The 57,671-nt window shown below is 44.8% G+C and carries 48 protein-coding genes (1 of these 48 running past the window's edge); 6 read left to right on the top strand and 42 right to left on the bottom strand.

Annotated features, from left to right (window positions below; translation table 11 throughout):
• From JUE95_RS09710 to arsA, 9 genes are all read right to left on the bottom strand, one after another.
• Window positions 1-2,512, bottom strand: the 5' portion of a protein-coding gene (locus tag JUE95_RS09710) for an ABC transporter permease (protein WP_203651082.1). 59 nt of this gene lie to the left of the window's left edge; the window shows 2,512 of its 2,571 coding nt (coding positions 1-2,512); its start codon is at window positions 2,510-2,512; the stop codon falls past the left edge of the window.
• Window positions 2,513-2,517: 5 nt separating this feature from the next.
• Window positions 2,518-3,219 carry an ABC transporter ATP-binding protein gene (locus JUE95_RS09705; protein WP_203651081.1) on the bottom strand — a complete coding sequence of 234 codons (702 nt, stop codon included), beginning with the start codon at window positions 3,217-3,219 and terminating at the stop codon, window positions 2,518-2,520.
• Between the two features lie 140 nt (window positions 3,220-3,359).
• Window positions 3,360-5,819, bottom strand: a complete 2,460-nt coding sequence (locus JUE95_RS09700; protein WP_203651080.1) for a phosphoketolase family protein — start codon at window positions 5,817-5,819, stop codon at window positions 3,360-3,362.
• Window positions 5,820-6,103: 284 nt separating this feature from the next.
• Complete coding sequence (locus JUE95_RS09695) at window positions 6,104-6,553, bottom strand: DUF3021 domain-containing protein (RefSeq protein WP_203651079.1); 450 nt, start codon at window positions 6,551-6,553, stop codon at window positions 6,104-6,106.
• Entirely contained in the window at window positions 6,550-6,993 is a 444-nt protein-coding gene (locus JUE95_RS09690) for a LytTR family DNA-binding domain-containing protein (protein ID WP_235995418.1), read from the bottom strand. Before JUE95_RS09690 ends, JUE95_RS09695 begins: the two co-directional genes overlap by 4 nt.
• Window positions 6,994-7,134: 141 nt before the next feature.
• Window positions 7,135-7,644, bottom strand: coding sequence for a hypothetical protein (locus tag JUE95_RS09685; protein ID WP_203651078.1), 510 nt, complete (start codon window positions 7,642-7,644; stop codon window positions 7,135-7,137).
• 79 nt (window positions 7,645-7,723) lie between these two features.
• Window positions 7,724-8,335 (bottom strand): PepSY domain-containing protein, encoded by a 612-nt coding sequence (locus JUE95_RS09680; RefSeq protein ID WP_203651076.1) that lies wholly within the window; start codon window positions 8,333-8,335, stop codon window positions 7,724-7,726.
• Between the two features lie 175 nt (window positions 8,336-8,510).
• Entirely contained in the window at window positions 8,511-8,840 is a 330-nt protein-coding gene (gene arsD / locus JUE95_RS09675; protein WP_203651069.1) for an arsenite efflux transporter metallochaperone ArsD, read from the bottom strand.
• A 19-nt stretch (window positions 8,841-8,859) separates the two neighbouring features.
• Complete coding sequence (arsA, locus tag JUE95_RS09670) at window positions 8,860-10,590, bottom strand: arsenical pump-driving ATPase (protein WP_203651065.1); 1,731 nt, start codon at window positions 10,588-10,590, stop codon at window positions 8,860-8,862.
• Window positions 10,591-10,868: 278 nt separating this feature from the next.
• On the opposite strand from arsA, the gene JUE95_RS09665 reads away from it, so the two are divergent.
• The 4 genes from JUE95_RS09665 (at window position 10,869) to JUE95_RS09650 (ending at window position 12,970) form a co-directional block, all read left to right on the top strand.
• On the top strand, window positions 10,869-11,486 hold the full coding sequence (locus JUE95_RS09665; protein WP_203651063.1) for a hypothetical protein: 618 nt from the start codon (window positions 10,869-10,871) through the stop codon (window positions 11,484-11,486).
• A gap of 161 nt (window positions 11,487-11,647) precedes the next feature.
• Complete coding sequence (amaP, locus tag JUE95_RS09660) at window positions 11,648-12,205, top strand: alkaline shock response membrane anchor protein AmaP (protein WP_203651062.1); 558 nt, start codon at window positions 11,648-11,650, stop codon at window positions 12,203-12,205.
• A 13-nt stretch (window positions 12,206-12,218) separates the two neighbouring features.
• On the top strand, window positions 12,219-12,404 hold the full coding sequence (locus tag JUE95_RS09655; RefSeq protein ID WP_203651056.1) for a DUF2273 domain-containing protein: 186 nt from the start codon (window positions 12,219-12,221) through the stop codon (window positions 12,402-12,404).
• Between the two features lie 23 nt (window positions 12,405-12,427).
• On the top strand, window positions 12,428-12,970 hold the full coding sequence (locus tag JUE95_RS09650) for an Asp23/Gls24 family envelope stress response protein (RefSeq protein WP_203651054.1): 543 nt from the start codon (window positions 12,428-12,430) through the stop codon (window positions 12,968-12,970).
• 165 nt (window positions 12,971-13,135) lie between these two features.
• On the opposite strand, the gene JUE95_RS09645 is transcribed toward JUE95_RS09650, so the two are convergent.
• The 6 genes from JUE95_RS09645 to JUE95_RS09620 all read right to left on the bottom strand — a co-directional run bounded on the left by JUE95_RS09645 (window position 13,136) and on the right by JUE95_RS09620 (window position 21,681).
• Entirely contained in the window at window positions 13,136-17,062 is a 3,927-nt protein-coding gene (locus JUE95_RS09645) for a mucin-binding protein (RefSeq protein WP_203651052.1), read from the bottom strand.
• 463 nt (window positions 17,063-17,525) lie between these two features.
• Window positions 17,526-17,762 carry a hypothetical protein gene (locus tag JUE95_RS09640; protein WP_203651050.1) on the bottom strand — a complete coding sequence of 79 codons (237 nt, stop codon included), beginning with the start codon at window positions 17,760-17,762 and terminating at the stop codon, window positions 17,526-17,528.
• A gap of 358 nt (window positions 17,763-18,120) precedes the next feature.
• Entirely contained in the window at window positions 18,121-18,810 is a 690-nt protein-coding gene (locus JUE95_RS09635) for a 2,3-diphosphoglycerate-dependent phosphoglycerate mutase (protein ID WP_203651049.1), read from the bottom strand.
• A gap of 162 nt (window positions 18,811-18,972) precedes the next feature.
• Window positions 18,973-19,584 (bottom strand): signal peptidase I, encoded by a 612-nt coding sequence (gene lepB / locus JUE95_RS09630; RefSeq protein WP_235995416.1) that lies wholly within the window; start codon window positions 19,582-19,584, stop codon window positions 18,973-18,975.
• Between the two features lie 37 nt (window positions 19,585-19,621).
• Window positions 19,622-20,701, bottom strand: a complete 1,080-nt coding sequence (locus tag JUE95_RS09625) for an AI-2E family transporter (RefSeq protein WP_203651048.1) — start codon at window positions 20,699-20,701, stop codon at window positions 19,622-19,624.
• Window positions 20,702-20,778: 77 nt separating this feature from the next.
• Complete coding sequence (locus JUE95_RS09620) at window positions 20,779-21,681, bottom strand: hypothetical protein (RefSeq protein ID WP_203651047.1); 903 nt, start codon at window positions 21,679-21,681, stop codon at window positions 20,779-20,781.
• A gap of 171 nt (window positions 21,682-21,852) precedes the next feature.
• Here JUE95_RS09620 and JUE95_RS09615 point away from each other — a divergent pair, with 171 nt between their 5' ends.
• Window positions 21,853-23,025 carry a class I SAM-dependent methyltransferase gene (locus JUE95_RS09615; RefSeq protein WP_203651046.1) on the top strand — a complete coding sequence of 391 codons (1,173 nt, stop codon included), beginning with the start codon at window positions 21,853-21,855 and terminating at the stop codon, window positions 23,023-23,025.
• A 226-nt stretch (window positions 23,026-23,251) separates the two neighbouring features.
• Here JUE95_RS09615 and JUE95_RS09610 read toward each other — a convergent pair whose 3' ends face one another.
• The 20 genes from JUE95_RS09610 to JUE95_RS09515 all read right to left on the bottom strand — a co-directional run bounded on the left by JUE95_RS09610 (window position 23,252) and on the right by JUE95_RS09515 (window position 51,588).
• Window positions 23,252-23,596, bottom strand: coding sequence for an AzlD domain-containing protein (locus JUE95_RS09610; RefSeq protein ID WP_203651045.1), 345 nt, complete (start codon window positions 23,594-23,596; stop codon window positions 23,252-23,254).
• A 17-nt stretch (window positions 23,597-23,613) separates the two neighbouring features.
• On the bottom strand, window positions 23,614-24,417 hold the full coding sequence (locus JUE95_RS09605) for an AzlC family ABC transporter permease (RefSeq protein WP_203651044.1): 804 nt from the start codon (window positions 24,415-24,417) through the stop codon (window positions 23,614-23,616).
• Window positions 24,418-24,742: 325 nt separating this feature from the next.
• Window positions 24,743-26,038: a D-alanyl-D-alanine carboxypeptidase family protein gene (locus JUE95_RS09600; RefSeq protein ID WP_203651038.1), complete on the bottom strand. Its 1,296-nt coding sequence runs from the start codon at window positions 26,036-26,038 to the stop codon at window positions 24,743-24,745.
• A 16-nt stretch (window positions 26,039-26,054) separates the two neighbouring features.
• Window positions 26,055-27,209: a sensor histidine kinase gene (locus tag JUE95_RS09595; protein ID WP_203651146.1), complete on the bottom strand. Its 1,155-nt coding sequence runs from the start codon at window positions 27,207-27,209 to the stop codon at window positions 26,055-26,057.
• 34 nt (window positions 27,210-27,243) lie between these two features.
• Entirely contained in the window at window positions 27,244-27,933 is a 690-nt protein-coding gene (gene croR / locus JUE95_RS09590) for a response regulator transcription factor CroR (protein ID WP_089108018.1), read from the bottom strand.
• 255 nt (window positions 27,934-28,188) lie between these two features.
• The gene (guaB, locus tag JUE95_RS09585) at window positions 28,189-29,328 is read right to left on the bottom strand and encodes an IMP dehydrogenase (RefSeq protein WP_203651036.1); all 1,140 of its coding nucleotides are present in this window, start codon (window positions 29,326-29,328) and stop codon (window positions 28,189-28,191) included.
• Window positions 29,329-29,623: 295 nt separating this feature from the next.
• On the bottom strand, window positions 29,624-30,391 hold the full coding sequence (locus tag JUE95_RS09580; protein ID WP_203651028.1) for a DUF1129 family protein: 768 nt from the start codon (window positions 30,389-30,391) through the stop codon (window positions 29,624-29,626).
• 304 nt (window positions 30,392-30,695) lie between these two features.
• Window positions 30,696-31,796 (bottom strand): redox-regulated ATPase YchF, encoded by a 1,101-nt coding sequence (gene ychF, locus JUE95_RS09575; protein ID WP_203651027.1) that lies wholly within the window; start codon window positions 31,794-31,796, stop codon window positions 30,696-30,698.
• A 22-nt stretch (window positions 31,797-31,818) separates the two neighbouring features.
• Complete coding sequence (locus JUE95_RS09570) at window positions 31,819-32,010, bottom strand: DUF951 domain-containing protein (RefSeq protein WP_089088952.1); 192 nt, start codon at window positions 32,008-32,010, stop codon at window positions 31,819-31,821.
• A 10-nt stretch (window positions 32,011-32,020) separates the two neighbouring features.
• Window positions 32,021-32,905, bottom strand: coding sequence for a ParB/RepB/Spo0J family partition protein (locus JUE95_RS09565; RefSeq protein ID WP_203651025.1), 885 nt, complete (start codon window positions 32,903-32,905; stop codon window positions 32,021-32,023).
• The gene (locus tag JUE95_RS09560; protein ID WP_203651023.1) at window positions 32,889-33,662 is read right to left on the bottom strand and encodes a ParA family protein; all 774 of its coding nucleotides are present in this window, start codon (window positions 33,660-33,662) and stop codon (window positions 32,889-32,891) included. Before JUE95_RS09560 ends, JUE95_RS09565 begins: the two co-directional genes overlap by 17 nt.
• Window positions 33,663-33,679: 17 nt before the next feature.
• Complete coding sequence (gene noc, locus JUE95_RS09555) at window positions 33,680-34,504, bottom strand: nucleoid occlusion protein (protein ID WP_203651021.1); 825 nt, start codon at window positions 34,502-34,504, stop codon at window positions 33,680-33,682.
• Between the two features lie 21 nt (window positions 34,505-34,525).
• Window positions 34,526-35,254, bottom strand: coding sequence for a 16S rRNA (guanine(527)-N(7))-methyltransferase RsmG (rsmG, locus tag JUE95_RS09550; protein WP_203651019.1), 729 nt, complete (start codon window positions 35,252-35,254; stop codon window positions 34,526-34,528).
• 1,006 nt (window positions 35,255-36,260) lie between these two features.
• Complete coding sequence (gene rihC / locus JUE95_RS09545; RefSeq protein WP_203651017.1) at window positions 36,261-37,175, bottom strand: ribonucleoside hydrolase RihC; 915 nt, start codon at window positions 37,173-37,175, stop codon at window positions 36,261-36,263.
• Between the two features lie 28 nt (window positions 37,176-37,203).
• Window positions 37,204-38,514 (bottom strand): NCS2 family permease, encoded by a 1,311-nt coding sequence (locus tag JUE95_RS09540; RefSeq protein WP_203651015.1) that lies wholly within the window; start codon window positions 38,512-38,514, stop codon window positions 37,204-37,206.
• A 192-nt stretch (window positions 38,515-38,706) separates the two neighbouring features.
• Window positions 38,707-39,960 (bottom strand): NupC/NupG family nucleoside CNT transporter, encoded by a 1,254-nt coding sequence (locus JUE95_RS09535; RefSeq protein WP_203651145.1) that lies wholly within the window; start codon window positions 39,958-39,960, stop codon window positions 38,707-38,709.
• A gap of 1,324 nt (window positions 39,961-41,284) precedes the next feature.
• Window positions 41,285-41,965: a ribose-5-phosphate isomerase RpiA gene (gene rpiA / locus JUE95_RS09530; RefSeq protein ID WP_203651013.1), complete on the bottom strand. Its 681-nt coding sequence runs from the start codon at window positions 41,963-41,965 to the stop codon at window positions 41,285-41,287.
• A gap of 199 nt (window positions 41,966-42,164) precedes the next feature.
• Window positions 42,165-43,220, bottom strand: a complete 1,056-nt coding sequence (locus tag JUE95_RS09525) for a DUF7601 domain-containing protein (protein ID WP_203651012.1) — start codon at window positions 43,218-43,220, stop codon at window positions 42,165-42,167.
• A complete protein-coding gene (locus JUE95_RS09520) occupies window positions 43,187-50,935 on the bottom strand; it encodes a DUF7601 domain-containing protein (protein ID WP_203651009.1) in 7,749 nt (2,582 codons plus the stop codon). The genes JUE95_RS09525 and JUE95_RS09520 overlap by 34 nt, the downstream gene beginning before the upstream one ends.
• 137 nt (window positions 50,936-51,072) lie before the next feature.
• On the bottom strand, window positions 51,073-51,588 hold the full coding sequence (locus JUE95_RS09515; protein WP_203651007.1) for a sigma-70 family RNA polymerase sigma factor: 516 nt from the start codon (window positions 51,586-51,588) through the stop codon (window positions 51,073-51,075).
• Window positions 51,589-51,999: 411 nt separating this feature from the next.
• On the opposite strand from JUE95_RS09515, the gene JUE95_RS09510 reads away from it, so the two are divergent.
• The gene (locus JUE95_RS09510; RefSeq protein ID WP_203651005.1) at window positions 52,000-52,455 is read left to right on the top strand and encodes a hypothetical protein; all 456 of its coding nucleotides are present in this window, start codon (window positions 52,000-52,002) and stop codon (window positions 52,453-52,455) included.
• 116 nt (window positions 52,456-52,571) lie between these two features.
• Here the strand turns inward: JUE95_RS09510 and JUE95_RS09505 are convergent, their stop codons facing one another.
• The 7 genes from JUE95_RS09505 to JUE95_RS09475 form a co-directional block, all read right to left on the bottom strand.
• A complete protein-coding gene (locus JUE95_RS09505; protein ID WP_203651004.1) occupies window positions 52,572-52,820 on the bottom strand; it encodes a hypothetical protein in 249 nt (82 codons plus the stop codon).
• A 160-nt stretch (window positions 52,821-52,980) separates the two neighbouring features.
• Window positions 52,981-54,138, bottom strand: coding sequence for a matrixin family metalloprotease (locus JUE95_RS09500; protein ID WP_203651003.1), 1,158 nt, complete (start codon window positions 54,136-54,138; stop codon window positions 52,981-52,983).
• 112 nt (window positions 54,139-54,250) lie between these two features.
• Window positions 54,251-54,511, bottom strand: coding sequence for a helix-turn-helix domain-containing protein (locus JUE95_RS09495; protein ID WP_203651000.1), 261 nt, complete (start codon window positions 54,509-54,511; stop codon window positions 54,251-54,253).
• Between the two features lie 388 nt (window positions 54,512-54,899).
• A complete protein-coding gene (locus JUE95_RS09490) occupies window positions 54,900-55,757 on the bottom strand; it encodes a C39 family peptidase (protein ID WP_235995408.1) in 858 nt (285 codons plus the stop codon).
• 156 nt (window positions 55,758-55,913) lie between these two features.
• Window positions 55,914-56,348 (bottom strand): hypothetical protein, encoded by a 435-nt coding sequence (locus JUE95_RS09485; RefSeq protein ID WP_203650999.1) that lies wholly within the window; start codon window positions 56,346-56,348, stop codon window positions 55,914-55,916.
• Window position 56,349: 1 nt separating this feature from the next.
• Complete coding sequence (locus tag JUE95_RS09480; RefSeq protein WP_203650998.1) at window positions 56,350-56,898, bottom strand: toxin-antitoxin system HicB family antitoxin; 549 nt, start codon at window positions 56,896-56,898, stop codon at window positions 56,350-56,352.
• A 412-nt stretch (window positions 56,899-57,310) separates the two neighbouring features.
• On the bottom strand, window positions 57,311-57,671 hold a 361-nt coding region (locus JUE95_RS09475; protein WP_203650997.1), incomplete at its 5' end, for a matrixin family metalloprotease.

The following is a 57,671-nucleotide window of genomic DNA, read 5'->3' as shown; positions in this document are numbered from 1 at the left end:
ACATGACGATCAATGTAAAGGCCACCATTAACAGCGTGGCTACGACGTATCCCGGCCAGCGAATGATGACTGGGAACACGACCTGCGAGGTGGTTGCTTGATTCAAAATAAAGCTCAGTAACCCCCAACCGGCGCCGTAACCCAGGATGATACCGAAGACCGTCAGCAAAATATTCTCCCGTGACACGTACATGGTGACTTCATTATCAAAGAAACCCAGTACCTTCACGGTGGACAGTTCACGAATTCGCTCCGAAATGTTGATGTTTGTCAGATTGTAAAGGACGACGAATGACAGAACACCCGATAGCAAGATCATAATCAAAACAATCACGTTCATGGAACTGCTCATGGTTTTGATGGTGGTTTTTTGGTCTGACGCGAAGCTGGTGCCAAGCGCCCCACCGTGTTTCAGCAATTGCCGCGCCAGCTGGTTTTGCTGCTGGCTAGACTGACCGGTTAACTTGACGAACAGCGTGTTCACTGCCGGTTTCTGATTAAACGCGTTGCGATAGGCCGCCGGACTCATGTACGCGAATACTCCCATATAATTAGGTGTCACTGCCGTTACCTTTAAATTGGCATGCTGCCCATTTGAGGCGGTGAAGCTTACCTTATCACCTGCTTTGACACCTAACTGGGAAGCAATTTTCTTGCAGATCACCACCCCGTTTGGATCCAGGGAACGACTCAGCGTAACGTATTTTTTGAACTGGCGCTGATTCTTTGGTGTCACCAGATTAACGTCGCCGATTTGATCAGCATTAGCTTTCACCTTACCAGTGGTTAAATTGACCTTGCTGGCGCCACGATAATGGTCTGATTGATTCAGTACCTGCATTGCCTTTTGACTCTGATCATCATGAGCCAGCGACACGGTAGCTGAATAGTGGAAAATCTGGCCATACTGCTGCGTTGCAGTGGAACTGATCGAGTCGTTCAGACCAAATCCGGTCAAAATCAGCGCGGTTCCGCCAGCAATCCCAATAATCGTCATCCACATTCGGCTTTTATACCGGAACAGATTCCGGTAAGACACCTTTTGATTAAAGCTCAACCGGCGCCACAACGGTGTAATCCGTTCCATTAAAATGCGTTTTGCGGACTTCGGTGCCCGTGGCCGCATTAAGTCGGCGGGCTTTTCAGCTAACTCGCGCCGCACTACAATCACCGCAGCACCCACCGTGGCTAACAGTGAAAAGGCCACTGCCAGTGCGATAACCGCCCACATCACCGGCACCGAGGTGGTTAACGGAATGGTCATGTGATACATCGAGATCACTAACCGTGGCAACGTAAGGTTACCAATAGCACTACCCAAGACGGCACCAATCAAGCCTGCCATTAAAGCATAGCTCAAATAGTTACGGGCAATTGTCCACTTAGTATACCCCAGTGCTTTGAATGTTCCGATTTGCCGCCGGGCTTCCTCCACCATCCGGGTAATCGTGGTAAACGTGATCAGCGCTGCAATGAGGAAGAAGAAGACCGGAAAGACGTTGGCAATGGCGGCGATACGATTTGAAGTATCACCAAACGAAGTAAAACCAGGTAAATCTTCACGGGTTTGCCAGGTATAGGTCGTATGGGCCTTGGCAGCAGCTTGTTGCAACGCTGCGTTAAGCTCGGCTTGATTCTTAGTTAGCATTTTTTGTTGCTGTTGAAGTGCCTTTGAATTTCCAGTAGTTTGCTTCATCAGTGTTAACTGTTTAGCTGCCTGTGTTAATCTTTGCTGCCGCGGTGCAAAGGCCCGCTTCACGTTGGCTGATAGTTGCTGATTGCGTTCTTTTGCTCGCGGCTTAAAGGCTGCCTTCAGTGCCCGCACTTTCTTAGCCACCGCAGTCTGATAGTCATGGTTAAACGAATTCATCCCCTGCAATGATTTAAACTGAACGGATAGCATGGTCGACGTGGGGAGATTCAGCTGTTGTGGTTGAAGGTACGCGAAATAGCGCACCGTTCCGTCACCAACGTTAGCTGAGCCACGGGTGCTGTAGTCAATGTAGCGCGGTGAGTCAGCGAAACCGACGATTTGATAAGTTCGTTGTTTAAGATTTGCCTGCTTATTAAACCGGTACGTATCGCCTAGTCGATAACCATAGTCTTGCTTGGCCCGTTCATCCAGCACGATTTGATCCGCACCATGAGGTAAATGACCGCTGCGCAACTTCAGCTGATTCTGCTTGGCACTGGGCTGATAGCCATAAAGCGCCACCACATCTTCATTCTTGCCGCCGGTAACGTATTTAAATTTACTGATTTCCGCCCGTGCGCCGTTTACCTTCTCGGCCGTTTTAACGTCTTTTTGGGTAAAACCGGTTGTGGAAAATAATTGAACATCGCTTAAATGCTGCGTCTTCACCGTGGTATCCAAGGAGTCATTCAGACTGGGCCCAGCGGCTTTGACCCCCACGAAGATCAGCGAACCTAGCAGAATGATCAGAATAATCGCGATAAACCGCCCCTTATTGGCAGCAATCTCCCGCCACATATTTTTCGTCATTGGCTTCATGTCGATCACCACTCAATCTGCTGAACGGGAACTGGTGTCGGATTATCTTCTACGGAGCGCACCTGGGCATCATTGATGTGAATCACCCGGTCAGCCATTTTCGCAATCGCCGCGTTATGGGTAATGATGACCACGGTTTTGTCGTTGCGCTGACTGGCCGTTTGAAGCAGACTCAAAACTTGCTTACCGGTCTGATAATCCAACGCGCCAGTGGGCTCATCGCACAATAACAATTTGGGATTCTTAGCCAGCGCCCGGGCGATGGCCACTCGCTGCTGCTCCCCACCGGAGAGTTGAGAAGGAAAGTTATCTAGCCGATTACCCAGTCCCACTTCGCGAAGCGTTTCTTCCGCATCCAAAGCGTCATCCACGATTGAGTTAGCCAGCTCCACGTTTTCTCTAGTCGTGAGGTTCGGAATCAGGTTATAGAATTGAAAAACAAACCCAACATCGCTGCGGCGGTATGCCGTTAATTGACGATCATTAAACTTGGCAATATCAATTCCGTCAATCAAAACGGCACCACTAGTGGGCGTATCCATACCGCCTAAAATATTCAGAACCGTTGATTTACCAGCACCGCTGGGTCCTAAGATCACCGTTAACTGCCCTTGCTCACAGGTAAAGTTCAATTGGTTATTGGCAATAATTTTAGTTTCACCCATTTGATAGATTTTCGATTCATTTTGTACTTCAATGTAACTCATACGCAGCCACCCCATTTGGTTCTTCTACTATTGAGTATCCCTTGACTAGAGTAGAAATTCAAGTTGGATTTTTACGCAAAAAAACACCGACCCATTTCTGAGTCGGTGCTTTTTAAATGTTCATTCAGCCGTTCAAGAAATTACTTCTTTAATGGAGTCCATTCCCACTTAGTGAATTCTTCAATGTCGCGACCTTCGTCACGAGTAACCTTGAAGTGTTTTGCTAAGATGTCATCCATCTTCTTGTCAAAAGCTTTACCGGCAGCTTCGTCGATAACACCCTTTTCAATCAATGTGTTAACAGCATCTTTAGATTGGTTGAAACGATCAAGCTTAGAGTATACACGCATGTCGTAAGCAGTGGTGATATCACCATCTTCACGGTAACCATGGACGTGTGCACCAGCATGTTGACGTTCGTAGAAGATTGATTCAATCAAGTCTTCGTAACCGTGGAAGCCAAAGAGTACTGGAGTTCCTGATTGACCGAAGAGTGATTTAAACTTGTCATCTGACAATGAACGTTCTGCGTTCAGAGGGCCATTCTTCTTTTGAAGACGTCCGAGTTCAACAACGTTGACATAACGCATCTTAACTGATGGGAATGCATCGTTGATCATATCAATAGCAGCTAAGGTTTCGATAGTTGGTTCAACACCGGCTGAAGCAAAGACGATATCAGCATCTTCACCTTCAGCAACAGTTGAAGCCCAATCAATAGCCTTGATACCTTCAGTAGCTAATTCTTCAGCTTCATCGATTGAGAACCATTGTTGACGAGGTTGCTTAGAAGCAACGATGTGGTTAACCTTTTGACGGTCACGGAAGGCACGGTCAAAGACAGCTAACAACGTGTTACCATCGGCTGGAAGATATTGACGGATAAAGTCAGACTTCTTTTCAGCCAAGTGGGTAAGCATACCTGGGTCTTGGTGGGTGTAACCGTTGTGGTCTTGTTGGAATACAGTTGAAGTTGAAATCAAGTTCAATGATGGGTAATCATTGCGCCATGGTTCAGCAGCAGCCTGACGGATCCACTTGAAGTGTTGAGTCGTCATTGAGTCAACAACCCGCAAGAATGATTCGTATGAAGCAAAGATTCCTTGACGACCAGTCAGAGTGTAGCCTTCAAGCCAACCTTCAGCTTGGTGTTCTGACAATTGAGCATCTAAGATACGGCCTTCTGGGGCTTCGTATTGGTCATTAGGTTCCTTGACCTTGCTCATCCATTGACGGTTAGTCATCTTGAACATATCCCAGAGACGGTTTGACATGGTTTCGTCAGGGCCGAATACACGGAATGATGTTGGGTTCTTAGTAGCAACGCCAGCAAAGAATGAAGAAAGAACATTCATATCCATGTTACGGTTGCCATCTGGTAATAAAGTACCACGGTTGTCAGCGTTGATGTCGTTGGCTAAGCTCTTCCAGTCAGGTAAGTCAAGCATAGCAGGCTTTTCGCCACGACGACGGCCACCGTTAGTTACGGGGTTGGCTGCCATCCGCTTGTCACCCTTAGGTGCAAAGTCAGCAACTTCGGCTTTCAATGAACCATCAGTGTTAAATAATTCTTCTGGCTTGTATGAGTTCATCCAAGCTTCGAATTCTGGTAGTTCAGCAAGGTTCTTTTGGCTCAAGCCAAGCGGAACTTGGTGAGCACGGAATGAGTTTTCAATTGGTTCGCCAGCTGGGTTCTTCTTAGGACCGCCCCAACCTTTAGGCAAACGTGCGATAACAACAGGCCAAGCTGGAATGGTACCATCTTCGTACTTGCCGTTTTCGCGAGCATCTTTTTGGATTTGTTGGATATCAGCAATTGCTTGATCAAATAACTTAGCAGCTTTTTCGTGGTAAGTCATGTAATCGTGGATATCATCGTTTTCAAGGAAACGAGGTGACCAGCCAAGACCTTCGAAGAACTTAGCGATGTTTTCGTCGCTCATCCGACTGAAGAGAGTTGGGTTGGAAATCTTGAAGCCGTTTAAGTCAAGAATTGGTAAAACGGCACCGTCGTTCTTAGGGTTGATGAACTTGATTGAGTTCCAAGCAGTCATAGCAGGACCGGTTTCAACTTCACCATCACCAACAACAGTAAAGGCGATTTGATCTGGGTTATCCAGAATAGCACCAGTTGCGTGTGAAAGTGAGTAACCAAGTTCGCCACCTTCATGAAGTGAGCCAGGAGTTTGAGCAGTCATGTGGGAACCAATTCCACCAGGGAATGAGAACCGCTTGTAAAGACGTGACATACCTTCAAGATCCTGTGTGATTTCAGGGTAGGCGTCGGTGTAAGTACCGTCCAAGTATGAGTTAGTAACCATAACTTGGCCACCATGACCGGGACCACCAATATAGAACATGTTCAAACCGTACTTGTTGATCAAACGGTTGGCATGGGCATACAGGAACGTTTGTCCTGAAATAGTACCCCAGTGACCAATTGGCTTAACTTTTACGTCGTCCGCTTGGATTGGTGTGTTAGTAACTGAGAACAATGGGTTGTTCTTCAGGAAGATCATACCACCTGAAAGATACGTTGTGGCACGCCACCAGGCGTCAACTTTTTCCAAGTATGACTTGGAATCATAATCTACTGCCATGAAATTATACACTCCTTCATTTAAATAGCTTTACTTCTGACAATTAACGAAAAATCGTTATGGTCCATTTGCTTTATTAATAATACCAATTATTCTAAAAAAGTCAACAACTTTTTAAATTGATACGGTCCAATTATAAAAAATGCAACGAAACTCGCATTTTCATACTTCGTAAAGTTTTGAAACCGACCCGATTTAACGTGCTTAAATCATACTATGAATGGGAGGAATGTGGTAGTTAATTTTCAATTAATTCATGAATTTCTTTCGTCGTTAAATTTTCGTCATTCTTTTCCATTCAGCAACTGATTCAGCCGACGAACCTTCGCTTTAGCAATCTGCATAGAAATGAACCACATAATGATGTAAATAATGACAAATTCCAGCGTATATGAAAGGAAGTAATGCTGTACCGGAAACCAGTCAGCGATAATTGCCAGTGGTGTAAAACACGCATAGGTCACAAGAAAGTGAACGATCGTCTGATGGGTGATGCTCCACTGACTCCGTTCAAAAATTAAATAGCTGGTCACGTCAAAAACGATCCCCATCAAAGCCCATAAGCCTGCCGAGGCGATAGTCGCCATTAAATTATTGCTGAACCGAGCGACAAATTCTGGTGTTGACGGCATAAAGATTGCGGTTTGATTCAATACCGAAAAAAAGAGTGCCATCATAAAACCAACTGTGATACCGATCACGGCTCCGGAAATGGCATGTAAAATAACTTTCATTTTAAAAAGGCCTCCTTGATTTGCTTAACGTAACGCCTCGACGTATAGGTACTCGCTCCCGTCGTTAAATTAATCTGGTAACTGCCGCTGCTAGTCAACGAGAACGACTGAATAGCTGACTTGTTGACAATCTCAGCATTGGAAACGGAAATGAACGCTGAGTCTGAAAGCTGTGTTCTTAACTCATACATCCGCTGACGCACCCGGTAGGTACCCGCAGTGGTTTCGCAGACCACGTGCTTACCTTGCGTGTAAAACCGAATAATGCGATAAAACGGCACCACTATTCGCCGGTTATCCTGGTAGCCGATGACGGTCATCTTATTAACCAGCCGATCAATTTCAATTGATAGCTGAATTAATTCCTGACTCTCCTTTTGTGCGTTGATACTAATTGATGGTGTGACAAATTTCTTAGCTAGATTAAAGATGACATCCACTTTATCCCCCTCCTTTCAAAATCAGTCTATCCGCATTCTCATCTAATAGCTAGTTAGCCAGAATAACCGGTCTATTTTCCCCGATAAGTGGTCAAAAAAGGCCGTAAGCATTTGCCTACGACCTTTAAATTCAACTTTAGTTTAATAGTGATACGAACCGTCCGCTTTAACGGCAACGGTTTGCTGTCCCTTATGCAGATACGTTTTATGATGTGTCAGGATCATTGCTGATTTCAGTTTTGAACCCGTTACGCTCCATAGCAGAACCGATTGGCTCTTACCATTTACCTTGTGAGTAGTCTTGCGAAAATACATGTAGTCCGACTTGTTCCAGCCATGAATCGCCTGGTTTTTGTTTTTGGCAAGCTTTTCAGCAGTACCGATGTTAATTCGATACCAGCCGTGAACTTTACTGATTTTAGGCAGGTAGCCAAAGTTACCTGTCCCTGTAGGGAAGGAGTGCCAAGCAATTTTATGCGTCGACAATGTCACCTGTTGACCCGCAGCTGCTCCCCGATAGTGACCAGTTGTCCAATACCAGGTTCCCCGCACTGACTTAGCAGTCGTTCCATAGCTGCTGGCACTAGCACTGATCCCAGTCATGCCTAGGCTGGTGATCAGCACGCCACCAGCAATAATCCATTTTCTCATCAAAAATCACCTCATTTAAGAAGTAATATACCCCTTTGGTGACGCCGAGGCAAGCACGCTCAAATTAGCTAAAATTCGATTAATCATCGGTGTCAACCGCCAGTATTCGACCCGTTTGTGCGTTAAGCTTCACGCTGGTTTCCTGTCCTTGATGTCCAAACTGAATCTCCCAAATCGTTTGTTCGCTCTCTTTATCAATGGACGCTTCAGTTGCAGCCTGTCCCTTAGCCTTTGGCTGTGCTATTTTCACGACGCGGGATAAGCCAATCATATTGTTCAGATCCAGTGCGTCTTGCCGTTCTGCGCCATTCGCTTCATCCGCATCCAGCCGTTCGCTCTTTTTGACGAGAATCTTGCCACTATTAGCGTCTAATTTTAGAGTATGTTCACGGCTGTTATCTACACCTTCGATTTCATATTGATATTTTCCCAGTTCCCGCTCAACTGAAAGGTCTGTGATCTGCGAATTAGCATAAGTTTGCTGATACGTTTTGATTGCCGTCGCCACTGACACTTTAACTTGACTCACATCACTAACGGCCGATGACTGGCTGGCTGAGCTTGACTGGCTGTGGCTCACTGCACTAGAAGATGATGCGCTGCTTTGATCAGACTTTGACTGATTATTGGAACTGCAGCCAGCTAACATCAGCGATGCCAGTGCCGCAGCAAGGATAAATTGGGATTTCATTGATAACATCCTTCCTATGTTATTGTAAAATAAACAACAAGCAATTATACAGTGTAAGTCTATCGATAAAATAAGCGGAACTCAATAATTTCACTCTGTTTTTTCAGCATAAACTACTCGGAAATGAGTCCGTCATCAAAATCACCCTCGCATCGTAACTTGCGAGGGTGATTTCTTATTTGGTGTTCACTTTTTCCGAATCAACTCCGGTATAGGCGGTTAATTCAGCATTTGTCGGGTAGGCGCCAGTCTTTTTAACCGCACCGTCAACCAACGTAATTGGCAGGCACGACATATCGTCAGTTTTCAGCAGCTCGGCCACCTGGGGATTGCGTAAGAAAGCATCAGGGTTCTGAGCTAAGTTCCGGCGAACGATCATTGCCTTGCCGCTGTGATTGACCGAACGTTGGATGGCGGTCAAACGAACTAGATTCTGATCCACGCTGGGTCCGCACAGTCCAGTAGGACAGCACAGTGCCGGTTCAAAAATTTCAACTTTTTTCATTATTATTCACGACCTTTATTTAAACTGTTAAGTTCATCTGTTCAAAATTCGGCTGCCACTTTTCAACAGCATAGTAGCCATTAGAGACAGCTTTAACTTTTTTGATCCATTTCAATTCACTGCTTGCACGGGCCTGTAACACCGAATTAGTGGTTTGAGTTGCCAATAAACTTTGATTAACGACCCACCATTTATGCGGCATCTTGGCCCGATCAAGGTCAGCGTTTAGCCGCAGCGACTCATAGATCGGCGTTGTTTCCGGTAGCGTCACGGTGATAATCTCAGTTTGCTTGGGATCCTGCAGCCGTGGCAAAAGAGCCAACACGTTCTGCGGTACTTCACCCGTTGTGCGCTTCACTTCTTCAGCATAGTTTTCGGTGGAATTCAGTAACAGCAGCGTGTGTCCAGTCGGTGCCGTATCAATAACAACAATATCGCTGTCGTTTTGCGCCACAACATCCGCAAACGCTCTGAACACTGCAATCTCCTGGGTACAAGGTGAACGCAAATCTTCAGCAATGTAGTCAACGTCATCCGCTGACATGGTTTGTTTTGCTTTATTCAGCACTTCATCCTGATACTGCTTAAGCACCTGTTTTTCATCTATATGGCTCACAGTAATTGCCGGATCATCAATTTTGAACAAGGCTAAATGATCAGCTGGATCCGTTGTGGCAAGATGCACTGTTTTATGATGAGCTGCCAACTTCTTGGCCAACTGAGTAGCAACCGTGGTTTTGCCAACGCCGCCCTTACCCATGGTGAAGACAATTTTCTTATTCTGATCAATGAGATCATCGACGATTTTATCAATAGAAGGAAACTTGGGCTGTAAAGTTGGTTTAACAGTCACAGGTGGCTGTTCTTCTTGCAGCACCTTACGAATATTAGCCACTCCGGTAACGTTATAAGCCCGTAACGGCACTTTCGCACTTGGCAATAATTTTAAGGCTGTCGGCATGTCACGCAAATCGGATTGCTGCTGGTCAAAGATAGCCTGCGAAGGTTCATCCGTTGGCTGTTCCAAGACACCATTGATAATCAGCTGCTGGTTGGTCATACCGATCTGAGTTAATTCTGCAGCAGCACGCTCGGTTTCAACCAGCGAAGCCCGCTGCGGTCTTGTAACAAGCAATAGCGTGGTGAGTTCCGCATTATTCAAGGTTTCAACCGCCTTCTTATACGTTGCCTTCTGATCACCTAACCCTGCTAGTTGTCCTAGACAGGAGGCTCCCTCCTGATTCTGATCCAGATAGTTGCTCCAAGCTGACGGCAATTGCAGCATCCGCAAAGCGTGACCGGTCGGCGCGGTATCAAAGATAATGTAATCATATTTCTGATCAACGGCGGAATCAGTCAGAAACTTGGCGAATTCGTTAAACGATGCGATTTCTACCGTGCATGAACCCGATAGCTGTTCAGACATGTTTTGAATGGCAACTTCCGGCAGCTTGCCGCGATACGGGCCAATCACGCTTTCACGATATTCGTTAGCCGCCACGATCGGGTCAAAATTAGCCGCATCTATGCCAGTCACGCCCGGCACTGGCTTAGGCTGATTACTCAGCTTAGTTTCAAACACATCCTGTAAGTTACTGGCGGGATCCGTGGAAACAATCATGACCTGCTTGCCAGCATCCGCCAGGTGTATCGCAGTGGCAGTAGCCATCGTTGTCTTACCAACACCGCCCTTGCCCGTGAAAAATAAATAGTGGGTCAGGTTGGCTGTTGATGGCTGATATAGAACCAATTTATCATCTCCTCCTTTCGAGTAAAAGCGCTTACATATTTATTACTTCAAGTATAGGCGGTATTCTGATGAACGTCAAAAAGCTATCCTGGGAGCTGAATCAGGTGTACGAATACTGCCGAACGGAAGCCGCAACTCAAACCATTATCAGACTAATTCCGATTACTGTATCAATTTAGCTTAAGCAAGCCTAGTTGGTGGTACCCGCACCGTGATTGTTCTAAAATGACGGCACATTAAAACAAATCTGACCGTTACCTGACAAGGAGGTCCTTACCATGTTTAACTGGGAAACTTACGAACCGGCTGAATATCAGCACTCTGCAACACCGTCAATTGTTGAATTAACCACCCGCAGCTACATCACTGCTGAAGGACGGGCGCTGCAGCATACCAACGATGAGACGTTCATCCTCTTAGCGGAAGCAGTCGAAAAAGTGGCGGCAATTATCGCCGATAGCCAAAACATCGGCATCGAAGTCGGTGGCTTTAAAACGTATCGCCCCTACCCGCTCCAGTCAGTTTGGACGCTGGACGGTAATGGTGAAAAATTTAAAATCTGGCTCAAACAGCCATTGTTCATCCACCAGGATACCTTTGACGCTGCAAAACACTACGCTAACTGGGAAAAGTCACTTTCTGATCAGATCCACTTTGAACAGCTGGCGGAAGGGACTGAAATTCAGGCTACGGGACACGGCGAAATCGGTCCGCAAGCTAAAACCTTGCAGGCGCTTAACGAAGCCATTGAAGATGCCGGTTATCAACGGACTAAAATTGACACCTACCGTGAACTGTATTTAGATGGCCTGCCGTTTTCCGAAAAAAGCGACATCTTATTCCGGTTGGCAATCGACCCTTCAGTTGGTAACCCAACTGCTACTGTACGCAACTAACGACCAACCTCTGTCTTAAAATCAGACAAAATATTCTAAAAGTATCAATTAGCTTATTAAATATACTGCTTATGGTAATGATAATAAAATTATCAGCATTCTTCTAGAAATCACCGCTACTCACTTGTTATGATGGTATTACAAAGAAGGGTGGTGATAACTTGCAAACCTTTACTAAAGCGGGACTTGCGATCCTAATTGTTCTCGCAATACCGTTGTCTTTAGGCTTGATGCTCCAAAATTGGTCCGTGATTGGTGAACCGTTGCATCTAAAATTTTTAGACTCTGGCACGATGCAGACCGTTAGTCAGAATTACCTCTTCTGGGGTGGCTTAGTTTTAGGAGTCGTATTGATCGTACTCTTCCTCGTCATTACCGCTTGGCCGAAATCATTTCAGTTATATCGCACGCGCCATAACAATGGACAACTGCGAATAACTAAGAAGGCCATCGATAATTTCACCCTTTCCTCACTACAGCATGAACCATTCATTAGCGAACCCAAAGTTACCACTAAGCTTTCACGTAGGCGGTTGAAAGTTAAGATCCACGGTAAATTGCGGTCCTCTCCAAACGCGACGCTGCAGTCAAAACAGTTTGCAGAACGGCTGGAGCAAGACCTTAAGACACTGCTGGGTATCGATCATCACCGAAAAATCGATATCCGGTTAACGGATTTCAAGCAGCACCGTCAGTCAAAACAGCCCCGTGTCGTGTAAAGGAGGCGTTGTCATGCCTGAGTTACTCAAACTATACCGCTGGCCCATCATCGGTGGTGTCACCGGTTTAGTGATTGCTCTGTTGTTGCTCATGATTGGTTTTTGGAAGACGCTGGTCCTGCTGGTTTTAGTCGGCCTTGGCGTGGCAGCAGGATTATTCCTTTCCCAAACCGGTCTATTGGATGATTATTTTAAGTAATCCCCGTTAAAGGAGGACGTTTAATGCCAACCTCAACACTCAACAAATCCGAATCAAAGAACACCAAGACTAACATTAAAGGTGAACTCACTTACGAAGACAAGGTATTGCAAAAGATTGTTGGCCTTTGCCTGAACGATATCAAAGGTTTACTCACGGTCGATGGTGGTTTCTTCGCTAACGTTGCTGATAAATTAGTTAATACCAATGATGTAACTTCCGGCGTTGATGTAGAAGTCGGCAAGAAACAGGTTGCTGTTGATTTGAACATTGTGGCAGAATACGGTATCGATATCCCAGCCCTGTACGATCAAATTAAACAGAAAATTGTTGAAAATGTCGACGAAATGACTGGCCTTGACGTGATTGAAGTAAACGTTACGGTCGTTGACGTGAAAACTCGTGCTGAACATGAACACGACTCTGTTTCTGTACCGGATAAAGTCGGTGAACTTGGCGACAAGACAAAGAACGCTGTGAACAAAGGTGCCAAAAAAACAAAGTCGGCAGTTTCAACCGGAGTTGATAAGGTCACTCCGGATGATGAGCCTGCACGTGTTAAATAATCTCATTTACACAGGATAACGCTCTTTGGTGGGTAGCGTTGTCCTGTTTGTTTGTGTAGCTTTAAAAATTAGACGCACAGATTAACAAGAAGGTGCCCAGATTGTCTTCAACAATCTGGGCACCTTCTTGTGTTTAATTCGTTTTCAGAATGACGAATAATGGTTTCAGTGCTCCCGTTTTCGCTTAGTCACCAAGCCCAACAGAGTCGCAAGACTTAGTAACAGTATACCGATAACCGAGTTTATCTGAGCTTCCTGCTCACTAGTTTGCGGTAGCTGATTTATTGCCTGCTGATCAGCTAATTGTGGCGTCTTATCAGCTTGCCCAGTCTCAAACGATTCGCTGTTAGTACTGTCTCTTTGAACGTTCATTGTTGTCGAGGCTGTATTTGGCTGGTTATCGTTGTTATCTGCTGATTTATTGTTAACTTTCTCATCACCACTGGCCGCAGTTTCCATCACCTTTTCAGGGGTTGTCGAAGTCGGCGCTTCTTCTACCGGTTGGCCTGCTTCAGCAACTGGAGTGATCGGTGCTTCTGGTGTTTTTGTTGGCTCTCCCGTTTCCGTTACCGTTGACGTTGCCGGTGGAATCTGTGCTAGGACAACCTTGAAGCCCTGAACCGACTGTGAATTGCTGTCGAATTTAGCATTAACTGTCCCATCCGAAACCAGTCTGTAGCCCTTATTCAACGCGTCTTGGATGTATGCTTCTACTTGATTATGATCCAGCGGTGTTCTGGTCAAGCCCGTAAGCGCTTGGCTCGGAATAATTGGCTGGCCATTTTCATCTACAAACGCTACCACCGCAGTTTGTGTGTCAGCAGTGTATTTAACCAAGGTTCCAGCTGGTACGTTTGGAATGGTTAACTTTTGATCTGGCACCGCCGTGTAACCGTCGACTAACGGATATCCGTTTTCGTCAATCGCCTCACCAGGTTCGCCAGTTGCGGTAGTTGGCGTAGTTAACAGCATTTTACCATCTTCGGTAATTGGAATCAGTGAAGTTGTCAGTTGCGACGGCGTATTCTTCGCTAAAACGACTTTAAATGTCTGCAATGAAACATCATCGCTATCAAATTTACCGTTCAAAGTGCCGTCGGTAACTAGCTTGTAACCTTGATTGATCAAGCTCTGAATAATTGGTGCCACCTGTCCGTGATCTACTGCTGTATTGGTGAGCCCGCTGATTTCAACTGGCCCTGCAATCTCTTGCCCATCGGCAATAAATTTAATTGTTGCCGACTGTTCATTTGGTACATATTTAACTAACGTCCCCGTCGGCAGATCGGGAATAACGATCTTTTGATCTGGGACAGCAGTATATCCGTTTACCTCTGGATAGTCTGACTCGCTAACAACATCCCCCGGAGCCCCCGTTACCGTTGTTGGCGTCGTAAACAGCATGTGCCCATCCTCAGTAACCGGGATCAACGACGTAGCCAGTTGTGAAACAGCGTTCTTCGCAAAAAGAACTTTAATGGTCTGTGGCGTCTTCGAATCCGTATCGAACACGGCGTTAAGCGCTCCGTCAGTCACTAACTTATAGCCCTGGTTGATTAAAAATTGAATGCTTGGTGATATCTGCTGACGACCAACTGCCGTACCCGTTTTCCCGGTAATCTGTTGGTCAGGTACCAATTGCTGACTGTTATCATCCAAGAAAACGACCGTTGCGGTTTGCGTTTCAGCCGTATAAACGATTTTAAGCTGCTGATCCGGCTGATCAGGAAAGAACTTCTCTTGATTCGGCACAACTGTGTAGCCATCGATCTCTGGATAATTTTCTGGGTCAATCGTAGTTCCTGGTAATCCGCTAATTGTGGTAGATGTTGCATTGGTTAGCGGTACATTATCTTCTCCTACTGGAACCAAAGTGACATTCAATGCTACCTGATTAACCGGTTTGAAGACTATTTTGAAGACTTGATCCTGCCCGTCGTTATTGTCAAAAACCGCATTCAGCGTACCGTCAGCGTTGCCGAGGCTGTAGCCTTTATCTAAAATTGCTTGAATTGCAGCTGCAACTTCCGCATGGTTAACGGCTTCATCTGTCACCCCATTGAGCGACAGACTCTTAGCGATTTCCTTGGTACCGCTGCCGTCAACCGTCACAAATTGAACCGTTGCTTTCTGGGGATTAGCCTGATACACGACGTTCAAATTACCATCCTCATCAGGGATAAACAGTGTTTGATCTGGTACGACCGTATAACCCGTAATCGCAGACAGTTTAGTCAGATCAATGATATCCCCCGGTTTTCCCTTAAACGCTGTTACCAGACCGCCCGCAATAGCTTCGCCCAAGGTATTGATGGGCTGAACGCTCGCCGTAATTACATGTTTAAGCTGAATGGTAACATCATCATTAGTATCATCCGTCACCGTGAGTGTCCCGGTAGCAGGCTGATCATTTTCCGCAAAATAATAATTTTCTGGATCCGGATTGGTCACCGTATATGCTTGTGAAGAACCAACTGGACCGCTGACTTCTTGCGTGTCAGAAATCGTTTGGCCATCATCAGTCACATAGATCACTTTGGCCGTGGCGTCATGGGTGAAGACAAGATCAACGCTGTTCTCAAGATCAGATAAAACCGTAAATTGATTGGCCGCCAAATAGTCTGTGCCAACGTCTTTTACGGGAATCGCCACCGCAACCGCTTTACCATCATCCGTTACCGTTGGTGCAGTGGTTCCATCACGGTAAAACGCTACTGTGCTGCCTGCCATACCAACGATACCAGTTTGTGCGGGACCAGTTGACCCATCTTGGAGTCCGCTAGAGGTCACATTTAATTTGGCAGTCGTTGCTTGATATGTGTACGAATTGATTTTGGCGGTGTAGGCAGCCCGCGATGCAGCTGAAGCGCCCGTCACTACCATGGTGAAAAATTTACCCACGTATTCATCTGGCACAACGTAGTTCCAAGTGGTCACATCTGCGCCAGTTTCATCTTTAACTACTGTCGTTAATTTCTTATCATTTGCCGTATAGTTCACTATGAATGAGTAACTAATGCTCTTCGATGGTTTGGCATCACTGAGCGCTGTTGTAACTCCCGTAACGATTGGCTGGTTATCGGCAGTGTTGATTGCCTGCTGCGGGTTACCATCCTGTGCCTGATAGATGATCCAGGAGTTTTTGTCATAATCACCCTTTGGGGATTCGTTCATTGCGTTAGCGGAAATGATATAGGCAATTTTATCGACATCCTTATCACTAACGCCGATGCCACCGCCTTCTTGAGCTGTTTCAATTGCTTCAGCCGGAGGAATATTTTCAAACAGCAGCCCCATGCCGTCACCGCCATAGCCCCACGGCGAACTGATCATTTTGTTATCCCAGTTGATGAACACACTGGCGTCCATACTGAAATCCTTTGAAAAATCGATTTGCTGCATCGTAGTGATCAAGGCAGTTGACTTAGGAAACTTTTTGACATTGTTGATATCCATTTCTTCATAACCATCCGTCATAGCAACTGAATCCCCGGTAAATTCAATTGGCGTCCCATCAATCTTATGAGCCTCCATATAGTCGTCAATATTTGTCGTATCAACGGCTACCTTTGGATGACTGGTAGCGGCTGGGTCTAGAGAGTAATTTCCATTGTCATCCTTAGCAGTGATCAAATAACCTGATTCATCGACAGGGGCTTCTCGGCCTTCTAATTTAGTAGAACTATTCCCTGGCTCTGAATTAGTCACTGCTTTCGTGACTACTGGTTGTTCAGTATCTGTGGTAACTATAGGTTGTTCAGGTGCTTGCGTTAGCGGTTTTTCAGTTGCAGGAGTACTCACTACCTGAGTATCACCTGCTGTAGAATCGTTATCCCCTTGTTGCTGGTTAATTGATGTTGCTTCTTTACTGGTTAACATGACCGTATTTGAATTCTGATTTGCCTGATCTGTAGTCTGAGTAACTGGCGTCGTTTCGGCTGCTTTCGCTACTGTTTTCTCAGTCAGTGTTGCCCCAAGACTGACTGATGCCACCAAAATCATGGTATATGCCCATGATTTGCCAATTTTATACATCTTATAATGCTCTTTAGTAGTGGTTAATTCGTCGACAATTCTCCGTTGCTTTTTCATTTTTTCCGCCTCCCCCGAAATCGGTGTGCTTGCTCGTCAAAAACGCTTACTTCTCTGTTCTGTATAAGGATTATACTGCGATACAAAATAACTTACAAGACATATTCAAGCATTCTATAGGTTGAACATGTGTCTAAATTTTATCAAAAATCAAAAAAATAAAACTCATTGACAATTCAAAATCAATCTGCTCCTATGCCCATGATATAGGCTTTCAAGCTGATTAGATGTTACTGTATTTAGTCCTCCAACATTATGTGAACTTGACCTAGCTTAAAGATGAAACCGATCACTTTATGAAGCCGTCCCCTTCTTGGCAGATCAGGTTCAAACTGCATTACTGGCCAAACCATTAAAGTTGATAATTGTTTGCAATATCGTTAGTAATTAAACGGTAGAAAAAATGCCCCTGAGTTCGTTAACTAGCGAACTTCAGAGACATCTATAACACGGTCATCAACGACTATGCGACTGTGTTGTGATCATTTAAAACGTGCTGAAACGAAACCATGTCCTTGCTTGGATTGGCTTTAAACAATCCTTTGATGTGGGTATTTTCGTCGGTAACGACGATTAGATACTCACCCTCAACTTCTTTAGACCGTTCAAAGGATTCATACTCACCCTTAAAACCATTCTTTCTAAAGAGACCAATGATCTTTAACATTTCTCGTTGACTAACTTCGGTTTCGTTATTCAAAATTCCGTTACTCCTGTTCAATTAATTTTTCTTTTATACCTTCAGAATCCAATGTTACTGCAAATTAGCGCAGAAAAATGATCACCCACGGGACAGACGAAACGCCCGTTAGTGACCATTTTCTTTGTTTTTTTAGGTTATATAGCTGAAACGTGTTCCAGCAGGCAGATAGTTGCACCTAAGCAACTTTCAACATAAATTTCAAACCGGGATTTTTGTTTCCTGCCATATAGCTGAAACGTGTTCCAGCAGGCAGATAGTTGCACCTAAGCGACTTCCAACATAAATCCAAACCCGGGATTTTTGTCGGAAGTCGCTTAGGCTCCACTATCTAACCGCCTGCTTCCGCACTCTTACTCTAGCCTAACTTACTCTTACCCAAAACATTCAACTTTTCGTCGAAGTCGTAGATAACTGGTTGGCCCGTCTTCATTTCCAAGTTGATGATATCTTCATCTGAGATACCTTCAATGTACTTGCTTAAAGCACGTAATGAGTTACCGTGGGCTGCGATGATGATGTTCTTACCGTCTAACAGCTTAGGTGCAACTTCATCTTCCCAGAAAGGCATAACCCGTTCCAAAGTCACCTTTAAGTTTTCACCACCAGGTACGATGTTAGGGTCCAAGTTAGCATAACGACGATCGTTAACAGCTGATCCTTCATCGTCAGCCTTCAGCAATGGAGGCAAAACGTCGTATGAACGACGCCAGATGTGGACTTGTTCGTCACCGAACTTCTTGGCTGCTTCAGCCTTGTTTTGGCCTTGCAATGCACCGTAGTGACGTTCATTCAAACGCCATGTCTTCTTTTCTGGAATCCAGAGTTGGTCTGAGTATTCCAAAGCGTAATGCAACGTCTTGATAGCACGAGTTAATACAGAAGTGTAGGCATAGTCGAACTGAATACCTGCTTCCTTGAGTAACTTACCAGCGTTGATAGCTTGCTTAACACCTTCATCGCTAAGGTCAACGTCAACCCAACCAGTAAATTGGTTAGATAAGTTCCATTCACTTTGACCATGACGGATCAATACTAATTTAGCCATTAGTTAAATACCTCTTTCTTCTTTTAATTACCAAACTATTCTACACCAAATCAACGGTAATTTCAGTACCAATTCACGTTTCACATCACGAAAGCGGGTTCAATCACTAAAAAGATTGAACCCGCCCGAAAAGATTACTTATTTGTAAAATTTACGGTGTCATTAATTTTGATAATTGTTAATGATCTTGTGATTGCTCTTCCAGAAACCGACCTTCACAACACCGACTAATTTACTTTTTGGCACAAAACCGTACATCCGGCTATCTTCGGACACGCTCCGATGATCTCCTAGCACGAAGTAGCAGTTCTTGGGCACCTTATTGATCCGGTTATTACCAATCGCTAAGCTCCACTTGTTGCTCCAGTCATTTTGACGGGCTGCAGAAACTAAGTTAAACCCGTTTTGAAAACTGGAAACCGTCCCGGCCTGCTGCTGATATTTAGAAATGTAGTTTTGTGCTTGGTACTTGCCGTTAACGTAAAGCTTACCGGTCTTGCTGTAACGAATGGAGTCCCCTGGTAAACCGATAACCCGCTTAACGTAATTTTCCTTCGGTGCAGCGTTGGCGTCTACGCCAGAAGCATCAAAAACAATGACTGAATAACGCTTTACGGGTGCCGTCTTAACAGCCACAATATGCTGACCATTTTTCAGGTTTGGCTCCATTGACGCACCAGAAACGTTAACTGGCACCAGCCAGAAGAAACGAATCCCGAAAGCCAGTAGTAACCCAATTGCAACAGGTATTAACCATGAGAGTGCTTTTTTCAAAATAAAACCTCCAATTTGTTAATCAACATCCGCACTGTTAGTCATCCGACTTCCAGCGTTTACGTTGTTCCTTAATTTTCTTTTTTAATTCCTGCGGTGCAACGTACAGCCCGTGGGCCTTCTTTACACCCAAAATATCCAGGAAGAAGGTGAAAATTGGTACGCTGACGATCAATCCCCAGATACCCCACATTGCTTCACCTGCCAATAATACCACGAAAGTATAGAAGATCGGCAATTCAGTTTTACTGGACATTAACTTAGGGTTGAGTACATACGCTTCAAGAGCATGGACAACTAGCAGTAAAATCAAAATCGTGATGACATCTCTGATACCGCCAACTGCATAACCCAAAATACTTAGGGGTACGGCTGAAATGATGACCCCCGCAACGGGCACAAGGCTCAGAATGAAGATCATGATGGCAATTGCCAGCAGCTGCGGCATGTGTAAGAAGGCTAAGCCAATGGTCGTTATTGCTGTGTTAAATAGGGCGATTAAGAACTGCGCTTCTAAAACTACTCCAAAGGTATTGGCAAACTTGTGGCCAAAATAGGAGATGTCTTGGAAAAACCAGCCGTAATCACTGCTTAAAAACAGTTTTGAGAAGGAATCCATTGGCTTTAATTCAATCGTATAGAAGAAACTTAAAATGATGGACAGCACGAATGTAACACCGAATGACCCAATGCTAGTAATGTAATCGACAACTAACTTCAAGCTCCCTCTCACCTGTGGCAGGAGGTTGGACTTTGCCAGCCAATCCGACACCAGTTTAACCGTTTGATTGGTATCGTTAGCCGAATCCTGATAGAAATTGTAAATCGACTGGACACTCGATACCACCTGTGCCGTAATTTTAGGAATATAAATGGTGATAGCAAAATACATCCCAATAATTAATAACGCGTAAACCACGATAACAATTATCTGATAAGGGATGCGCACGTGCTGCTGGATTGTCCTGATCAGACTGACGATTAGAAACGTAAAGATAAAGGTCAGCAAAATCTTGCTCATTTCAGATCTTACCAGCCAAAGAAAGCTGATCAAAATACCTAAGACAACCCACCGTCTTAGAACCACATTGTTAACAAACCGCTGATATAAGCTCATAGCGTTCCTCCCCTCTTATAGATAAGTCAAATAGCCCTTGCCGCCACCCTTATCGTGGCCAAACAAGGACCATTTGGTTACTTATAATTTTTTTGTGCGTATGATTTGAACGAAACGCCCGCCTTATTAGCGGCAATCAGACCGTTTCTGATATCCTGGTCCGAAAAACTGCCTGATGGCACCCCAATGGATGACAGGGTTTTCCGTGCACTGGCAATTTGACTTGCCGTGATAGTTTTACCATTAATCTCAGTTTGTGATTTTTTAACGGTAAACTCGTTAGAACCCTGATAGTTCTTCGCAGCCTGCTTTTCAGTGTCCGTTAATCCAGACGTACTGCCGCTGTTACTTGAAGCGGAACTGTCGCTGCTTGCTGAACTGTCAGCGGCGCTTGAATCAGCAGTCCCATCGCCACCGTTTTTGATGGCTTTGTTGTTGGTGCTGCGTAGTTCCACTGCTTTATTGTAAATATTCGTGTAGTAAGGTTGTTGGGCATCTTTATCCTTAAAGATTCGGTCCAAGGTCGAGTTGGACGCTTCATAAGACTGCCCTTGATTCTGCGTTAAAGCTTGATCGTAGACATCTTGGAACATTTCCGCTTTAAGCTGAACCGTCTTCAGCAACTTTAAGGCTGTTTTAGCTCGCTTACTCAACGTTGGCAGCCCCGTCTTAGCATCCTTGACCTTCGTATAATCTGACTTTGCCGTACCGAATTCCTGATCAGTCATTGCTGATTGGGCTGACACGAAGTTCTGTGTCTGTGTCAAATATCCCTGCGCTTGCTGATCATTGGTACGGTGCCGTAATGCATCTTGGAAAGCTGATTCAGCAACTGAGTAGTTCTCATTGCTGACCGCTTGCTTACCGGTCGTCATAGCCGCTGTATATGCTTTCTGCGTAATATGATGACTGGTAAAGGTCACGCCGCCGATGACGACAACGATCACTACAGCCACAATGGTCCAGATCCACTTTTTCAATTTAATTCCTCCTACTTTTGCTATCATATTTATCATTATAACATGTTGCTAATTCCTACGGCAGTAGCGATTCATAAGATTATCCAATTCTCAAATAATCTTAACTTGACGCTTAAGCGTATAATTGAGAAAGGTAAATATATTTTTTCATAGAGAAAGGATTGAAACTTCATGCTTGAAAAGACGTTTTACAAAACCTTTCTGAGCCGTTCATTTAATATCCCAGTTAAAGTAACGTACTGGGACGGCAAAACAGAAACTTATGGGGACGGCGACCCCGAAGTCCACATTACTTTAAACGAACCCATTCCAATCGGTGATATTCGCAAAAACGCATCGATTGCGCTTGGCGAAGGCTACATGGATAAAAAGATTGAAATCGATGGCAGCATTGAAAAACTGATCACTTCAGCTTACGAAACTGCTGACAGCTTCTTTCACAACAACAAGTTCATTCACTTCCTGCCCAAACAAAAACACGGTGAGAAGGAAAGTAAGCAAGACATCCAAAGTCATTATGATTTAGGCAATGATTTCTATAAACTGTGGCTCGATAAAACCATGACTTATTCATGCGCCTACTTTGAGCATCCCGATGATGATCTCACAACCGCACAGATCAACAAGGTGCATCACATCATCAATAAACTGAACCCGCAACCCGGTCGAACATTACTCGATATCGGCTGCGGCTGGGGAACTTTGATGCTGACGGCTGCTAAGGAATACCATTTGAAAGTTACTGGCGTCACGCTGAGTCAGGAACAATATGACCTGGTTCAGCAACGAATCACCGACGAGCACTTAGAAGACGTCGCTGAAGTACTGCTGGTGGACTACCGCGAATTAGGCGATCGTCAGTGGGACTACGTGACTTCGGTGGGTATGTTTGAACACGTTGGCGAAGAAAACCTCGGCAAATACTTCAAGGACGTGGCCAAATACCTCCGGCCAGATGGCGTGGCCTTGATCCACGGCATCACTCGCCAAGGTAAGGGTGCCAATAACGGCTGGCTAAACAAGTGGATTTTCCCAGGTGGTTATGTGCCAGGTTTAACGGAAAATATCCAGCATATTTTGGACGCCGGTATGCAGGTGGACGACTTGGAAACGTTGCGGCGCCACTATCAAAAGACGACAGAAATCTGGGATAAAAACTTCAAAACCCATGAGACTGAAATCACTAAAATGATGGACGAACGCTTCACCAGAATGTGGGACCTGTATTTGCAGGCCTGCGCGGCATCGTTCGCATCGGGTAACATTGATGTGATGCAGTTCCTACTGTCAAAGGGACCTTCGTCAAGGGATTTGCCGATGACGAGGGGGTATATGCTGAAATAAGGTGCGGAACCAGGCGCTTAGAGACTGGAGTCCTAACGTATTGGCACTGTAAATCCCGGGCTTGGATTTATGGTGCTAATGCGTTAGGCGCAAGTCTCTGCCTGGTGTAGCCCAATTCGGCTATATAAAATCAAACAACCAAAAAGCAGCGCAACCCCACCCGGGATTGCGCTGCTTCATTATCCAATAGGACTAAAAAGCCCAAAAATATTCAAATTTAACTCACCTACAGCACGACGGCCAGCAAGAATACGCTGACCAGCCCCACCACTACAGAAAGTGCCATTGATCGTGTAAAGTACGCAATCAAACCCACGATGACTGAAGCAATGATTTCCGGTACATGATGAACGATATCAAATTGATAGGTTGGACTCACAAAGACATCCTTAACCACCAGTGCTGTAAATAGTGACACTGGTATGAACTTCATCCATTCGTTGAACCACTCCGGAATCTTACGCTGGGTAAAAATCTTGATTGGTAAGTATCGTGGCGCAAACGCCACGAAGAAACCCAAGATAACTAATAAGAGATGTTGCGCTGTATTCCAGTGATTTACTGCTGTCATATCTGTCCCCTACTTAACTAATTCTCGTCTGACTCTTCTTCAACTGCGGCTTCTTTGCTGCCAGGGCTGCTAACTTTGTAAAGTAAGTGGCTAGCTGGTTTTTTATTACGTAAGTAATGCTCCAAAGCAAAACCGATAAACGATGAAATCAACGTTGAAATAACTAGTCCTAAGGTACTCTTTGTCAATACCAGGAAGAACACTGCCAGCACCGCTGCAATTAAACCAATAAAAATGGTCAGCCGATTCTTGACCTGCATAATAATCATGTAAAGGAACAGTGCTGTAAGCGCAAAGTGAACAACCGTTAAATCAATCTTTAACGCACTCCCGACTAAACTGCCGATAATGTTGCTGACGGTCCAAAAGAGTAAGGAATAATGCTCAACCATCAGTGCTTCACGCGGTGTCCACTTTTTATCAGTGGCAAATTTTAGATAGTTCACCGCGTAGTTTTCATCGTTCATCGAGACTGCAAAAATTAGTTTAAACCGTTCAGATGTGCCAATCAGGTACTTCGATAGACTCGATCCAAGCAAAGCGTACCGCAATTCCAAGAAGAACAGCATCAGTACGATGGACAGCAGTGGCGCATTAATGGTTAGCATAGACGCAATCATAAATTGCGCACCACCTGAAAAAATAAAAATTGACACAAGCCCGGTTAGAATCGTATTGAATCCCGCTGCATGCAACAGCACACCGCAGGCCAATCCAATGGGAATATAACTCAAGTTCAATGGCATCGCAACGCTTAGGGTTGAACGCCATTTGGGCTCATTAGGGTTTGGCACTTGTTTTGTCAAGAATGATGCCTCCATAAAAGGTAGAGTGGCGAAGCAGACGATTAGACAGCAATCCTAAGAAGCAACTTCCTGTCTGCTGGAACACGTTTAACGCAAAAAATAATCCATACTGAAACTATTTTCTTATCAAAGCCGTGCACCCGCTCCATAAATCGACAATTACACAATACAAGGTCATTTTACCATGTTTCATTCCGTTTTCCTACGGTGTTTTCACAAGTTAACTGGACAAAAAAACAATAAAAGCACCCTGCATTTTTATATTTATAAATCAATTTGCAAACTATATTAATTCCAATAATTATAAAGTTCGTTTTTAATTCAGTATTATCTTATTCATTCAAAACAAAGAGATAAAATCGCGCCAAGTACGAACTATCCAATTAGCTCTTTTTATACTATAAATGGTTTTAATCGGTAAAGTGACAGTACCTGAGTGGTCAATTTGTAAAATTGGCTTCCCAGCTAAGGTTAACCGCGCTTTTCCAATTGTGGTGTTGGCCGCTGCTGGCGCCTTCAGCCCGTCTTTCTCTTGATGATTAACGTCAATTAGCAGTTTGGATTTCAGCTGTGTTCTGGACTGATGCTTACCAAGCCAGACAGTCGTCGGTTTAGTGACAGTCATTTCCGCGGTTTTTACCTTACCCATGGGAACTTTGACGTTACTCAACTGGTACGTCTGCGCGTTCAATGTCACTGGCCGATAACTGGCATAAACCCAGTTCATCAAATTTCTGGTTTGCACGAACCGCGCAGGATCCCCGGTTCCCTTATTTTGGGCGTGCATGACAACCGTAATGATTCGGTGGCCATCACGGTTGACGGTACCGACAAAGTTGCCGCCAGCCGCATTAGACGTCCCGGTTTTCAGTCCATCAACTGGCAGATTCGCCCGATATTGGCTCAGCCCTTTCAGCATGAGGTCCCAGTTCTGCATCCGCGTCTGACTGCTGCCGCCCTTATCAAACCAAGCTTTACTCTGACTGGTTGTCCGTAAAATCTCCGGATACTCCTTCAAAATTATCTGGGATAACCGCGCAACATCCTTAGCTGACATGGTATTTTCGTCGTTTTTAGCGACGGACGAATAGCCTAACTTACCCGCTTGACCGTTAGTGATTCCTGAAGCGGTCACAATGTGGGCACTGGTTAAGCCCAGCTGCTTGGTAGTTGAACGCATCTTGTTTACAAACCGGTGCGGGCTGCCCGAAACCGCGTTACCTAATGCCGAAACAGCAGCGTTAGCTGAAGTGATCAGGCTGGCCCGATACAGTTCACGAACGGTGTATTTTCGATTAGCGCTTAACGGTACGTTAGTCAGATCAGGATTGCGGCTCATTTTGGCTATTTCAGGACTGATAGCCACCTTCTGGTTCCAGTGCAACTGACCATTTTTGATTTCCTTTAACACAATATAAATTGACAGCAGCTTAGTCATCGATGCAATCGGCAGTTTCCGCTGGTCATTTTTCTGATACAAAACCTGTCCAGTGTTAGCATCAACCGCAATCGCGGAGCGCACCTGTAAATCAGGAGCAGCCGCTTTAGCGGTCAAACCGCCGACCATTAATGTCACAATGAAGATGCACAAAAATAGCCCGAATTTCAGGCCATTTCTTCGGGAATTAACTAACATAGTTTCCTCCACAAAATTATTTTTGATGATCATCCTTCAGTTGGATGCCATTTTTAACTGGTAAATGAATGATAAACCGGGTCAGGGCATCCGTTGAAGTCACGTAGATATAGCCACCGTGGCGGTTCACGATACTCTGTGCGATAGCAAGACCTAACCCCGTACCGCCCGTCGCTTTAGAGCGGGAACCTTCCACCCGGTAAAACCGTTCGAAGACTTGTGATAAGGCGGCCTCCGGAATCTTTTTGCCATCGTTTTCAACGTTGATCACAACTTCTTGATCATTGGGCTGCTTGGCTCGCAAATTAATATTCTTGGCACCCTCACCGTACTTCAACGCATTGGTAATCAAATTATTGAAGACTCGACCAAGTTTCTCACCATCCGCTTCAATATGAATCGGCTTGTCGGGCAAGTCAATATTGATTGCCATGCCCTTCTCACTAGCTTCCAATTCGAAGCTGGCTTCCAGCTGTTCCAGCATTTGGCCAACATCTAGCGTAGCAATCGATAATGGCGTATCCGTTTGCCGCATTTTTGTGTAGACAAACAGATCATCCACCAGGGATTTCATCTGTTTGGCTTTATTAAAGGCCGTACCCGTGTACTTTAACAGCTCATCTTCAGAGTGATACTGCCGGTCTTCCACTAGCCCCAAATAACCAATAATCGACGTTAACGGTGTCCGTAAATCGTGGCTAACATTAGTGATCAATTCATCCTTTGATTTCTCGATTCGCCGCTCCTCGTTCATGGAGGCAATAACAGAATCAACCAGCGCGTTGACCGAGGCGACTACTCGCTGTGTTTCGCCTTTGATGGTAAAGGGAATCCGGTGGTCAAAGTGGCCATTAGCAATGTAGTGCAGTTCGTCGATGATGTGCCGTAACTGCATCTGCCGGTAACGGCGAATCAGACGCCAATATACCACTCCGGCATCAAAAATCAGCATCAGCAAAATAAAGATGTTCTCCCAGCTCCAAAGTTGATAATGAGCCGGTCCGATAATGATCGACCGCTTAATGATAAAAATCCCGTCTTGGAGCCCTGGGTTCGTCTGAATCATTTCGTTTAACAGAACGATCACCGACAGATTAAGCAACAGCAAAAGCACGACGGTCACGATACCTTCCATGATCAGCGCGCTTTTTTCCCTTGCTGTGAGCTTCATTGCCTTACTGTCTCTGTCTGTATTCATATTTCCCCTAGTGTGTTTCAATCTTGTATCCGACACCCCAAACCGTCTGAATGACTTTTTCACCACCGGTAGCTTCTTCGATCTTATCACGCAAATGTGACACATGAACCATCACGGTCTTGGCAGAAACGATCGATTCCTGACGCCAGACCCGTTCAAAAATCTCATCCGCCGAAAAGACCCGGTTAGGATGACTGGCCAATAAGTAAAGAATACCGAATTCCAAAGCGGTCAGGTTCACTAATTTGCCTGATAACGTCTTTACTTCGTGGGAATCCTTGTTGATCGTCAATGAACCGATGTCCAAAACATCCGGCTTCTCGTCGGTAACGTGGTCAGATGCCCGACGCAGCAGTGATTTAACCCGTGCCATCACTTCCAACGGGTTGAACGGCTTTGTGACGTAATCGTCGCCGCCGCTGACCAAGCCTTGAATTTTATCCATATCATCCGTTTTAGCAGACAAAATCAAAATCGGCAGTTCAGAATCCTTACGAACTTCCTTAATGACTTCGATTCCGCTCATTTCGGGCATCATAATATCTAAGATCATCAAACCGATATCCGGTGTGGTATGCAGCTTTGTCAGTGCTTCTTTACCATTGTAAGCAGTGATTGGTTCGTAACCTTCGTTTTTAATGTAGATCTCCAGCAATTGTGCAATTTCCTTATCATCATCAACAACTAAAATTTTCATGTTTTTTAAGTTCTCCTTATTATTCAATCGATTGGCTAAAATGGCCTTAGCCATTTATTCATGTGCAATTCGGCGGTGCGACGCATCCCTGCCGTTTGCTTAGGTCTATATTACCAAAAGATAGGGCATCATTCATTATTATTCAATTAACTTAAGGTTCTCATTAAATTTTACAGCACATTTCAAGAATAAACAAAAAAGCCCTAAGAGAAGTCTTAACGACAACCTCTCTTGGGCTTCTGAACGCTTTATTTATTACTTGTAGTTAGGTGCGGCTTTCGTTAATTGCACATCATGTGGATGTGATTCAACTAAACCGGCGTTTGAGATGCGAACAAACTGCGCATCCTCGATAAGTTCCTGAACGGTTTCACAGCCAGTGTAACCCATTCCGGAACGGAGACCGCCGACCATTTGGAAAATAATATCATCGACGCTGCCCTTGTATTCAACTCGTGCTTCAATACCTTCTGGAACTAACTTGTTAGCTTCGTTAACGCCGCCTTGGAAGTAACGGTCAGCTGAGCCGTGTTCCATGGCTGCTAATGAGCCCATGCCACGATAAGTCTTATACTTCTTACCGTTATCTTCAAAGACTTCGCCAGGCGCTTCGTCAGTTCCTGAAAGCATTGAGCCAAGCATCACGGCGTTACCACCAGCTGCCAAAGCCTTAACAATGTCACCAGAGTACTTGATTCCGCCATCAGCAATGATTGGCTTGTGGAATTCTTGAGCAACTTCAGCAGCATCGTAAATAGCAGTGAGTTGAGGAACACCGACACCGGCAACGACTCGAGTAGTACAGATAGAACCGGGACCGATACCAACTTTCACAACGTCAACGCCGGCTTCGAATAATGCCCGGGTACCTGAACCGGTAGCAACGTTACCGGCAATCAGAGTTGCATCTGGGAATTGATCACGAATCTGAGCAACCTTGCGAAGAACACCCGCTGAATGACCGTGAGCAGTGTCAATGATAATGGCGTCTGCACCGGCGGCCAGCAAACCTTCAGCCCGTTCGAAGGTGTCTGAGGTAACGCCAACCGCCGCGGCAACCAGCAAACGGCCTTGGTCATCCAACGCTGCGTCCTTACGAATCTTGTCGCTAGTAACGGCCTTCACTTTAGCCACTTCACCAGCCTGTGCTTCCTTGGACATGTTCTTGTGGATGACACCCAGACCACCATTATTGGCCATGGCAATCGCCATCTTAGATTCCGTTACAGTATCCATACTGGCACTGAGGAATGGTACGTTTAATTTCAAATTATCAGCTAACTGGACCCTTAAATCGACATCGTTTGGCAACACATGACTCTCTGCAGGTATAAGCAACACGTCATCAAAAGTAATCCCTTGTTTTTGAAACTTCGAATCCCAATTAGTAGTCATTGAAATGAACGCTCCCTTATTAATTTTTTTGGTATTGTTTGGTAATATACCAGCGACTTTCAGAAAATGCAAGGATTCTCATTAACTTGTAAGATTTTAGTTCGAATTCTCATCAGGTATGCTTAAAAATGAACCGTTTAGACTTATTTTTTAAATAATTTGGGAACAATTCATTTATTTGTCTCATTTTCGTTCGTGACGGTGTAATCATTCGAATAACAAAAAAACAGCTTGACAACCGGCCTTGCCGACCGATCATCAAACTGATTTTTGATAAGTTAATACGTATGTTCTTTTACCTACGCCGATTTTGCGGCACGTTTCCGAAGAATCCCTGGGTCAGCTTATACTGGCGCTTGACCAGAATTGAAAGCAGACCACCAAGGACACCTAAGATAATCATTGGCCATGCACCTAATGTTGGGTTCAAGATACCTGGTAATGCGGCCGTCATTGTGAACAGTAACAACCATAGGATCAAGAAGACAACTGCACCAACGATTCGAATCCAAAGTGCGTAGCGGTGCTCACGCTTTGAATCAAAAAGACGCGGAATCTGTGGTAAAGCCAGACCAGCAATGGCTGATGACAGGAGAATTGAAACCAGACCAACGGATTGGTTAGTTCTCTGTGAAGCTGGTGAAATCAAGAACATCACACCGAACATAATACTGAAAATTGTGAAGAAATTCAGGCCGTTATACAGCGCACTTGGCCAGTATGGATCCATGGCGCCAGCCGGCCGCGTCGGTCCTTCAACAATTTCTTTAACGCGGGCATTCACGTCGTTACCATACATATTCTTCGCGGTCTTACCCGTTTTTTGTCCCTCTAATAGTTCGTTAGTTGTGGTTTTAACGATTTCCGCTTTCTTCTCAGTACTCAGCTTAGTTGCCTGCAAAGCCTGATTGAAACGGAACATGTAGTCAGCATTCCGCTTTGTCAAACCAATGTTATCGAAAACTTCATGTTCACTTTTAACTATACTATTACGATCCTGGTGAACAGCAGCGTTACGTTGTCGCTGCTGCGCGCCGGAATTGCGTTTATCATTCTCGCTCAATTTTGGATCTCCCCTTTTTCTCTGGTTTTGGTTGGGTTTGTAAGGTTTAGTTTATATAGCCGAAACGTGTTTCAACAGGCAGAGAGCTATGTGTAAGCCAATATTGGCATAAATCCAAAACCAGGATTTTTGCCAACATTAACTTACACTCCGCTCTCTAAACGCCTGCTTCCACACTCTGCTTTTGAAACGTGCTCCACGAGGCAGAGAGCTGCATGTAAGTCACTTCCGACATAAATCCAAGTTCGGGATTTTTGTCGGAAGCGTCTTACACTCCGCTCTCTAAACGCCTCGTTCCGCACTCTTAGACATTAAACCTAAACTCCGCAATATCCCCGTCCTGCATCACATAATCTTTACCTTCAACTCTGAGCTTGCCGGCATCCTTTACCGCGTTTTCTGATTCGTACTTGTCCAAATCATCGAATGCCATAATTTCCGCACGAATAAAGCCTCGCTCGAAGTCTGAGTGAATGATTCCGGCTGCTTGTGGTGCCTTGGTGCCCTTCTTGAAGGTCCAAGCTCTGGTTTCCTTACCACCAGCCGTGAAGAAAGTTTCTAGTCCTAATAGCTTGTATGAGGCTCTGATCAGGCGGTTCAAACCTGGTTCCGTCACGCCTTCAGCTTCTAGGAAGTCTGCCTTTTCATCATCATCCAGTTCAGCGATTTCTTCTTCAGCTTCCGCTGCTACGGCAATTGCTTGTGCGCCTTCCTTAGCAGCGTAATCCTTAATTGCTGGGAAGTACTTAGACTTTTCAGGTTCAGCCATATCATCTTCAGCAATGTTGGCAACGTAAAGTACTGGCTTACTGGTCAGCAAGAACAGTCCCTTAACGATTTTTTGTTCGTCTTCGTCAAAGTCAATTGATCGAACGCCCTTACCTGCTTCAAGGACTGGCTTAATCTTTTCCAAAACAGCCAGTTCAGCCTTAGCCTCTTTATCACTGCCTTTAGCAGCCCGCTGAACCTTAGCCAACCGCTTATCTACGGCTTCAAGATCTGACAAACCTAATTCCAGGTTAATCGTTTCAATATCATCAATGGGATCGATTTTACCAGAAACGTGGGTAATGTTATCGTCATCAAAGGCCCGCACAACGTGCACGATGGCGTCCACCTGACGAATGTTTTCCAAGAACTTGTTACCTAAACCTTCACCCTTGCTGGCACCCTTAACGATTCCGGCAATATCGGTAAATTCAAACGTCGTTGGCACCACTTTTTTAGCTGGGATCAGTTCCTGAATCCGGTCTAGCCGTGAATCCGGTACTTCAACCATCCCAACGTTGGGGTCGATAGTCGCAAACGGGTAGTTAGCCATTTCGGCTCCCGCCTTGGTAATTGCGTTAAATAAGGTTGACTTACCAACGTTTGGTAAGCCGACAATTCCTGCTGTTAATGACATAGTAAAGTCTCACTCTTCCTTTTTAGTCAGTTTTTGGTTTCTTTTCTAAAACCTTTTTCAGCTTTTTCTCAAACTCGCGACGGCTCAGCATCACGATGTGGCCGCAGCCGGTACACTTAATCTTGATATCAGCGCCCATCCGAATAATTTCCCAGCGGTTAACGCCACATGGATGCGGCTTCTTCATTTCAACTAAATCACCTAAATCGTACATCAAATCACTCCTAGTCTAAATGTACGTCGAGAATCTCCAGAATCCGGCTTAAGTCGTCATCTGACATATACTCGATTTCAATCTTACCCTGACCGGCTTCCTTATTCGACTCGCTGATCGTTACTTGAGTGCCAAACTTCTCTTGGAGCACGTTCTCGCCTGCCCGCAAGTACGGTGACTTCTGCTTGATGCGCTTCTTTGGCTTAGCAGCAGCTTGACCGTTCATCTTGCTGACAACGCCTTCCAAAGCCCGCACGGTCATCTTACCATCAGCCGCACGATTAGCCAGGCTGACCATCTGTGACCGGTCCTTCAGTGACAGCAAAGTTCTTGCTTGTCCCATCGAAAGCCGCTTCTTTTGCAGCAGTTCTTTAACCTGCTTTGGCAAGCCCAGTAACCGTAAGTAGTTAGCAATGTATGGCCGGCTCTTGCCCAGCCGTGAGGACACTTGCGCCTGCGTCAGGTTCAAGTTGCTCATCAGCATCTCGTAAGCTTCCGCTTCTTCCAATGGTGTGAGATCTTCACGCTGTAAGTTTTCCATGACGGCGATCTCCATCATTTGGGGTTCGGTCACTTCACGGACAATTGCGGGAATGGTCTCATTTTTAATCAGTTTAGAAGCTCGAACACGCCGTTCACCAGCTAAAATCTCATAACGGGAGACTTCCGGGTCTGGCTGCCGGACAATAATTGGCTGGAACACACCTGATTTTTCAATTGAATGTGCCAGATCCTTTAGGGCCGCCTGGTCAAACTTTTGACGTGGCTGATACGGGTTTGGACGAATCTGATCGAGTTTGATATCGATGACTGTTTCTACATCTGGGTCAACGCTATTATCCGCAAATAATGCTTCAATGCCGCGTCCGAGTCCCTTATTATTTTTGTTTGCCATGAGCAGCTGCCACTTCCTTTGCGAGTTGCGAATAAACTTGAGCACCGGTTGACTTCGGGTCATAATCCATAATCGGTAACCCATGGCTTGGTGCCTCGGATAACCGGACGTTCCGTGGAATAATGGTCTCGTAAACGTTGTCTTTAAAGTACTTCTTCACTTCTTCATTGACTTGATGTCCTAAATTGGTCCGGGCATCGTACATGGTCAGCAAAACGCCCTCAATCTTCAAATTAGGATTGAAGTGCTTGCGGACCAATTGAATGGTGTTCAGCAACTGACTGAGCCCTTCCAGCGCGTAGTATTCAGATTGAACTGGAATCAAAATGGAGTTGCTGGCGGTAAAGGCATTGATGGTCAATAGACCCAATGAAGGCGGACAGTCCACCAAAATAAAATCATATTGATCCTGAATGACTTTAAGGGCATCTAATAAACGAGTCTCTCGGGCAATTTGAGCCGTCAATTCAATTTCAGCGCCTGACAGTTGAATGGTTGCTGGCGCAATGTCTAAATCTTTATGACTCGTATGTAAGATCACATCAGCAATCGGTTCTTCATTAACCAGAACGTCGTAAATGTCCTTGGAAATGGAGGACTTGGCAATGCCAACTCCACTGGTAGCGTTCCCCTGTGCATCGATATCGACCAACAATACGCGATTCCCTAGGTTGGCTAAGCCCGCACCCAGGTTCACTGCAGTCGTTGTTTTGCCGACCCCGCCTTTTTGGTTTGCAAGCGCAATTATATCTGCCATCGGTTTTCGTCACTCCTTTATGATTTTTTCATGATGTCGATAGTAATTCGGTAGCTATCGTCATTATCTTCTTCTGTTGTTTTAACTTTCAGACCAGCGTTGCTAACCATCTTCAGCGACTTTTTGATAGTGTTGACGGCTACCCGAGTATCAGCTGAAACTGACTTGATCTTCGGCTTCGGCTTTTCCTTTGCACGGTGGCGCTGAATCAGCCGTTCCGCATCCCGGACGGTTAAATGATCAGCAATGATCCGTTTTAATAACTTCTCCTGCTGCTTTTGGGTTACTGCTAAAAGCGCGCGACCATGCCGTTCACTGATCTCTTCGTTCATAATTGCTTCTTGGACGGGCTCACTGAGTTTCAGGAGACGTAACTTGTTGGCAATAAATGACTGACTCTTCCCAACATCTTTTGCCAACTGGCTTTGAGTAAGCTGGTTAAGTTTCATCAGAGATTGATAAGCCTGGGCCTCTTCAATCGGTGTTAAGCCTTCCCGTTGCAGATTTTCAATCAGAGCCAGTGAAGCTGTTTCATCGTCAGACAATGACTGAATGATTGACGGTACTTCACGCCAGTTCAGCGATTTCACTGCCCGATAACGCCGTTCCCCAGCAATAATTTCGTATTGATGCGGTTCGTATTCCCGTAAGACGATTGGTTGCAGTAAGCCATGATCTGAAATGGTTTGTGCCAGTTCGTCAATGCTGCGCTGATTAAAAACGTGCCGCGGCTGGAACCGGTTTGGCACGATGGCATCTACCGGTACCATGACCACTTTTTGTTTAATGCTTTCCGTTTCTTGCTGGTTGGATTTATCACGACCAAATAACGAAAACGCCATCCTAATCGTCCCCCTTTCTAACTAATCGCCGAGCGGCTCCTTGTTAGGCGTTCCAGCCTTACGCGGGTACCGCTTGGGCGTTGGCTTGACCTTGTCAATGACCACGATGTGCCGTTCATCCCCAGATTCAGGCAAGGTAAATGACTGGTCTAACCGCAATTTGCCACCTAACGTTGCAATTGCTGATTGTGAATGTGCCAACTCTGATTCAGTCTGCTGTGCTTTCAACGCAATAAATTGACCGTGCAGCTTTACTAGCGGTAAGCAAAGCTCGCTCAAAACGCTCATCCGAGCCACTGCTCGTGCAGTGACAACGTCGTAGGCTTCTCGGTGTTCTGAACGCTTGCCGCCAAACTCTTCAGCTCGTGCATGATATACCCTAACACCTTCTAGGCCTAAATCGGCAATCAAATCCTTCAAAAAATTGATCCGCTTATTCAAGGAATCCACAATTGTAACTTGCAGTTTCGGAAACAAGATCTTCATCGGCAATGATGGGAATCCTGCTCCAGCACCGACGTCGCAAAGCGTTAGTTCTTCAGTCCGCAATTCAGGCGCATAAAAGGCGGGCGTTACTGAGTCATAAAAATGCTTCAGATAAACGTCACCGCGTTCTGTGATGGTTGTTAAATTAAGATGTTGATTGGTGTCAACCAGAATTTTAAAGTACTGGTCGAACTGCTGCATTTGTTTCTCGGAAACCGTAATCCCCTGAGCTTCTAACGCAGCAATAAATTGGCTATCATTCATTGAAATCTCCTAATACATTCTGTGAAACACTTTGTTTCACGCTCTAGTATACTTTACATTAATTATGGTATGTACGCAAGCTCTTGAAGGTGGTTATTGCTTGCTATTTCGAACTTTTTTAGCGGTTATTTGGGTGGGGGTGTTGAAGTGCGTTACGACTCATTTCGCTCCGCGTTCAGGGTAACTCGTCGTGCAGGCACTGCAGTGCTAATCTATCCAAACCTTTTATAGTAACGTTGCGAGAATGCATTGCAGCTCATTTCGTTCCGTGTTCAGGGTAACTCGCCGTGCAGGTGCTCCGGAGCTAGCACCTGCGCTTCGCTTGGGGCGGATCTCCTCCGTCACCTGATGATGTAACCGAGCAAGAAACGCTCGCTAACATCATCGACACCACGATTTACCCTGAACACTCCACTGCATTTACATGGCACATTGATGGCATCTTACCAGCTAGGTTGCTGACGCAAATAAGCCATCGTAGTGAAACAAACACACAATATCAGCAAAACGGAAGGCGCTGGGGCTCAGCGGTGTCGGTGATACTTGGTAGCTGACAGTGGCGAAGCCCTGGCTGCTGCCTAGTATCACGCGAGTCGGAGGAGATCCATTTGAGGCTAGAGTGCGGAACGAGGCGTTAAGAGAGTGGAGTATAAGGTACTTAGACCGGAAACCCCGAACTTGGGTTTATGGTCTAAGTGACTTATATGCAACTCTCTGCCTCGTGGAGCATGTTTCAGCTATGTTGATTAGCTCCGGAGCGAGCCACCGCGTTCCAGCCCCACAAGCGCCTGGAGTGAAGCGAAAGCTCCAAGCTTATATAGCTGGACTGGGCTACCTCAAACAGAGAACTGCACCTTGTTTTCACACCCCATAATTATACTAGACATTTCTCCTCATGGGAAACTATCAGAAAAATTTCGCCAAATAAATAAACCGCCCTAAGCCCCTTACAGCTTAGTGCGGTTCATTTGTATAGTGGTATAAACAGCGTATGAACTAAATTAATTTACTTTGAAATATGAGAAACTTCGTTAATGAACCATTTGTTAAAGGCTGCAGCGTCGATGTCGACACAGACAGAGGCGTTGGTCTTGCCATCGTGGTAAGCACCGCGAATGTCACCAACCGTTTCGCCCATTGCTGGGCCTTCAGTCTGAACGTCCACCCACATATCTTCAGTGGTGATTGCTTCTGGGTGAAGCAGGTAGAAGATCGTATTCACATCGTGCATGGCAATACCGTTTTCAGAGTTGTCACCATCGTGAATAATGATATCATGCAGCATCTTACCAGTCTCATTTAACTCAGGCAGCTTTTCAAGGCTTTCCGGAGTTAACAGAGCTTTCATGGTAATGTCCAAACCAACCATCACGATTGGCACACCTGAATTGTAAACGATCTTAGCAGCGTGCGGGTCAGTGAAGACGTTGAATTCGGCAGCGCTGGTCATGTTACCCATGCCCAGTGAACCGCCCATGGCAACGATCCGTTCGATGTTGTCCTTTACTTCTGGATATTCAGAGAATAACAGAGCGATGTTGGTGTACGAACCGGTTGGAACTAACGTGATCTTTTCGTCACTAGCCATGATGGCGTCGTGAAGTGCTTCAACGGCACTCTTGTCCATTGGCTTTGGCAGATCTTCTGGGAAATCGTATCCCGGCATACCTGATTCACCATGAATCCGTGCGGCATCTTCGAATGGCTTGATTAGTGGCTGCTTAGCACCAGCTGCCACTGGAATGTCGGAATTAAAGAACCGAACTAATTTCTGTGCGTTCTTAGTTGTCTTGTCAACCGTAACGTTACCGGCAACAGTAGTGATCAGCTTCAAATCAATGTTGTCATCGTTGATAGCCATGGTAATTGCAGCTGCATCGTCGATACCAGGATCGGTATCCATGATAATTTTGATTGTCATAATAATATAGCCTCCATACTAAACTTTGTTATAGTGAAGCACTTAGAACCAAATCAATGAGAAACAATCCGCCCAGCACGTACATCACTGGACTGACGTTGCGGCCATCGCCACTAGCAATCCGTAAGATTGGGTAGAAAACGAAACCAAATGCCAGACCAGTTGAAATACTGTTGGTCAGCGGAATCAGCACAATAATCAGAAACGCCGGAAACCAGGCTGCGAAGTCATGCATATCAATTGAGCCAATGGACTCCATCATAATGGCGCCGGTAATGATGATCACCGGTGCAATGGCTGCCTGTGGGACGTACGCCAGCAACGGAACAAAGAACATGGAAATGGCAAATAGAATGCCGGCAGTAATCGACATCACGCCGGTCCGACCACCGGACTCGATCCCGGAAGCACTCTCGGCAGCAGCCACGGTTGGACTGGTACCTAGCAGACCCGAGATAAAGGCAGTTACGGAACTAGCCTGAAATGCCCGTTTAAACTTCCGGTTATCTGGCAGAATTCCCTGCAAGAGCCCCATAGATTCAAACACGAGGATCATGGTCATGGAGAACGCTGCTAGGATAAACGGAATCGTTAACGCTTTGGAAAAGTCACCGTGTAGCAGAAGTTGGTGGTAGTCAGCTAAGCGTGACAAATGAACGCTAATACTCTGTTCATCACGAATACCGAATAACACACCAATCACACTGGTGACAACGATTCCAATCAGAAAACTGGCCGGTACCTGCCGCAAGTATAAAATCACACTGAGCATAATCCCGAAGATTGCCAGTAACGTGGCTGGTGAAGTCAGATTACCCAGCACGATCAGTGAATTCTTCCCAGCAACGATCAGTCCGGCTTTTTCCAGACCAATTTCAACTAAGAATAACCCAATTCCAGCTGTGATCCCGCTTTTCAGCGAGCCAGGAATTGCCTTTGCCAGCACGGAACTTAGGCTGGTAAACGCAACGACCATGTAGATGGCACTGGCCACGATTGAAATGGCCACTGCGACCTGCCAAGACATCCCCATTGTGGCACAAATCGTGTAGGTAAAGAAGGCGTTCACACCCATACCGGGCGTCAGGATCACCGGCGCGTTAGCGAAGAAGCCCATGATTAAACAACCGATTACGGAACTGATGATGGTGGCAAAAACACTAAGATCAGTGGGAATACCAGCATCCTTTAAAATCACCGGGTTCACGATGATGATATACGAGATGGCAAAGAAACCCGTCAATCCCGCAATGATTTCCTGCTTCAGCAGCGTTTTATTCTGCCAGACCTCTAATAATGACATCCGGTTCTTTGCTTCAAGTTGTTGCGCTTGTTTCATGTAAATAATCCCTATCCTTTCGTCGTTGAGACGGTTGTGATCGGGGTTGCATCGTTATTCCAAACGATGGGTTTCAGCTGACTGACGTCAGTTTCGACACCCTAGGCCACAACAGCCCAGACCGAAAATTTTCCTCGATCTGGGCTGCTCGTGGTTTAATACTTAATTAATTGACTTATGCGTAAGTGGTGATTACCAAACAAATAAGCCCACGATACCAGCTGATAATAGTGATACCAAGATACCTGACAGTAACATGTAACCAACGTTCTTAGAAATCAAACCGTTAGTTTCTTTGTCAGCCAAGCCCTTGAAGGCACCAATAATCATACCAGTCGTACTGAAGTTAGCAAATGAAGTCAAGAAGACTGTCAATTGTGCTTGATAGTGCGCACCGTATTTAGCAACATCGTGAATTGTTGGGGCAATCTTACCCATAACAACGAATTCGTTAGTCACTAACTTCGTCCCCATGTATTGAGCGAACTGGAACGCATCGTGCACGTTCAGACCCATTAACCATGCAAATGGGAACATGATGATACCCAAGATATGTTCAAGTGATAACCATGGGTTGATCAAGCCTAACAGCTTATCGATCAATGCAGCTAAGGCAACGAAGGCGATAACGTTAGCGGCGATGATCAAGATCAAACGGCCGGCACCCAGGATAGAATCACCCAAGAATGAGAAGAATGGTTCCTTCTTGCCGCCTTCCATTTCAGCTTCTTCAGCGTCAGAACCGCCACCAATTTTGGCAATGGTATCTTCTTCTGAAGTCACCTTCACTGGGTTCAAAATGTTCGTGACGATGATCGCGTTCAAAATGTTCAGCGGAATCGCCGTCAAAACGTAGTTACCAGGAACCATTTGAGTATATGCACCCACAATGGAAGCAGTAATACATGACATCGACATCATAGCCAATGTGACGTTACGTTCTGCACGCATTGATTGAATTTGAAGACGTGAAACGGCCAAGGCTTCAGTGTTACCAAGGAACATCATTTCAACTGAGAAGAATGATTCGAACTTTGGTTGACCAGTAATAGCTGATAAACCGCGGCCGATCCACTTGATGATCCAAGGCAGGAACCCAATGTAAGTTAAGATATCAAACATTGGTACGATCAGCAGGATAGGCAGCAATGCACTTGTAACGAAGTTCATTGACTTAGCAGTCCCACCGAACTGTGGCGTTACCCAGTTAGGTAATGCGAACACGATACCTTGATAAGCCACTTGGACTAACCAGTTGAATCCGTTGGCAGCAGCCTGAACGGCATCACGGCCCCAAGAGAAACTGGTTAAGATCCAGGCAATAACCAAGTTAAGCACCAAGACGATTGCAGTTGATTTCCAGTTGATCGTCTTTTTACTCTTCGAGAACAGGAACGCGATCCCGAGATAAACTAAAACCCCAATAATGTTGACGATTAAGTACATCGACATTAAACTAAACCTTCTTTCTGTTTTTTGCTGTGAGACACGCAGCTGAATCACTTCAAAAAGGCTTCCCAATCCGACCGCTTGTTGACTTGAATTCCGAATAATGGCACAAACTGCGTACCAAACGACCTAGAAAGTTCAGCGCTTTCAAAAATAACCAGAGACGCAGACACAGACTCGACAATAACCACCACTTACTTTTAAAAAAAGACAAGTAAGCAAATCCCATTTTACCTTGTTTTGGACCTTCCGTAAACACGGATTCAATAAATCCAACAAGTGAATCGGTTTAACTTACAACTAATACGCTATAAATTACTACCGAGGCTCACCCAGAAACGTATTCTAACAGCAAAATTGGCAATAAAAAAAGAATCTACTATTCAATGGTTAACTAGTAAATCCTTTTTCAAGGGAAATGTTTCCCTCGATGATGCCCCTGCCAAGGAATTACATTATACCATTTCTGACAATTAGAATAGCAATGAAATGAGACCATAAAATTAGACTCAAGGTTGAAATATGATTCATTCACCCTTGAGCCCCTATGAAAACTTTGATGCATGTATGGAAGAGACGAAACCGTTTAACCAGCTAACCCGCTTCGTAAACATTAAATTGATAATCTATCGCCTCAAATACTTATTTCTAGTCAACTGCCGTAATAGTCTTGTCAATAACTTATTAGTTTCAATTACCGTTTAACTAGATGAGATGAAACATTGGAACTTTTTGAATCTCATGAACTCGACTCTCTACACTCAAGAGGTTATTACATAACCATCGCATAGACCCAGCCTACATCACATTCGAACTCTTTTTAACCCCTAAGAAGATATCACTACATCTAAGATATTCGTACGTTTTAGCAGAAACGCTAAGCATGTGACTCATATTCAATTAGTGGTGGAACAAAAACCTCAGGTGGCTAGCGTTCGTTAGAAATCCGCGCTTTGAAACATGTTGCTCAATAAAACTTGTACTTCTTGAAACACGTTACTATTTGAAACTTGTAAAGCTTATTTCAGAAACTTTAAACAGTTGGAACCAAACGTTTTTGCTGTTTGTTGCCAATCATTAGCTTCGATCTACAAAACGGGATCAACTTCATAATCGGTAAAACTCTACAACTTGGAAACGTCTTGGTACCGGCTTCTTATCTCTTCCACATTTATATAATAACATGAAATGTAACCGGTTACAACAGAAATGTGCTAAATTTTTAGAGTGAAATTTGACCGCTTATAAACCCCGCCATTAAAGCAAAACAGCCCAACCGCCAGTCAAGATTGACCAGCAGTTGAGCTGCTTAAGATTTCGTCTATTTGGTTTTAACAACCGCGCCATCCTGAGTACCGATAACGACCGTCTTGGTCATATCTAAGAATAGCCCGTGTTCAACAACACCGGTCATGTTGCTCAGTTCATCCGCAAGGTCGTATGGTGCCGCAATCTTACCTAAATGCAAGTCAACGATAATGTTGCCCTCATCCGTGTGGAAGACTTTGCCGTCTTTTTGACGGACTTCCGGCTTGTAGCCAAGGTCAGCCAGCCGCTTTACCAGCTGATGGTGACCGTATTCCAGTACTTCAACGGGTAGCGGGAACTTACCTAATTGGTCAACAACTTTACTTTCGTCAACGATCCAAGCACATTGCTTAGAGTTGGTAGCCACCAGTTTTTCCCAAGTTTGGGCACCGCCGCCGCCTTTGATCCCGTTGATTTGCGGGTCAACTTCATCCGCGCCGTCAATAGTGATGTCGATGGTATCAACGTCATCCAGTGACTTGATCTCCATACCTAAGTTGCGGCCGTAATCAGCCGTCCGGTTAGAAGTTGGCACACCTGTGAAGTGCACGCCATCCTTCTTGATTCGTTCGCCCAGCGCGTCTAATAAGTAACGCACCGTGCTACCAGTACCAAGGCCAACGGTCATCCCGTCTTCAACCAGTTCAGCAGCCTTGTAACCGGCAATTTTTTTCAGTTCATCTTGAGTCTTCATACACGATCCTCCTGAGTTAGTAAAACGCTGTTATTAACTTGAATTCCAGATGTTATTCTATGCGTTTGTTCAGGGGCGGTCAAGAGCCAAGTACAAGTGTACAAGAAACCCCGGCACCATTTCCGATTGCTCAGAAGCGGTGCCGGGGCCTTTCCGATTTAGTTGACTGAAGTTCTGCTAGCCGTCATTAGAAACCTCATCATCCCTTTTTACGTTTTGATCTTACCATCAAGCCAATCGCGCTTAACAGCATCACAAGGCCTAATAAGAGTACCCAGTTCCGTGCGATCCATTCGCCAGTCTGAGGCAAGAATCCTTTAGTACCAGCGCTGCTACCGCTAACGTGAGCTTGCGGTGCCGTTGTGCCAGCAGTTCCTTGCGTAGCTGACCCAGCGAGAGAGCCCGCACTACCCGGTGTGCCCGTACCGCCTGATTCTGGAGCAGGCGGCACGAATCCTGGAATGTCTGTACCCGGATTTTCAGGTGTATGCGGTTCGTCTTCAGGAGTTGGATCCGCACGGTTGTAATAAACAACTTTGGCATTTGCCGGGTCATTGGTCATCAGTACACCAGTAGCTGTTAAGCCTTCACGTTCTGGTGCTTGACCTTGACTGATACTTGTCTGGTAACCATCTGCGGCGTAGTCACTTTCAGTGATCTGATAGTGCGTGCCGTTTGGTACTTGCCAGCGAATCGTTTCGCCGTCCATCAATGTGAACGTGCCATTGCCATTCGCGTCAAGCATCATTTGACCAGGCGTGTAGCCGCCAATTGGTGACGTCTTAACGTAACCAATGGTACCGGTTAACGGGTTCATTTCATCATCGAGGAAGCGAATGCTGAATTCGAATCCACGATCACGTTCGCCGTTTTCGCCGAGAACTGACTTAGTCACTGATAACCAAGCGGTCTGCGGTTGAGCCGGCCGATTGTTGATGAACGTTACGGCTTGATCCCCACCATTTGGAATCGTGATCTGATCAGTTGTCGTACCCGGTGTGACGCTGCCATGGTCGATTTGATGACTAGTTTCGTAGTCGCCATCTGGTGTTTCACTGATAACCATGCGCATATTTGCCGGTAAGTTGCTGATCTGCAACCGTTCGCCACCCTTTAGGGAAACCGTCAGCTGACCATCTGTAAAGGTCACGCTGCTTGTAGTCTGTCGTCCATCAGCAGTAGTCTTGGTTGCCGTGTAGTCACCAGCAAATGTCTCATCCGTCAGCCATTCGCCCTGATTATCTTTGTCTTCCACCTGAGCGCTACCGTAAATTCAAACGTCTGGTTTCTGTCAGCGTCAGTAATCTCACCTGAGAGCTTCTTTTCAAGAACCAGGTTGCCAGTTTCGAGACTGTTGGTGAAGGTTACCTTTTGCTGGTCAATTTCATCCAGCACCACCGGATCAGCCACGTAGTCCTCTCCCGGAGTTCCGTTGTTTACAACCCAAGTTGTAGACATGTTAGGAATCTCAGGATTTACTTCGCTAACTTGGAACTGTTCCTTTTCATTCAACGGTAAGTTGTCAATAACAGCGTACTGACCAGCTTTCAGTTCAATTTTAGCAATACCACCATTGAACTGAACATCTGTTGATGTCACTAAGCCGTTGCTGTCATAGATTTTCAGACTATACTTGCCATCAAAGTTTTCGTTAGTAACCCACTCGTCTGGGTTATCTTCACTGTCAGTGTCTTCACCTTCATTACCTTCAGTATCTTCGCCTTCGGTATCGGTATCTTTATCCTTAATCTTCTGAGCAGCCACATTGAATTCAAACTTACGGTGGTCATCAGTGTAAGCACCCTTAACGACCTTGTCTACTCGAAGACTACCAACCTTGCGAACATTCCGATACTGAACAGCTTCAGTCTTATCTTCATCAATAGTAACTTCTGGTCGGTTAGTATCGGTCATTTCTTGGTAACTACCGATATCATTCACCTTCCAAGTCGGTGTCAAGCCATGTGCTTCTTCTTCAATAACAGCTAGTTGAACGCCTTCTGGTAAGCCAGAAATTGTCACTTTCTGATCAGCTTTCAGAGAAACTGTAGCCTGACCCTCTTCGTTAAATCGAATCTTACTTTGACCTGAAATTCCACTAACATCATATTCCTTATTGGCCACTTTCTCTTGAGTATCATTGACTGCACGAATCAGGAATCCATATTCTTTGTCCTTATCCGTTTCATCATGAGAAGCAACCACTTTATTCAGTTCTAGCTTAGTGGAAGCAATATAGTTAGTGAAACGTACATGAGCCGTCCCGTTTTCCTTAATTTCTACAGGATCAGCGACTGCATTCTCACCTTCCTCATTGCCAATGTTCCAAGTTGTCGTCACAGCATCATCTTGCTTATCTTCTTCAATTTGGAAGCTTTCAAGAGGTAAGCCATTGATCTTTAATGATTCACCTGGGTAAATACGAACTTCAGCTTCGCCTTCAGAGAACTCAACTCTCCGCGGTGCGGTTGTTCCATTGGTTCTCGTTAAGGTTGCTTCAAATTCACCTGTGAATTCCTTATCATCCACATTGGTAATGGTAAAGCCGATTTCTTTATTCGTTGGGTATGAACCTTCTGCTCGTTTTTCTAACATCAGGTTACCCACAGGAAGATTGTTAGTGAAGCGAACATTAGCTGTATCGCCTTCTTTAACTTCCACTGGATCGGCTATTAAAGGATTTTCGTCTTCCCGTGGACCTTGGGCACTACCAATGTCCCAAGTAGTTACCACATCTTTGTTCTGTTCATCTTCTGACACTTGATACTGTCCAGTAGGCAAGTTATTAACCAGCAGTCTTTCACCCGGTTTAATGGCTACTTTAGCTTCGCCTTCATTGAACTCAACATTTCTCTGAACAGTCGTGCCATCAGTGTGTGTCAAGGTTCCTTCGTAGTTACCATTGAAATCTGCTGTTTTGCCATCTTTATCTAAAGCAGTAATGGTAAATCCAATGTCCTTGTCTTTAGGATAGTTACCCTCTGCCCGTTTTTCTAACAGCAAGTCGCCATCATCAATCCTGTTAGTGAACTCGACAGTTGTAACGCCACCCTTCTTAACAGCCGCTGGGGCTTCTAAAGTATCGCCGCTATCGTTGCCAACTTTCCAAGTGGTCGTTACTGAATTATCTTGATCTTCTTCAGTAACTGTATAGTCACCGTTAGGTAAGTTCTTAACTTCTAACTGTTCACCTGGCTTCATTGAAACGTTAGCTTCACCCTTATCGAAGTTCACTTCCCGAGTTGTGGTTGAACCGTTAGCACGTGTTAAGGTTGCATTGAATTCACCAGTTAAATCTTTGTTGTCGCCTAAGGCTTCAATGGTAAATTCGATATCCTTGTTCGTTGGATATGAACCTTCTGCGTGTTTCTCTAAAATCAGACTACCAGTCGACTGTTCATTTGTGTAGTTCACGGATACGTTCTTACCATCCGGAACCGTCACTGTCGGACCGTCGCTGTCCTCATCATCTGCATCTTCATCGCCAACAACTTCGTAGATCATGTCAAAGTCAGAATGCTTTTCTTCTGAGATCTTCAGGTGGATACCTGCAGGCAAGCCAAGTACCTTCACTGTTTGATCATGACGTAATTGAAGTGTGATTTGTCCATCATCCTTAAACGTAATATCTTCTCGTTGATGACGGTTATCTTCAACCGTGAAAGTTTTGCCCGCTACCTTATCAACATCATCTTTATCAGCTTGAATGGTGAAATTGAATCGAATACTTTGATCACCTGGGAGTGGGTTTAAAACTTCCTTGTTCAAGGTTAATGACCCGTTAGGCAGCTTGTTTGTGAACGTTACACTAGCGATATCATTTTCATTCCTCAGTGTGATTGGATCAGCGTCTCGGCCTGCTTCCTTGGAAGTGCCAATCTGCCAAGTCGTTTGAATATCCTTGTCGTCAGGATCAACTTCCTTCACGGCAAATTCCTTGTTAAGTGGTAAATTGGTGATCTTAACGTATTCATCACCCTTTAAGGTCAATGGTGTCGTTAATTCCCCACCCTTAAACTCAACCATTCCGGCTTGGCCAGGATGCTGGTTAGAAACGGTATAGGTCTCGTATGGGTACTTACCATCAACACTTGAATCCGCCTTGATTTCAAACTTAAAGACTTCATCGGCTGATATTTCACCGGCAATTTGCTTAGTGATCTGCAGCTGACCAGATTTTTCCGTACTGTTCTTAAACTCGTACATCTGCGCCTTGTCAGGATTGATCGTCACTGGACTACTGGTACTTGTATAATCACCGCCATTGATTGACCAAGTGGTTGTCATATCAACCTTTTCTTCAGTAACCGTTAATTCAACGCCTTCTGGCAGGCCCATTACCGTCAGCTTCTGAGTGTGCTTCAGGCTAAAGGTTGCTTTACCAGCGCTGTCAAATTTCAGTTCATCAAGTCCGGCGCCGTCAACCTCATAAGTCTTACCGGCCACCTTATCGATATCTTCCTTGCTCTTAGCTTGAATCGTGAAGTCATACTTAGCATCCATTTCGTCTTCAGTCTTGCTGCTAACCGTCTTGCTAACCACTAAGTCACCCTTAGCGGCCGTGTTAGTGAAGAAGATCATCACAGGAGTGGCTGTATTGGTACTCAGCTCAAACGGCTTAGTCTGCTTACTCCAAATTGGATCGTCATTACCCACCGCAACCTGTGTATTGTATTCATCACTAGTACTTGTTTCTCGGACATCGTAATACTGAGTGGACTTGTTTCCGCTGGCGTCAACTTTTTCAGTTGGTAATCCGAGAATTGTTCGTTCTTTGTTAGCAGGTACCGAAACTTCTTCACTGACACCATTGTGGAAGGTCACTTCGCCAACTTCTTGAAGCTTGTAAGTGCCTTGAAGCCCAGTGTTTACGTTACCTTGTTTATCCACTGCCCGAACTTCGAAGTTAAAGTTGCGGCCGTTATCAAGGTTCTTGGTTGCTTTGCTAAGTGTCAGGTTACCGGGAAGTGTTGGGAAATTCTCAATTTCATGAACTTTTTTATCCCAGCCTGCCTCTTCAGCTGACTTTTTGTCAAATTCTAACGGTGCCATTGAACCGGTGTAGTTTTCCGGTGGGGAAATTTCAACAATCCGGTATTTTGCCCGAGTTCCCATCAGGTGATATTGAATATAACCTTCTTCATTGGATACTTGAGGGGCATACGGTTTGTTGTTATCCATCCGTTTAGCATCTTCCCATTCACCGTTACCAACCTTCTGCTGCAGTTGGAAAGTTGCGCCAGGAAGCGGTTCCTTTGTATCACCGTCAATCTTACGGAATCGCAGTCCCCAGCTATGCATAAAGGCAGAGCCTTCAAGGGTATGTCTGTGTCCGTATTCAGTAGAATGACTGCCAGCCGAAATTTTAACCTTGTTCGTATAGACATTCGCCTGTGTTAGCATGATTGACTTGTATCTCACAACCAGCGGCCGATCAACCTTAGTATTCAGTTTGATGGTAAAGGTCGTGTTAGTGTCATAGCTAACCGTGTAATCCTTGCCGTTTTCTAACTTAAATTCTGGCTTCTCAGGATCAACTTCAACATTGAAGTCTTTACCATTCGCCGTGAATATAGGCGTCACAAACGCTAATTCAAGATCTTTAGGGTCAACCGAATGCATTTGGTTAGCGGATAGTTCATCGGTAATTTCTGGGTAGCCAATGTCTTTGCCATAGGCATTCATGATAACTTCCCATCCGATAACGTTGGTACCCGCGGATTTACTGGTCTTCTGACCATAAATTCCCTTTGAATTTACAGATTGTTCCGCCCTAACTTCATCAAGATCAATATCGCCATAACTAACTTGCGCTTTGTTATGGAAATAGTGGACCGGTGGAATCGAGGATGGATCTTCATCACCCTTCTGCCAAGCTTCAAGGTCGATTGGCGTATCCAATTCTAATCGGAAGTTGGTATACTTCTCGCCCTTTGCAGCTTCCGTAAATTCAATCGTAAATGTCCGCTGATCAGCAGAGTTATCTTCCCACGTCAGCTTATATTTATCCGCATCGATCTCTTCTTTATCAGCCCCGTTGTTGGTCAGCGAATAAAGTTTGTAATTAGAGTCGCTGAACTTCAAGTACTTAGGACCATCAGCGTTTAGGGTATCCGTAATCGTGACCTTGTTAGTCAGGCCTTCATCACTGCCAAAGTAGTGGTTTAAGTGACTACCAAAGTTAACTTTCCACGTCACGTAGTTAGTACCCTTTGCACCGTTCTTTTGGTCAAGGTGCAGTTCGCCTGACTTTTCTGCCCCGTCACGAATTGGTTTATCAATAGTAACTTTCTTTTCACTATATTGATAACGGCCGCTATCCGTTGCGGCACCTACATAGTTAGTATGTGATTCACTGCCCCATTCATGAGCAGTATCGAAAGTGATATCAATCTGCTTACCAGAGAAATTACTATCAAAAGTAAATTTAAGCGCCTTTAAATCATATTTATCTGGGTCGTCACTAAAGTTGTATAGAGTAGTACCAGGTACTTTAGCACTATTTTCAACAGAACCTCTGGTCAACATAGCTTCAGTTACTGGATAAGTTACATCACCAACCTTGATTTGTATGTTGTTGACGTCTGCATGCGTAACACCTTCTGGTAGCACATCAACAACCGTGAGAGTTGTAAAAGTACGCTTACCCACATTAGCTGTAACCGTCCAGTTGATATGTGCCTTTCCGTCATCATGCACATCACGTGACAGCTTACCTGATTTAACAACTAATCCTCCGCCACTGCCAGGGATTTCAACGTTAGAAGTCTTGCCTTCAAGTTCAAGCGCAATGTTGTTTCGCACAGTGCCCACTTGACCGGCAATTTCTTCAGTATCATAAGTCAGCGTGATTGTATTATTTGTCTTCAGCAAATTATATAGGTCTTTTGCTGTACCTTCATTTGGTGTCAGGACTAAAGTCTTACTGTCACTCTTATCTGGATCTTTAGTAAATCTAGTAGTAACATCTGCCCCGCCAATCATAATTTGCAATGCGGGAGTTTTGCCAAATTCGTGTGCACCTTTTAGGGTATCCGTTATTACCATGTTCTGGATAGCTTCCATGGCTTGCTCATCGTTACCAAACTGATCCAAGTCAAAATCAATCTCAGCTTTCCAAGAGTAGACGCCGTTTTCTGGATCATAATTGGTTGCGGACTTCTTTAACTCAGTAGTCGATACACTAGCCTCGTCCTTATTTAGCTTAATATTTTCACCAATCTGACCGCTTACTTCATTCCAAAATTCAGTATTTACGCTCGCACCATCATCTTTTGCATCGTAGGAAGTTCTGACAGTAAACGTAATGTCGCCAGTGACTTTATCATCGCCATTACCTTTAAGTGTCAGTTTATTCCCATCAAATTTTGGCGTGAAGTTATCTTTTAGGTTGCCATCTTCTTCAGATTTGTCAGAATAGTAGGCATTCCAACTATCCTCGACAAAACTGTGTTTCGCACCTTTAGTGTTAATTAAATCTTCCAGTACGATGTCACTGAATTTCACGTCACCTTCATTTTTTAAGGTAATCTTCCACTCGATTTGTTGGTTACCAATAAACTGACCGCTCTTAGCTAGTAGCGATTTGGTTTCTGTTGGGTCAACCGTCCATGTTGATGTGCCATTATATTCAAAGTCGATTGGTCCCTTATTCTCAAACACTTGTTCAAGTGAAAAATGGTAATTAACCTTCGTTGCGTTCATTTTTTCATTGGTAAATTTAATCGTCACTTCTTGATATGCGCCTTTGCTGTCACTGCCTGGTACAAGTGTCCAAGTAGCAAAAACTTCGCCACCGTCAGCGATGTCTCCAGTTTTGGTTTCGTTAACCTCTGCTAAACCGTAAATTTTAAAAGTATAGAAGTCATTTTCTTTAATGTCGTAACCATTTAACTTGTCCAGCAAGGTATCTGAATCCCAGTTATAGTGGACTCTAAAATCTTTTAGGTTACTAACATCTAGTGGTTCGTCTGCCTTAAGCTCTGTGATTTTCCCATCACGTTCAATGGCTACAGAATTAAACAGACTGCGGTCGGCACCGTCATTTTTTCCTAACAGCGTACCCAAATCATTGCCAGCCCGCGTTTCCTTCTTATCCTGACTTTCCCGCTTCGCACCATCCGTCTTGCTCTCCGCATCCGCCGTCTTACTGTTCTTCTTCAGTGCGTCACGGGTCTTAGCAGCTTCCTTGTCCTTATCTGCAGCTTCCTGTTCGGCCTTTTTTTCAGCGTCCCGTTTAGCTTCAGCTTCTTCTTTAGCTGCCTCTTCTTTAACAGTATCCTTGTCTTCATTTTCGTCCTTCGCAGGCGCTTCTTGCTCAGCGTTTTGCTGTGCTTGCTGCTTTTGTTGTTCTTCTTGTGCTTGTTGTGCTTGCTGAGCCTGCTGCGAGTTAATAAATGAAGTCAGAGAACCTAAGATATCTGCTGGTAAGTCAGTTGGCGTACCAGCTTCCTTCATTTCCTCTTCAGTTGCATCTTCACTGACCACTGACAATGGCTGCAGGTATCCGTGTTGCGTACCCAAAGCGATTGGCAACGCCATACTGGTCATGGTTGACGTGAATTGAACCGGCAACTTCAGGTTGAAAGTTGCGCTAGTCTCCACGTTCTTCCATTCCACCAATGATTGATTATTCTTACGGCGTTCAAAGATCAGGGTCGCGTTAGTATCCGTCACGGCGGATTCCGCTTTCACCTGTTCCTGCAGCACCTTTAATTGATCTTCAGGCAGCCACATTGCCGCCTTGCCATCCTTATTCTCACCATCCTTATTATTGACTGTCACTGTCATTTCCAGCTCGTTGGTCTCATTGACCTTCACTTGATGTAACTTATTACCCTTTGAATCGCTTAGCTGGACGCCGGATAGTTCGGTACGGTCCCTATCATCCGCCAAAGCCAGCACGCTTTGGTAGCAAGTTCCGAATACAAGTGTGATCACTGAAACAATTTTAATCAGCGTCTTCCTCATAAGATTGCCTCCAATCACATCTATAAGCAGTGTCCTATCTAACACATTCAACATACCAAATAGATATGCGCACACTTTGGACTTTTTGTAACAAAATTATGAAGAGCATATTTCTTGAAATGACAGTGCCAATCATGTTAGACGTCCATCAGCTTGTTACGAATCCGCCGTTGCCACTTGTAAATGGTCTGGCGGGAGACGCCCCACTTCTTGCTGATCTCACTGGGTGTCAGCTGATAGTAAATACGGTCGATCAAGAAGCGCCGTTCCGCTTCATTGCATTTGCCCAGCCACCCCTTCAATAGTTCGGTGTCAATGGTATCCGCTAATACATCCAGCGTCTGCGGAACCCCTGATAAATCAACCTCACCAGTCTCCAAATGCTTTGCTTCCCGTTGCTTGGCCTGTAACTGATTCAAGAAACTCCGGTACAGTGCCCGATGCGCGTATGCCAGAAACTGCTTCGGTGATTCGGCTGGCTCCTGCGGATACTTCTGATAAATCGCTACGAACAATAACCAGCCTTCTTGAACTAAATCTTCAAATTGACTGTCGTTTTGGCGAACGCCCAACTTCTTCAACGCACCGTAGATAATCAATTGATGGTCGTCCTCTGCTAAAAATTCAAAAGCTGCCTGTGCTGTTCTATCCATTATATGAACCCCTTTTAAAAGTGATCCACAGCGCTATGGTCGAGAGTAGATTAGCAAGATCACCGATTTACAACACGGTGGCAAAATCGGCAAGCGGTGATGGCTTAAATGTGAATGACACAGGTACTCAATTTTTTAGCAATTTTAAACACAACATCATTATCTGTTCATTTCATAAACGGTCTAGTCCAATTCCGTTACTGAAAGTTTATCCTAAGAAAAAACAAACTCATCTTAATACCTGACGTACGGGGCACGCTATTCGGTATATTTTTCGACTCCAAAATTCTTTAAGAAATTAGAAAAACCAATTTCCGTTCACAATTTCTTCATAAATAAATCTTAGTTTGGGGATATTTGTCTGGCATACTAACAAATAATAAGAGAGATGACATTAAAAGGAGGTGCGTTTTGGCACCCAGAATTTCCAGAAGACACACTGCTATTGCCCTTATTTTTATTTGTCTGTCAACCGTATTTGGCGTATCACTACTGACGCGGGGACGCAATCTTCAATCTGGGGAACTGATGCCTCGCACGCCCCAAATGCTCAGCAAGCACGTCACCGTGCACTTCGTTACGCGGCAGGGTCGTATGCTTAGGACTTACTATTGGTCAACTAGCCATGCTTCCGGCCATAACGCAGACGTAACGGATATCTTCAACAGCGATATTATTGAAGCTGGCAGCGGTATTAATGACCACATTCCGATTGACTACACGTTTGATCAGACTGATTTAAAAAATATCAAAACACTGCGCAATGTTCGGCTTGGCCAATCGATTAACCTGATTGTTGTCAAGCAGAGCCCCGAAGACCGACCATCCGGCCTGCAGCGTTTTTACAAATGGCTGATCACCGATTAACGACTAGACTGGCACTATGCCAGGCAACACTGAATAAGTTCCCCAAACTATAAAAAAATTACCCGCTATGTCTGAGTTTGCATGTGCTCAGGCATAACGGGCTTTTTGTTATTAAATTAATAAAATCGGCGGCGGGCCCAACTGGCGATCACACCAACCATCACTAAAGCTGAGAGGCCAATCACCGTATTCTGACGTTTCTGCGGATCATTCGTACCCCAGAACCTGATCTGGTTATCTTGATTGCCCACTTGAATCTGGGCGCTTATTCTTGGTTGGACTCGGGCAACCGACGCGCTTGCTGTGACTGGCAAACTCAACCCAAACAATAACAGCGCAACAACAATTATTTTCAAAGATTTCATATTGCTCGCCTCCACTAGCCATCCGTATCATCTAGCTTAGGTATACGCCCTCAATATATTGATTTCGTTTGGGTTGTGTAAAGGTTACGTAAAGACAACAAAAAACCTGATTATCAGCCAAATGACCAATGATCAGGTGAGTTAAATTCGTGATTAAATTCTACCAGTAACCCAGTTTCATGCCTAACTTAGCGCGGTTCACATCACGAGATGACAACGTTGGTGTTTCACGACGACTATCGTTAGGATCTTTAGGCAAATTCCAGTTGTACTTGCCGTTCACGCTGGAGCTGAAGCCATCATCGCTGGTTTCAGCATACATGATGTCTGTCAAATATGGCGTGTGATCCAGGCCAAGTGAGTGTCCCAGTTCGTGGACCGTGACACCTTCCCAGTATGAGCTAGCCGATGGTGCGGCAGCTTTCTGCGCAGCAATCAGCTGATCGTAGAGGGTGTGTCCCTGTGCCAAATAAGCCTTCTTTTCAGCTGAGCCGTTGGTAGCGTCCTTGTAAGCTTCCGCCACGCTCTCATACTGATTATACAGCGCGCGGATCTCTGGTGTATCGGCCACGCTGTCCATGTAGGACTTATCGTTCAGCGCGGTTGAGCTCAGGTACAGATGTGACCCGTCATTCAGGCCATCCCATTCCTTGGAAGGTTTGGCGTCGATAACCAGTTCATGATGGGAAGCAGTCCCGCTGACAAATACCGTCCGGCCTAAAGCTTTGTTCCACACGCCCATCGCTTTTGTAGCATAGGTCTTTAAATCAGGATCGGCAACGTATACACGCGCCTTATGATCGTTAAAGGGGGTTAATGGGCCAGTCATGTTAAACTCTTTTCGCAGGTATGAGCGATAAGTGCTGTAAAACGCTGACGGCTGATTAAGTATCGTTGACGACGGGTTTAAATCCTGACCAGAAGCGACTAACTTCTGAACTTGTGAATTGGATAAAATCGGCTTAATTAAGTAGCCATGCCATACCCAGCCAGCTAACTTGCTGTTAGATGAAGACTTAACGTAGTAGTAGACCCGGGTCTTCTTACCCACTTTAACGGTTTCTTGGGACTTAGCATAGAAAATAGTGTTATGTCCACTTGAGAGTTTAAAGGCCTTTTTCTTCAAGCTGCTTGAATAGGCATACGCGCCCTTCGCTTTCGACTGGTCGATTTGGTACTTCGTTGTACTCATCGACTTTTTCGAAACAACTGAAACCTTCGTCTTGGCTTGAACAGTCGGCGTTGATACGGCCGGTTCAGCCGCCACTGCACCCATAAATGACAGCGTTGCAACTATGATAATGCCAAGTTTTTTCATACCTAGAATGGCCCCCTTAAACCTACGTATCACATAAACGTGATGTAACAGATTCTATATACGGTCATTCTACCATATTTAGCAATTCAATTCGCTTGATATGCGCAAAGATTTACCGAAAATCAATCTTCAGTTCTTTGTTCATCGCCCTAGCAATTTTAGCCAGCGTTTCCACGGTAATGTTGGTACCGCCGTTTTCCCAGCGCGCAATCGAGGACTGCGGAACATTCATCAGTTCACCCAGCTGACTCTGCGTCAGCCCAGCTTCCGCCCGCAACGTGTGAATCTCCACCGCGTACTTGTAACGAATACTGGACTGGTGAAATTTCTTAGCAAATGCTGGTCTATCAAAAATGTTCTTCGTCTGTTTCACGTTCTGATCCTCCTGTTGGTTAAGTGTGCCAATATCAATAATCTACGACAGAAAGTTGCCAAGTGTTTGTTTTAAACAAGTGCTATTCTACCGGATATAACATTAACGAAAACCGAACGGGTGTTCTTGATTTTTGAAATTATCTATGATAACCTTTAGTTATTCGGTTGATGAATTCTAACCGAAAAAGTCTGTAACGTTCACGATCATATCCCCTAAGTGATTGCCATTACAGGAATTACATTGAAAAAGCACCAGCAAACTGTCCCTTTGCTGGTGCTTTTTTGTTCGTTCTATATTGGTGTATACCACTAGTAAAATTCAACTATAGCATTTTCGAAATTAATTCAGAATTACCATAACGTTTCATTCTTGATTTTAGCTCAAATTAATAACTCAAAGCTCGGTAAGCATCGCCCTTACGGTGAGCCGTCATCGTGCTGTAACTCATGCTGGTGCGTTTCTTGGTCCACGGATCATTATAGTAGATGCGTGACTTGGAGTACCCCGTGACCGTCAAGGCGTGGTTGCTGAAACCGTCCCAGTTAGCCACCCAGACGACCACCAAATGATTCCGGCGAACCTGGCTCTTGATACTGGTCAAACTGGCACCGGTCATGTTCTTGGCGGTCCCCATGTGCTTCTTAACCACGCCCATCAGGCCACCGGGATAAACGTACCAGCCGCTGGAACTGTATGGACTACCCACGAACCCCTTATCCGGGTTGCTGCTCCGTGGCATCTCTTTAGCCAAGCTCATCTTATCCACCTTAGCGCCACCAAACTGCAGCATCATCGCCGTAGCGGTAATTTCACAGCCGGTTGGTAATTCTGGTCGTTGCCCGATCAGCGGGGCGTAGAGCCGGTACGTAGAGGTAACAGTGGCTTTCTGTTCGATCCAGCCCGTGTAGGTGTGGTTGTAGGTGAACTTCAGCCAGGTCACGCCGTTAACAACTTCTTCTCTGGTAATGTGAATCGTTTTACCCGCAAAGGTTTTTCCAGTACTAATCGCTTTCAGGTTGCTGGCTGATGTCTTGTACGCCCCGGTGGCATAGACACCATAATTGTGTGAGCTGTTTGAGCCCATGGTCGTGTAGTAGCTCACCTTCGTCAGCTTGCTGACCTTGTAATACGCTTGGTTAGTGGTACTGGTGGCAGCACTTGCGCTCACCGTGTTGACTGCAATAGCACCAGCACCGACTGACAAACTGATTAGCAATGCTGCAATTAAGCGTACCATTTTCATCACATGTAGATCCTCTCAGTTAATTTAATTGAAATAAATACAACATAATCTAGTTATAGAAGCATAACTCATCTCACCATGATTCATGAAAATGCTTAAATTGCTTCTTACAGACGAAGTTTTGGAATACTGTTAGACTAGTAGACTTAATCGATCTCATTTCTTATCTACCTTTTGTAGATTACTCAACTCAGTCTTCATTTCGGGAATTACGGAAAAAGAATTAACCTCGCTAGAAAAAAGTCCTGTATATACTCTGAATTTAGCAGCTAATATCGGGAAAATCTTATTTGTCAATTCTTTAACTAACTCTAGATTGGAATTATCCTTAGACCCAACTACATTACCATACTTTTTATCCACACTAAAAATTCCAGTCACTTCAGCAGAGGTTACAAATTTAGGTTGTTCATAATCAATCTGAGTCGTGGCAGTTATTAATATTTCATCAGTTTTTAAATCATACTCTGGTATTTCGGGTTTCGAAAATCGAATGGTGGAATCTGGTTGATTTTCGTTACTCTGCTCTTGTCCCTGTCTTTTCTCGAAATTAAATTTATCTATTCTTACAATTAATACACCAAGTCTCAAATCATCGACCTCCTAACAAGTCTTGAATTACTGGATTAATTGTGCTGACACTATCCAGTGAGTATTCCTCAGCTTTAACAGGTAAACGATAACTTGAACCTCTATGATCACTATTTATATTGTTCAAAAATGGGTGGGTAATGAACCCATTCAACCCACTTAAAAATTGCTTTGTAACACTTTCTGTTGTACGAATTGAACTATTCTGTGAAAGCAGTGTTACTACATAATTATTTAAGCTAACGCCTTCTTTTAATGCATCATCTGATAAAACTTGATGTAATGTTCTTGGCATCCGGACAGTCATCCTTCCAGAATAATCATGTGCAAGAACGGGCTCGGGTATCGTTATCCCTTCATCAAGGCATTCCAAAAACCACTCTTTTTTTGCTTCTTCCAAATCTTCATATGCTTCAGTCAGTGTATCGCCATACGCCTCCAACCCTGGAAGGATTGGAATTGTCAATCGGAAATAGCGATCACCGTCTTCTTCCAAAGTTTCAAGTGTAGCGCTATAAGCTAGTGTCATGTAATAGTCTAAATCTTTCATACTATTCATCTCCCTTGACTTCATTCAATATTTCATTAACAATCTTAATCTGATATGACTTCAGATTACTTTCATTATGATGAGGACGGGCAAATGATTGAGGAAATTTACCATTTGGAGTTGTAATCGTATAGTGTGAACCACCACTATGATTATGGAATTCGCAATTATAATGTTCCAATAAAGTCTGCGCATCTTCAAATGATAATTTTTTATCAAAAGGTCGCTTTTTAAACCGCTTTTCGAGCTTTTCTAACGAACCAATAATAATCACCTCGCACCGTATATAGTGTCATCATAAATTATTTGCAGCTATTATTCAAGAAAAACATGCAGAATATAGTAGCCCAAGCAAACAAAAAATATCCATTCCCCCCGGAATGGATATTTCATTTCTAATTCAATTTTTTAATTAACGGTAACTGTGTACCAAACCATTAACATCAGGTTTTGATACGGATTGATCACGCGTGGCGTAATACATCACACTGTGCTTGCCCACGTTATGTTCTAAACCTAAGGCGTGGCCCAGTTCATGTTCAGCAACGTTAGTCCGTTCACCCTTTGAATAGTGGTAACGGTTGGCAACGTTGGTGTAGACGTATGATTTGGCGCTGGCCAAAACGGATAAGCCGTTCATGTTCTTGTTGTTATAATATGACGAATAAGTAATCCCAACGGTGGCGTCATTCTTGCCCATTGGTGAGTTAGCATTTGATAATGTAATGTCGGCCTTGCCTGAAGTTGGCACCAAGTTAACGACCCCGCTGCGG

This window comes from Secundilactobacillus yichangensis, from assembly GCF_016861565.1.
Taxonomy (GTDB): Bacteria; Bacillota; Bacilli; order Lactobacillales; family Lactobacillaceae; genus Secundilactobacillus; species Secundilactobacillus yichangensis.
Note: the sequence above shows the minus strand (reverse complement) of the source record. Positions and strands in the feature narration are given on the sequence as shown.

Bases quoted from the DNA above. Each gene is read 5' to 3' on its own strand.
- rpiA (WP_203651013.1), bottom strand. From the start codon at position 41,965: ATGAAGACTCAAGATGAACTGAAAAAAATTGCCGGTTACAAGGCTGCT.
- ychF (WP_203651027.1), bottom strand. From the start codon at position 31,796: ATGTCATTAACAGCAGGAATTGTCGGCTTACCAAACGTTGGTAAGTCA.
- JUE95_RS09665 (WP_203651063.1), top strand. From the start codon at position 10,869: ATGTTTAACTGGGAAACTTACGAACCGGCTGAATATCAGCACTCTGCA.
- noc (WP_203651021.1), bottom strand. From the start codon at position 34,504: ATGGCGTTTTCGTTATTTGGTCGTGATAAATCCAACCAGCAAGAAACG.
- JUE95_RS09520 (WP_203651009.1), bottom strand. From the start codon at position 50,935: ATGAGGAAGACGCTGATTAAAATTGTTTCAGTGATCACACTTGTATTC.
- rsmG (WP_203651019.1), bottom strand. From the start codon at position 35,254: ATGAATGATAGCCAATTTATTGCTGCGTTAGAAGCTCAGGGGATTACG.
- JUE95_RS09535 (WP_203651145.1), bottom strand. From the start codon at position 39,960: ATGTACTTAATCGTCAACATTATTGGGGTTTTAGTTTATCTCGGGATC.
- JUE95_RS09565 (WP_203651025.1), bottom strand. From the start codon at position 32,905: ATGGCAAACAAAAATAATAAGGGACTCGGACGCGGCATTGAAGCATTA.
- JUE95_RS09625 (WP_203651048.1), bottom strand. From the start codon at position 20,701: ATGAGCTTATATCAGCGGTTTGTTAACAATGTGGTTCTAAGACGGTGG.
- JUE95_RS09605 (WP_203651044.1), bottom strand. From the start codon at position 24,417: ATGGAGGCATCATTCTTGACAAAACAAGTGCCAAACCCTAATGAGCCC.
- JUE95_RS09655 (WP_203651056.1), top strand. From the start codon at position 12,219: ATGCCTGAGTTACTCAAACTATACCGCTGGCCCATCATCGGTGGTGTC.
- JUE95_RS09500 (WP_203651003.1), bottom strand. From the start codon at position 54,138: ATGAAAAAACTTGGCATTATCATAGTTGCAACGCTGTCATTTATGGGT.
- JUE95_RS09570 (WP_089088952.1), bottom strand. From the start codon at position 32,010: ATGTACGATTTAGGTGATTTAGTTGAAATGAAGAAGCCGCATCCATGT.
- JUE95_RS09610 (WP_203651045.1), bottom strand. From the start codon at position 23,596: ATGACAGCAGTAAATCACTGGAATACAGCGCAACATCTCTTATTAGTT.
- JUE95_RS09700 (WP_203651080.1), bottom strand. From the start codon at position 5,819: ATGGCAGTAGATTATGATTCCAAGTCATACTTGGAAAAAGTTGACGCC.
- arsD (WP_203651069.1), bottom strand. From the start codon at position 8,840: ATGAAAAAAGTTGAAATTTTTGAACCGGCACTGTGCTGTCCTACTGGA.
- rihC (WP_203651017.1), bottom strand. From the start codon at position 37,175: ATGACAATCAAAATTATCATGGATACCGATCCTGGTATCGACGATGCA.
- JUE95_RS09695 (WP_203651079.1), bottom strand. From the start codon at position 6,553: ATGAAAGTTATTTTACATGCCATTTCCGGAGCCGTGATCGGTATCACA.
- JUE95_RS09480 (WP_203650998.1), bottom strand. From the start codon at position 56,898: ATGAAAGATTTAGACTATTACATGACACTAGCTTATAGCGCTACACTT.
- JUE95_RS09540 (WP_203651015.1), bottom strand. From the start codon at position 38,514: ATGAAACAAGCGCAACAACTTGAAGCAAAGAACCGGATGTCATTATTA.
- JUE95_RS09615 (WP_203651046.1), top strand. From the start codon at position 21,853: ATGCTTGAAAAGACGTTTTACAAAACCTTTCTGAGCCGTTCATTTAAT.
- JUE95_RS09515 (WP_203651007.1), bottom strand. From the start codon at position 51,588: ATGGATAGAACAGCACAGGCAGCTTTTGAATTTTTAGCAGAGGACGAC.
- JUE95_RS09635 (WP_203651049.1), bottom strand. From the start codon at position 18,810: ATGGCTAAATTAGTATTGATCCGTCATGGTCAAAGTGAATGGAACTTA.
- JUE95_RS09645 (WP_203651052.1), bottom strand. From the start codon at position 17,062: ATGAAAAAGCAACGGAGAATTGTCGACGAATTAACCACTACTAAAGAG.
- JUE95_RS09595 (WP_203651146.1), bottom strand. From the start codon at position 27,209: ATGAAGCTCACAGCAAGGGAAAAAAGCGCGCTGATCATGGAAGGTATC.
- guaB (WP_203651036.1), bottom strand. From the start codon at position 29,328: ATGACTACTAATTGGGATTCGAAGTTTCAAAAACAAGGGATTACTTTT.
- JUE95_RS09685 (WP_203651078.1), bottom strand. From the start codon at position 7,644: ATGAGAAAATGGATTATTGCTGGTGGCGTGCTGATCACCAGCCTAGGC.
- JUE95_RS09705 (WP_203651081.1), bottom strand. From the start codon at position 3,219: ATGAGTTACATTGAAGTACAAAATGAATCGAAAATCTATCAAATGGGT.
- JUE95_RS09505 (WP_203651004.1), bottom strand. From the start codon at position 52,820: ATGAAATCTTTGAAAATAATTGTTGTTGCGCTGTTATTGTTTGGGTTG.
- JUE95_RS09560 (WP_203651023.1), bottom strand. From the start codon at position 33,662: ATGGCAGATATAATTGCGCTTGCAAACCAAAAAGGCGGGGTCGGCAAA.
- JUE95_RS09600 (WP_203651038.1), bottom strand. From the start codon at position 26,038: ATGTTAGTTAATTCCCGAAGAAATGGCCTGAAATTCGGGCTATTTTTG.
- JUE95_RS09490 (WP_235995408.1), bottom strand. From the start codon at position 55,757: ATGAAAATGGTACGCTTAATTGCAGCATTGCTAATCAGTTTGTCAGTC.
- croR (WP_089108018.1), bottom strand. From the start codon at position 27,933: ATGAAAATTTTAGTTGTTGATGATGATAAGGAAATTGCACAATTGCTG.
- JUE95_RS09650 (WP_203651054.1), top strand. From the start codon at position 12,428: ATGCCAACCTCAACACTCAACAAATCCGAATCAAAGAACACCAAGACT.
- JUE95_RS09680 (WP_203651076.1), bottom strand. From the start codon at position 8,335: ATGAAATCCCAATTTATCCTTGCTGCGGCACTGGCATCGCTGATGTTA.